Raw genomic sequence first — 43549 nt, forward strand, 5'->3', positions numbered from 1 at the left:
CCAGCTTAGGTCGTTGTGCAGCTTTAAGTAAAGCTACTTTTGTCGTTTACTATAAAAAAGCAGGAATCATTCGGTTCCTGCTTTTTTAATTTCACAACATATGATTCTGTCACATCAGGATTTCTTAGAGAAGAGTAATTTTTCCTTCTTTCATGGAAATCTTTTTCAACTTGAGAAGATGGCCCACTGCCCTTTTGAAGGCGGATTTGCTGATGCCAAGGGATGCTTTGATAAGAGCAGGATCAGACTGGTCTGTGAAGGGAAGGGTTCCCTGGTGGCGGGTCATATACTCAATGAGCATCTGCATGTCCCCTTCCATGGACTTCTCTTTCTGTGGGCGGAGAGAAATGTTCAAATGCCCGTCTTTTCTTATATAGGCCACCCGTCCTTCCACTTCATCACCCATATGAATCGGTCTGTTCACTTCATCCCTGTGGAGAAATGCAATCCAGCGCTGGCGGGTAATAAGGAAAATCCCTTCTCTTGTTTTGTTGTAAACGGTACCGGATACCATATCCCCCACTTTGATTCCTGCAGCCGGGAGGGCAATTTTACGGATATCTTCCTCCACTTTCATAGTTACTGCCAGCCGCCCGGTCTTATCAACATACATTTTGACCCATATAGTCTGCCCTTCTTCCACTCTTTCTTCCATTTGGGAGAAGGGCAGAAAGATGCCTCTTTCTGTGCCCACATCGATAAACGCACCGAAACGGGTAGTCAGCATGACGGGAGCATAGCCAATGCCGCCAACCGGTATCTGTGGCAACCGCATGCTGGCAGTCAGACGATGGTGCGGGTCGTGATAAAGAAATACCTGGACTCTTTCTCCTTCTTTGACCGGTCTTGTCTGCTGACCCCGGTGAAGAAGGATATCATCAGATGTGTTCCCTGTACCGGCGTCAAGAAAAGCGCCCAGTTCGGTCACTCTGTTTACGGAAAGCTCTGCCAGAGAATTTTCCCGAAGGTGCATGGGACCCAGACCGGATTCATCTTCTTTATTCATCTTCATCCCCAGTTTCATGATATTCCTCTACCGCTGCTTCTTTCCACAGGGTGTCAAAGTCATAGCGCCGTCTTTCTTCATCGGTAAAAATGTGAACGATAATATCTCCGAAATCAAGGAGAATCCAGTCACCTTCCTGGTATCCTTCCCGGCGAAGGGGGTGCAGACCAATTGCTGCAGCCTTTTCTTCCACCTCATCGGCTGCTGCCTGGGCCTGCTTTTTATTTCTGGTAGTGGCCAAAATAAAATCATCGGCAATACTGGTTAACCCGCGAACATTTAAGACGCGGATGAGTACACTCTTTTTAGACGATAATGCTTTACAGATAATTTCTATATTTTTTTCCATAAATTAACTCCTTTGTAATATTGGTAATCACTGATTATCAGATCCAATGGTTTGGGCAAGGGTTTTCTGCACTTCCACCGGATTGATAACCCAGGTATCTACTTTATTAATCTTCTGCGTTTCTCCGGGAAGAATGGAGAAATGGAAATTTTCTTCCGGATAGGAAGTCAATGTATAAGCCAGGGAAGCGGCCTCTCCATTGGTAATATTTGTTTCCTCCGCGGTCCAGTGATGGTGGAAAAAGAACCAGTTGTAAAAAGCCATATGATCCTTCATTGTATGAATCATGGTCTTCATAAGCCGTTCCTGACGCTGGATGCGGTCAATTTCCCCATTTTTTGAATCCAGATACCGTACATAACCAAGAGCATTTTCTCCATCCAGATTCTGATATCCCTGACGAATGCGAATATCCGTCTCCCCTTCCCTGTCCTGATGGTCCATACTCTTTTCCACATAAAGATCTGCGCCGCCTATCTGATTCAGATACTCTTTGAAATTGGAATAATCAAACACCGCATACTTGTCGATTCGAAGATGAAGAAGATTTTCCACGGCGCTCTTTGTTTCCTCTGAACCCCCTTCGGTAAAGGTCGTACGGATTAACTGATTTTTCTTTTCCTGACGGGCCAATTTTGTATTGGGAGGGATGGAAATCAATGTCACTTCTTTATCCTGCCTGTTCCAGGCAGCCAGCAGGATGGCATCGGCTTCGCTTCCTGATTCTCTGTCGGTACCGAGGAGAAGGTAATAAGAAATGGGAGTATTTCCGTTATCCACCTTTCCAAGGGCATAAGAAACGCCTTTGCAGATGCCAATAATCAGAATGACCGCAGCTGCCAGAGACAGAATAAGAAAGAGGATTAATTTCCTTACTTTTAATTTACCACGTTTATTTGTTTTCATTCGTTTTCTCTTTCAGCTTCAGAATTAAATCATTCCGTCCTGTAAATGTTAGATCATAGATATAGGCTTTCTGGTCCAGCAAATGGGAAATAGTGGAATCATAGGCAGCAAGCAGTGCTTCATCCAAATCAATTTCCGCCAGTTTCCGCAGCTTATCTACGCCGGGAAAGTCCCGGGACGGCTCAATATAATCGGCCAGAAAAATGATTTTTTCAAGAAGGGTCATATCAGGATGACCGGTGGTATGGAAATAGACAGCGCTTTGAATATCCCTGTCAGAAATACCATATTTAGTCTCTGTCAGGACACTCCCAGCCGGTCCGTGAAGAAGAGCACGGCTGGATAAAAGATACTTGTCAGCTTTGATACCGGCTTCCTGTACAATATGCTGCATTTCTGTAAGAGAAAGCTCCTTCGCACAGTCATGAACCCATCCGGCTGCATAAGCCTTGTGTGCATCAGCACCATATTTTTCTGCCAGATGTCTGGCTGTCTCTGCCACTCCCCGGCTGTGGCGAAAGCGTTTTGGTGAAAGAACAATTTGCAAATCGTTTTGTATATCTTTAAGCTCCATAATTTGACCCTTCATAGAGATGATGTGACTCAATAAAAGAAATAACACTGTCCGGTATAAAATAACGGACAGATTTATGATGTTCCAAAAGATTTCTCAGTATGGTAGAGGAAATATCCAATTCCGGCGTAAGGAGGAAATGGATTTTCTCTTCTCCCAGTTTCCCGAAGTAGTCAACAGACTGACGAAGCTTTTCTTCATTCCCCGGCCGGCTGGCACAGATGAAATGACAGCAGGAAAGCAGCTCCCGGTTGTATTTCCATGTAGGAAGATCAGCCAGGGCATCGGTACCGCAGATAAAATAAAATTCATAGGACGGTCCAAGCTCGTCTTTCAGGATGTGCACGGTGTCCACCGTATAGGATGGGCCGCTGCGGTCACGTTCTACCGGAGACAGTTCAAAGCGGGGATTGTTCTTTATCGCTTCCTTTACCATGTTGTATCGGTCAAATTTATCAATATGATGCATATCCTTATTAGGCGTGTCACCCGAAGGGATAAAAATGACTTTTTCCAGTCCAAACTCCTGCCAGGCAGCTTCCGCAATCACCAGATGACCAATATGAATGGGGTTGAAAGAACCGCCAAACAGGCCTATCCGTTTAACCATACATATAACACCGCTTCCGAAATCATGATGCATACCAGCAGGAACCCCAGGAGCTCAAGTATATGGGACAGCTCAAAACGTCCTTTGGGATGCTTCGTATAATAATAAACAAGCCATCCGGCTTTTTCAGAAAATTTCATAGTTATTTCATCACCAGAAGATTGTCCCTGTGAATCACCGTATCATAGGGCGGTTCCATTCCCAGTCCTTCCTTCAGCTGTTCTGTGTGAAGTCCCTTTATCAGTCCAATGTCTTCGCTGCTGTAATGGGTGATTCCCCGGGCAACTTCGTCGTTTTGACAGAAGACAGCCACCGTATCTCCTTCAGAAAAATGGCCTTCCGTGCCGATAATTCCGACAGGAAGCAGGCTGGAGCCTTTCGTTAGAAGAGCCTGGCGGCATCCTTCATCCACAAAAATCTTTCCTTTGACTGCAGTCCCGATGATAATATCCCTTTTCTTTAGCTGGGGATGTACATTTTCCCCTTTGAAAAAGGTTCCGATATTCTCACCGTCCATAATCCGCTCAAGCACTTCCGGTATGGTGCTTTTGGCAATGACCATATCTATACCGGAATGAACACAGATTTCCGCAGCCTGTATTTTCGTATACATGCCGCCAGTTCCCTGGGATGTACCGGCACCGCCGGCCATGCGGAAAATATCACGGGTGAAAACAGGCACTTCGTGGATAAGGCGGGCATTTTTATTCTTTCGGGGATCCGAATCATAAAGTCCATCAATATCCGACAGGATAATGAGCAGATCCGCTTCTGCTATACTGGCAACAATAGCAGAAAGGGTATCATTGTCCCCAATTTTGATTTCATCGGCGGTCACAGCATCATTTTCGTTAATGATAGGAACGGCACCGAGTTCCAAAAGGGATAGAAGGGTTCCATGCATATGAAGATAACGTTTGGAATTCACCGCATCCCCTTTGGTAAAGAGGAGCTGCCCCACTACATGACCGTATTCGCGGAATAAATGCTCATAGATATTCATTAATATACCCTGACCTACAGCAGCGGACGCCTGCTTATAGGGAAGATAGGCCGGTTTTTCCTTAAAGCCCAGTTCAGGGAAACCTATGCCGATGGCACCGGATGTGACAAGAATAACCTGCAGTCCCCTGTTTTTTAAATCAGAAATCTGCCTTGCCAGATGGTCAAGAAACCGAAGATTGATTTTGCCGTTGTCATAGGTCAGGGAACTGGTCCCCACCTTGACCACAATGCGCTTCATCCGGGGAATCGCCTTACGGAACAGGGTATCAGGGGAGCTCATAGTGGGACTTCTTTTCCTTCTGTTTGAAAAGGATGCAGTTCCGTCCGATAATCTGCACGATTTCACAATCCAGCTTCTCTGCAAGAATTCCTGCGGTATCACGGATATCTTCATCAGAATTCTGGTTAATCTTCACTTTAACAAGTTCACGGGCCAGAAGTACATCCTCCACGCTTTGAATCACAGCAGAGGTCATTCCTTCCTTTCCAATCTGTACATAGGCGGGAAGATTCACCGCTTCACTTTTTAAATACTGCTTCTGCTTACCTGTCAGCATACATATCTCCCTTACTTGTCTTCATCTTCCGAAACATCCCTGCTGTCGGCATAGGTAAATTCCACACCATAAAGATTTACGGTGTCACCTTCCTGTATCCCTTCCTTTTTGAGAAGCTTGTCAAGGCCCATAAAACGCCAGGCCCTCTCAAAACGGCGCATAGACACATAGTCTTCGAAATTGGTCATACCCACCAGTTTCTCCACCCGTTTTCCCTTTACATAGAAAACGTCATCCTTCTTTTCAATCAGGAATTCGTCCTTAGGCACTTCATAGACAATGGCCTTTTCCGGATTTTCAAAAGTTACATCCGGTACTTCCTGCAGAATCTTCCATGCTGCTTCCAGAAGAGGCTTCAGCCCTTCTCCTGTAAGAGTACAGATGGGGAAAAAGAGATAGCCTTCCCCTTCGATTTCCCTTCGAAGACTTTCCAGCTTGGAAGGATCATCAATCAGGTCGGTCTTATTGGCTGCAACAATCTGTTTCTTTTTAACAAGTTCCGGACTGTAAAGTTCCAGTTCATTATTAATAATGTGGAAATCATTGATAGGATCCCGGCCTTCACTGCCTGCTGCATCCAGCACGTGAATCAGAACTTTGGTCCGTTCTACATGGCGCAGGAATTCGTCTCCCAGGCCTGTGCCCTGGCTGGCACCTTCGATAAGTCCAGGGATATCGGCCATAACAAAGCTGCGTTCTGCATCCAGGCTGACCACACCAAGTATAGGAGTTAATGTGGTGAAATGGTAAGCCGCCACTTCCGGTCTGGCACCGGACACTTTGCGAAGGAGGCTGGACTTGCCTACAGAGGGAAAACCAAGAAGCCCCACATCGGCCAAAATCTTCAGTTCAAGACGAAGAATCTTTTCTTCCCCCGGTTCCCCTTTTTCCGCATAAGTAGGCGCGCGAACAGCGGATGTGGCAAAATGGGAATTACCTCTGCCCCCATGGCCGCCTTTCACCACCGTAACCTGCTGTCCGTCCTGGGTCATGTCTGCCAAAAGCTCTCCGGCGCGGTCATCATAAACCATGGTTCCCAGCGGCACATCCACATACACGTCTTCTCCGTTTTTACCAAACATTTCCTTGGCGCCGCCATTGGCACCGGCTTTGGCAGCAAATTTCCGGTGACGCCGGAAATTAATCAACGTATTCAGACTGCCATCAGCCCGGATAATCACGGAACCGCCTTTGCCGCCGTCTCCACCGCTGGGACCGCCCCGGGGCACATATTTCTCTCTGCGGAAGGAAACCATGCCATCTCCGCCGGCACCGGAAACAACAATGATTTTTGCTCTATCAATAAACATATATATACCTCACTCAAAAAATGACAAAATATTACATTGTTATTATAACATGCCAAGGCCTGAGAAAGGAAAAAAGTTTAGGAATAAAGGGATGTTGAGATAATAATGGCCATCTTAAATGAGCAGACATCCCACAGTCCAAAAACCGCAGTCCAAGGAGCTGCGGTTTTTATCATAACATAATGATTTTATTTTTCCTGTGCCGCTTCCATTCCCATGAGTACATCAATAGCTTTTTGAAGTACATTGTCGGAAGTCAGACTGAAAGGCCGGCCTGTCTGTTTCACGGGAATATCAGGAACAATCCCTTTTTTGTCAATAATCCGCCCGGCAGCAGTCCTGTATTCAGCAATAGATATTTTAAGTGCTTCATGGCTGCCGTCAGGATACACAGCCTGAACCGTACCCTTGCCAAAGCTGGTTTCTCCCATAATGGTACCTTCTTTTTTATCCTGCACGGCACCGGCTAAGATTTCAGAAGCGCTGGCGCTGTTCTTATCTATGAGGATAACCATGGGCATAGGTTCTTCGATTCCCTTAATGGTAAATTTCTCACTGCCATGATGCCTGGTATGATAACTTACTACGGTACCGCCGGTCAGAATCTGGTCTGCCACTGCCACTACAGAGTCAATCATGCCGCCGGGATTCATGCGGAGATCAATAATCAGTTTTTCACAGCCCTGGTCTTTCAAGCCTGTAAGCTGCTTTCTAAACTCATCAGGCGTGTGTCTGCTGAAACTAAAAATATGGATATAGCCAATATTTTCTTTGACCATCCTCCCTAAAACCGTAGGAAGGCTTACGTTGGAACGGGTAACCTGAATCGTAAGAGGTTCCCCGTTTCGGGAAAGGGCAAGAGTCACCTCTGTGCCATTTTCGCCGCGCACAGCCTGGGCGGCGCCGGTAAGCCCCAGCGCATCCACCCCTTTGCCGTCTACGGAAAGAATGAGATCTCCGCTCTGAATGCCTGCCTTTTCTGCAGCACTGTCCGGAAAAACATTGAAAATCCGGATATCTCCGTCAGCGTCAGCCCCCATGACCACACCGATTCCGCCGTATTCTCCATTGGTGGTTTCCATAAAGGAATTATAGGAATCTCCGGAAAGGAGGGTGGAATAGGGATCATCAAGACCGGAGAGCATTCCCCGGGAAGCGCCCTGCCATAAGGCATCTTCATCGATGGGCCGGAAGTAATTTTCTTTCACCATACGGTAAGTATAAAGAAAATGAAAAAAGCTGTCCGGATGACCTCCCGTCAGCCAGTATGCGCCGCCGTAAATGACTGCTCCCGTGCAGATAATTATGCCGCCAATAAAGGAAAAGCCCCATTTCCAATGGGACTTTTCCAAAAATTTCCACGTTTTATGCATCAGAGATACCCCATGGGATTCACAGGAGAACCATTCACATCCACTTCAAAGTGGCAGTGAGGACCTGTGGAATTGCCGGTAGAGCCGGCATAGGCAATAACAGAACCTTTGGATACGGACTGGCCTTCCGATACAGCCAAAGACTGGTTGTGTCCATACAATGTGGAGACACCGCCGCCATGATCAATAATGACAGCATTACCGTAACCGGAAATCCATCCGGAATATACCACCACGCCACTGTCAGCTGCATGAATAGGCGTACCATAGTCCACACCGATATCAATACCTGCATGGAAAATGGTGGTTCCGAAAATAGGATGAGTTCGATAACCGAAAGGTGATGTGATGGGGCCGCTGCAGGGCCAGCCCATGGCGCCGGTTCCCTGTACGTAGTTATCATCACTGCCACCACCGCCTCCATCATCGCTGGCAGCTGCCTGCTGAGCCGCCTGTCTGGCAGCTTCCGCCGCAGCCAGACGCTGCTGAATCAGGTTTCTCACAGAAGCCAGCTGGGCATTCAAATCCTGTTCCATCTGGGCTGCAGCTGCCTTATTGCTCTTGGCTGCATCAAGCACCTTCTGCTGTTCGGCTTTCTTAGATGCAATTTCTTTCTGCGTCTTTTCAGCTTCCGCCGCCAGAGCGTCCAGCTGACGTTTGTCTTCTTCCAGCTGAGCCTTCTTGGCTTCAATAGCTGCTTTCTGCTTCTGTATTTCAAGAATCAGATTGTAATCGGAGCGGATAATTCGCTTTAGAAGTTCCACCCGGTTAGCAAAATCGCTGAAGCTGTTGGCACCGAGAATGACTTCCAGATAGTTCAGCTGTCCATGCATATAGATAGCGCGGACTCGGCGGTTTAATACATTTTGCCTGGTTTTCAGGTAGGCTTCCATCTTAACGATTTCATTCTGGGTCGCTACGATCTGTGCATTGATTTCTGCCTGTTTATTTCGTATTCCCTGAAGGCGTGCATTTGCTGCATCCAGGTCGGCCTGGATCTGCTTCAACTTTGCGCTTACATCTTCAATAACCTGCTGCCAGTTTTCCTGTTCCAAACGGGATGAATCGATCTGCCCCTGCAGGTCCTGCACCTGGTCGTCCAGGTCGTCGGCATAGGAGGGCATGGAAAGAGCCTGTCCGCCCAGCAGAAGAGAAATGGTCAGCAGGGAGGCCATATATGTTGTTCTTTTCATAGGCCTTTACACCTTCATATATTTGCGAAGAGAAATGGTACTGCCAAGGATACCGATAATAACACCGGCTGCCAGCAGCATAACCGTAATATAACCAATAAAGGGCCAGAGAGAAATCATGGGAATAAATACAAGACCTGCTTTTGTCATTTCCATAAGCACCATTTTGTACCCTTCCCAAAGGATAAAGGAAGCAAGGCCGGATCCAAGGAAACCGATAATCATACCCTCGAAAATGAAGGGCCAGCGAATGAAACCGTTAGTTGCACCTACGTACTTCATAATCTGAATTTCACGGCGTCTGGCAAATACGGTAAGACGAATGGTATTGGAAATAATAAAGAGTTCGGCACCTGCCAGGAATACGATGAGGATAATGCCGCCGATTCGGATGACCTGGGCCACCTTGTAGAGCTGCTCAATAATATCCTGACCATACTGCACGGAATCCACTTCCTGATACTTTGTCACGATATTCACTGCATTTTTCAATGAAGCCGGCGTAGCAAAGGAGGTGGAATAGGAAGAAGGCAGCGGATTACCGTTGATGGCATCCAGAATTCCCTGCTGGTCTCCCAGCCGTTTTTTAAATTCAGCCATGGCCTGGTCTTTGTTGGTAAATTTGATTTCCTTCAAATCCGGCAGAGCTTTCAGCTTCTTCCCTACTGTCATAACCTGATCCGTCGTAAGGCCGTCTTTCAGATACACTGTCATTTCGACCTGGTTTTCCAGGTATGTGGCCATGTGATTGATATTCAGCACGGCACAGAGGAAAACGCCTAGAATGAACATGGACAGAGTAACCGTAAGAACGGAAGCCACTGCCATAAATTTATTTCTGAAGAGGGAATAAAAAGTCTCTTTCCAGAAGTAGCCAAGAGAACTAAACATGTAAATGATATCCCCCTTTTTCCTGGTCTGCAATAATGCGTCCGTCTTCAATGTTGATGACCCGCTTATGCATGGCATTGACCAGGTCCTTGTTATGGGTCACCATGATGATGGTGGTACCCATATGATTGATTTCATTAAAAAGCTTCATGATCTCTTCGGAAGTGACGGGATCAAGATTTCCTGTAGGTTCGTCGGCAATAAGGAGAATGGGCTGATTCACCAGAGCCCTGGCAATGGCCACTCGCTGCTGTTCCCCACCGGAAAGTTTGGATGGCAGCTCCTTTGCCTTATTTCTAAGGCCTACCAGATCCAGCACCCGGTTGACCCGTTCCTTGATTTCACGGCTTTTAGCTCCGGTTACTCGAAGGACAAAGGCAATATTGTCAAACACCGTTTTTTCAGAAAGGAGACGAAAATCCTGGAAAACAATTCCAAGAGTTCTCCTGTAGTAAGGGACTTTGCTCCTTTTCAGTTTCGTAATATTGATTCCATTTACAACTACTGTGCCCGACTCAGGAATCAGTTCATGAGTCAGCACTTTGACAAAGGTAGACTTTCCGGCACCGCTGGGGCCTACCACAAATACAAACTCCCCCTTGTCGATATGAATGCTCATATCTTTCAGCGCAGTATGTTTGGCATCATATTGTAATGATACATGATCAAATGTAATCATCCAATCCTCACTTTCTGCTGATCAGATGCAGAGCAGAGGAAACAAGGTGCTCTGCAGTGAGTCCATACACTTCAAGTAATTCATCGGCCTTGCCGGATTGACCAAAGGTATCTTCCGTACCTACCATGTCCATAAGACAAGGCTTCTTCAGGGCGAGAACTTCTGCCACGGCGCCGCCGAGGCCGCCTTTTACCGTATGCTCTTCTGCAGTGACAATGGCACCGGTTTCTTCTGCCGCCTTTACAATGGCTTCTTCATCTATGGGCTTAATGGAGCTCATGTTGATGACTCTGGCAGAAATTCCCTGTTTTTCAAGGGTTTCAGCAGCTTTCAGGGCTTTGGCAGTCATGATGCCGCAGGTAATGAAAGTTACATCGCTGCCCTCTTTCAGGGTAGTACTTTTACCGGGAACAAAGGGTTCGTCTTCCGGCATGATGTCATCACACTTAGCACGGCCCATACGGATATAAACCGGTCCCTTATAGGAAGCTGCCCATTTTACTGCTGCCTTTGTTTCAGCTGCATCTGCCGGTACAATAACCGTCATGTTGGGGAGAGCGCGCATGAGGGTAATGTCTTCCAGCATCTGGTGGGTAGCGCCGTCTTCGCCTACCGTAAGTCCGGCATGGGTAACTGCCACTTTCACATTCAGCTTCGGATAGCAGATGGAATTGCGAATCTGTTCATAGGCTCTGCCGGCGCCGAATACAGCAAAGGTGGAGGCAAAAGGAATTTTGCCGGCAGCTGCCAAACCGGCAGCAACCCCCATCATATTGGCTTCGGCAATACCGGTATCGAAGAAACGGTCCGGATAGGCTTTCGCAAAGACCTGGGTTTTGGTAGAAGCAGACAGATCTGCATCCAACACCACAATATCAGGATTTACAGCTCCCAGTTCCTTCAGAGCTTCGCCGTATGCATCACGAGTTGCCTTACCCATTATTCTGCCTCCACCTGTTTAATAAATCTTTCACATTCTTCTTCCGTCGGTGCCTTGCCATGCCAGCCTACCTGGTTTTCAATTTCAGGAACCCCTTTTCCCTTGACTGTCTTCATCACAATCATGGTAGGCTGCCCTTTCACAGTCTTTGCTTCTTCAATGGCATTATGCAGTTTTTCCATGTCATGGCCGTCCGTTTCGATTACATGCCAGCCAAAAGCCCTGAATTTGTCGCCAATGGGAAGAGAGGACATAACTTCTGTAATGGGACCGTCAATCTGAAGGCCGTTGTTATCCACAAAGGCAGTGAGATGGTCCAGCTTGTAATGGGCTGCATACATGGCTGCTTCCCATACCTGCCCTTCTTCCAGTTCACCGTCACCGAGGACTGCATAAACACGCCAGGAAGCATTGTCCATTTTGCTGGCAAGAGCCATGCCGCAGGCTGCACTGATACCCTGGCCCAGGGAACCGGTGGTCATATCCACGCCGGGAGTATGCTTCATGTCAGGATGCCCCTGCAGCATATGACCGGCCTGGCGGAGATGAGAAAGTTCTTCCATTGGGAAATATCCCTTTTCTGCCAGACATGCATACATGGCAGGAGCTGCATGCCCCTTGGAAAGGACAAGACGGTCACGGTCAGCCTTATGGGGAGAATTCGGGTCCACATTCATTTCTTTGAAATAAAGAAGGGTGAGAAGGTCCGCAATGGATAAGGAACCTCCCGTATGGCCGGAATTGGCCTTTGTAATCATTTTCAAAATGTCGATACGGATCTGTTTCGCCTTAGCCTTAAGAAAAACAGATTCTTCTGCAGAAAGGTGACTCATGGGTTTTCCTCCTTATGAGTAACAAGACTTTTTAAAATCTGGACATTGAGAGAAGCTCTCTCACAGAGAGCTTCCACCTTCTTCCAGTCTTCCGGTGCAAGTCCGGAAAAAAGGATTCTACAAGTATCATTATACAACTTCTCACCATCCATGTGCTGAACAGATGTGGACGGCTTCTGTCCGATAAGGGCCAGAAAATTATCTATCTTGGGATCGTAGGAAATGCCAAGGAAAGGCACATGCATGAGCGCCGAGAAAATCAGCGCATGAAGACGCATTCCCAAAAGAACATCCATATTACCAATAATAGACATGAGTTCTTCTATAGAATAATCCTCATTGAGGAAAAATACATGATCATCATTTACCCCAATGGATTCCGCCGCTTTTTCATCTTCCGGAAACTGCATGGGAATGCATACGATCACTGCATCTTCCTCAGCTGCCAGTCGGCAAACGGCATTCCTCAGCTGGTTCATCCATTCTTTGGAATGATGCCAGTACCTGATGGCAAGGCCGATTTTCTTTTTCCCCTCGGGAATTCCTTTCTCCCTTAAAATCCTTCTTCCTATGGAAAGATCAGCGGGAGCCAGGGACAACACTGCATCGGCAGTGGTATAGATTTTGCGGCGGACCCCCAGACGCTGAAGGAAGCCCTTTGATTCCTTATCCCTTACTGTTATGGCATCCACATGGTTAAGCACATGCTTCAGGATAATGCGGATTACCCGATACCGGACAGGACCGATACCCTGGGAATAAAGAAAAACCTGCTTACGAAATAAAACTCCCAGAGTGATGATAGAAAGGTAGTAAATCATACTTTTCCAGCTGGTCACATCCTGCAGGAGGCTGCCGCCGCCGCTTATAATGAGATCAGAAGAAAAGACAGCACGAAGAATTCCTCCGATGCTGAAACGGGGCACCGTATGAACGCCATAGGTTTCAGCCGTACTTTGAGGGCTCCCGGAAATAACGGTAATGTCAGGAGAATGAAAGGTCCGGTTTAAAGCCTGCAGAATAGCAGAAAGCATAGCTTCATCGCCGGCATTGTTAAATCCATAGTAGCCGGAAATGACGATTTTATAATTTGCCATATCTTTCTCCAAAAAACTTGGTCAGCCGTACGAGAATCATAACCCCAATCAATGCGGCAATCATGGAAAGGCTTCCTGCTGCAAGACCATCCAGCCCGCGGATAAAGCTCAGAATATAGGGACTTCTCATATGGGCGAAGGTTTCTACCATGGAGCCCTGTCCGATGGTCACTGCCACAATAAGGAAATAGTGAAGAATCTGCGGCCATTTCCGATACATAGCAGCCATGGCAAGAAGAACTGCCGGATGACCGAAGAGGAATTCCTTTTCCCGAGGACGGGCATACATGACATTTTCAAGGAAACGACGAAGTGCGATTTCAAATCCGGGAACCGGGGCTCCATTATTCCCGCTCCTGCCGATAAACACATAGCCCACCACTGCCAGAAGACCAAGGCCCACAAGAAGGCCGAGCCGTATCTGCACACTGCAGAATTTCTTTACAAAGCGGATAAAATCTTTATCAGAGGATACCACCCGACCGAAGAAAGGGAAATTCCTGATGTACACAATAGAAATGAGAACCAGCGGAAGGACGAAGGTGAGTTTGACCCCGCGGAAAATCTGTATTTCCAGAAGGAAACGGATATCCCCCAGAAGGCCGCTTACAAAGGCAGCGCCGGCCAGGGAAAGAAGGCCGCATACCCAGAGAATGACAAGGGATTCCAGGAGCAGTTTTCCCCAGCCCACGTTCTCGAAAGCCGTGTCCTTTTTCCTTAAGCAGTAAGCAAGGAAGAGACTGACCACCACCACCGGCGTACATACAGCCGCTCCCAGTGCCAGAAGCTGCAGCACCATCACCGAATGAAGCCCCAAGAAAAGGCCTTCTGTCACAGCAAGGCCAAGAATTTCAAGGGCCCATACATACTTTGTAAGAACAGGAAAAAGAAGAATGGCAGCCAGTACCACAAGGGAAAGAGCGCCGACAATAGCAATACCCCGAAGTGCATTAGGCGGGAAATAGGGTTCCATCACCGATGCCTTTCCTACAGTAAAGCCATGATTTTCCAGACGGGAAGATACCTCGGCAATGTAGGAGGCGTTGGTTTCGGAAAGGGACATGCCGTTCAGCGGGAACTTGAATGATGGGAAAAGGTTCATACGGATATTCCGTTCAATATCGGAAATATAGAAACGGGATGCTGCTTCCTTCGGTTCAAGCTTAATGAGCTCATCCTTGGACATGGCATAAAGGCGAACCACATTGTAATCCGAAAATACTGCCATTTCCAGGTTTCCCGCCTGTCTTTCAAAGCCCAGTTGATTCTGCGCTTCAATGAGGGCAATGGGAATATGGCGCTTATTCAGTTCATCGGAAAGATATTTTACATATTCCTTATAGCCAAGCACTTCCTTGCCCTGGAATATAATGGCGCTCACCCTGTCGGAAGCATCCAGCTTCTTCAGGAAAAGATCCACATAGGTCTTAGAAACATGAGCTTCATTTCCCGGACGAAGAACCACGTAGAAGCCGCGGGATGCCGCATCTTTTAAGGTTTCGGCATAAATGCCCAGTTCCATCTGCATGAACTTGTTGTAGACTGCATCAACTTCCAGCGTGTCCACACCGTTCACTTCAAAGGAACGAACATCATCCTTTTTCATAAGAAGGGACAGATACTCTTCTGTTTCTTTAAAATAGGCTTCCCCCTTCTTCGTCAGAACAGGCTGGATGTAAATTTTGGAATCAGAAATACCGGAAACGCCGGGATTCCTGAAGGCAAATTCACTGCCCCTGTAAACGCGAAGAAAATCATGATTCACCAGTTTTTCCGGTGTTTCGTCATACACAGCCAGCGATGTGACGCCGCTTTTTCTGTACAGCGAAAACAGCTCATCCGCTGATTTTTTTTCAACTGATGCGCTGTCAATAATGTTGTAATAATCATATACATTTTCAACAGATGTAGCAGCCGATTCTATATGGGTCCGCTGCAGGGAAATCATCCCTGCAGCGATCACTCCGATGAAAATCAGGACTGCCAGCACCTTGCAGGCGCTGCTTTGTATGCCCCTCATTCTATCCATCCTTTATTTTGCTTTGGCTTTAAATTTGTTCATTTTAAGGAAGCCTTCGATAAAGGGATCCAGATCCCCATCCATGACGCCCTGGATATTCCCGGTTTCTATACCGGTGCGGTTGTCCTTCACCAATGTATAGGGCTGGAATACATAGGAACGAATCTGGCTTCCCCATTCAATGGCCTGCTGGTCGCCTTCCAGAGCACTCAATTCCTGTTCATGCTTTTTCATTTCAAATTCATAGAGTTTGGCGCGAAGAAGACGGAGACACTGTTCCTTATTCTGGAACTGGGACCGTTCATTCTGGCAGGCAGCCACAATACCTGTAGGAATATGGGTCATACGGACGGCAGAACTTGTCTTGTTGATATGCTGACCGCCGGCACCGCTGGAGCGGTAATAATCCACTCTCACGTCATCCATGTTCAGGTCTACTTCCACATCATCGTCAATCTCAGGCATCACATCCACAGCGGAGAAGGAAGTATGACGCCTTTTGGCAGCGTCAAAGGGGGAAATACGGACAAGCCGGTGCACCCCTTTTTCAGATTTCAGGAAACCGTAGGCATACTTTCCCTTCACCATGTATTCGGCGCTCTTAATACCTGCTTCATCACCGGGGAGCATATTCAGCTCTTCCAATTCAAAACCTTCAGCTTCCGCCCATTTCATGTACATGCGGATCAGCATTTCCGTCCAGTCCTGGGCTTCTGTACCGCCGGCACCGGCGTGGAAAGTAAGGATGGCATTATTCTCATCATATTTGCCGGAAAGAAGGAGCTCGATTTCCTTCTTGTCCATGATTTCTTTAACCTCATTCAGTTCTTTGGAAATTTCCGGTTCCATGGACTGATCATCTTCTTCAATGGCCAGATCCAGAATATCCTTCAGTCCTTCTGCCCTTTCAAAGAGCTTCGTATAGGTTTCATAGGCATCTTTAGCCTCTGTCGCTTCCTGGGAAATTTTGCGGGCTTTATCTGCATCATCCCAGAAAGTGGGATCACTCATCTGAACGTCGTAACTTCTGATACGTTCCTTCAGCTGAGGTAAGTCAAAGTGAATCCCTTATTTCTTTTTCGTGATTCAGCAGTTCTGTTAAAGTTTTTTTCAAATCTTCCAGCATCTGGATAATCATCTCGCTTTCTTTGTGAATAAATTTTTACAGGGACTGATTCTACTTTCAGTCATTGGAAGGATTTTCATCTACATAGTGGGCAGTTGCCCCTTTCAGGTGGTCTTCTGCCTTCGGCGCTTCAGGCACCTGCTGCGGTTCTTCCGGATCCGTAGCAAAGCGGATCTGGATATGGTAGAGATAGAGAACAATGGTCTCTATCATGGCCTGCTGCATTTCTTCAAAAATGTCATAGGCTTCCACTTTGTATTCCACAATGGGGTTTCTCTGGCCATAGGAACGAAGACCGATGCCTTCCTTCAGCATGTCCATGTCATCCAGATGCTCCATCCACTTGGAGTCCACTACCTTCAGCATGACTGCCTTTTCCAGTTCACGCATCATGGATGAACCGATGGATTTTTCTCTGGATTCATAGGTTTCATGGGCGCAGGTTTTCAGTTTGTCCTCCACTTCTTCCCTGCTCATGTCTTCAATTTCTTCCAGTTTGATTTCGCCGGGAGCGAGGAAATATTTCTCGCTGTATTTCAGAAGGCCTGCAAAATCCCATTCTTCCGGATAGAGCTTGGGATCCGCATAGGTTTCCATGCCCTTTTCGATAATGGTATCCACCATGCGGAGAACCTGGTCTTTCATATCCTCCCCTTCCAGAATCCGGCGGCGCTGTTCATAAACCACCTTTCTCTGCTGGTTCATTACGTCATCGTATTCAAGCACGTACTTACGGATGTCAAAGTTTCTGGCTTCCACCCGTTTCTGCGCTTTCTGGATAGCATTGGATACCATGCGGCTGTTGATAGGTTCATCTTCATCAAGGCCCATTTTTTCCATGAACTTCTTGATGTTGTCGCCGCCGAAAATGCGGAGCAGGTCGTCTTCCAGGGAAAGGAAGAACTGGCTGGATCCCGGGTCCCCCTGACGGCCGGCACGGCCGCGAAGCTGGTTGTCGATACGACGGCTTTCATGACGTTCCGTACCAATGATAGCCAGGCCTCCCAGTTCCGCAACCCCTTCGCCAAGCTGGATGTCGGTACCGCGGCCTGCCATGTTGGTGGCAATGGTTACAGCCCCCTTCTGGCCTGCCAGGGCTACGATGGCAGCTTCCTTTTCATGGTACTTGGCGTTCAGCACGGAATGAGGAATCTTAGCAGCATCAAGCATATGAGAGAGCTCTTCGGACTGTTCGATGGAAGTGGTGCCGATCAGTATAGGCTGGCCGGTGGCATGACGCCGTTCCACTTCTTTCACAACGGCTTTGTACTTGCCTCTCTTTGTCTTGAATACCACATCCGGCAGATCCTTGCGCTGGATGGGCTTATTGGTAGGAATCTGAATAACAGGAAGGCCGTAAATCTTAATGAATTCCTGTTCTTCCGTCTTGGCGGTACCGGTCATGCCGGCCAGCTTGTCATACATTCTGAAATAGTTCTGGAAGGTAATGGTAGCCAGGGTCTGGCTTTCACGCTGCACTTCCAGACCTTCCTTGGCTTCGATGGCCTGGTGAAGACCGTCGGAGTAGCGTCGGCCGTACATGAGACGGCCTGTAAATTCATCGACAATAACCACTTCGCCGTCTTTCACTACATAGTCCTTATCCCGCTGCATCATGGTCTGGGCACGGAGGGCCTGTACGAAAAGATGGTTCAGTTCCAGGTTTTCCGCATCATAGAGATTTTCCACGTGAAGCAGTTTTTCCATTTTGGCAACGCCTGCTTCCGTAGGAGCCACGGTTTTCTGCTTTTCATCAATGGTGTAATCTTCATCCTTTTTCAGTTTCGGCACCAGTTTGGCCATGACATAGTAATTATCCGTAGACTTCTGTCCCGGGCCGGAAATAATAAGCGGTGTACGGGCTTCATCGATAAGAATGGAGTCTACTTCATCGATAAGGCAGTAGTGCAGAGGCCTCTGTACCATCTGGTCCAGGGACGTAACCATGTTGTCACGGAGGTAGTCAAAACCGAATTCATTATTCGTTCCGTAGGTAATATCGGAATTATAGGCAATCTTTCTCTGGTTGAAATCAAGGTCATGGACAATGAGACCTACAGAGAGACCCAGAAATTTATAAACCTGGCCCATCCATTCACTGTCTCGTTTAGCCAGATAATCATTAACCGTAATGACATGAACCCCTTTTCCTTCCAGCGCATTCAGATAAACAGGCGCCGTTGCCACCAGGGTTTTACCTTCGCCGGTGCACATTTCCGCAATATTGCCGCGATGGAGGACGATGCCGCCGATAAGCTGTACATCAAAATGGCGCATACCCAGTACGCGGCGGGATGCTTCGCGGACTACCGCAAAAGCTTCCGGAAGGATATCATCCAGCGTTTCCCCTTTAGCCAGCCGGGCCTTGAATTCATTGGTCTTATTGGCCAGAGAAGAATCGCTCAGCTTCTTCAGTCCCTCTTCCAGGGGATTGATCTGCTGTTCTACGATTTTACGGATCTTCTTTACTTCTTTTTCGTTGGATCCGTTAAACAGCCTGTCAAAAAACTTATCAAACATGGAAACAACTCCTTATACAATCAGTCTTCCGTTTCAACTAATTCCAATGCTATACACATCTAGTTTATTTTATCAAACTGAGGCGGTATAGTCAAAAAAAGAGCGGAAAATTCCGCTCTTTTTCGTGAAATTTCACGGCTGACATTTATTTATTGGCATCAATGAGGCCGTATTTGCCGTCGTCTCTACGATAAACTACAGCCATGGCTTCCGTTTCAGAATTGAAGAACATGAAGAAACTGTGGCCGAGAAGGTTCATCTGGAGAACTGCTTCCTCCGGAGACATGGGGCTGATGTTGAAATGTTTGGTCTTTACAATTTCAAATTCCGTATCCGGAGCAGGAGCTGTCTCTTTTTCTGCAACAAACTGGCGGCTCAGGGTGTTTCTTTCTTTAAACCGTTTTGCCAGACGGGTCTTATATTTGTGAATCTGACGTTCGACCTTATCAAAAACCAGATCAATGGACTTGTACATATCATCGGATTTTTCCACGCCCCTGAGGATGATGCCGTCTACAAAAACAGTCACTTCACAGGTTTTTGTCATGTTCGAAATGCGAAGCAGCACATTGATCTTGATCGGCTTATCAAAGTATCTCTGAATCTTACCTGTGTGTTTTTCTACATAAGAATGCAGTGCGTCAGTGATTTCCAGATTTTTTCCTCTAACAGTTAATTCCATATTGAAATCCCCCTTTCTTGAATAAGCCAGATGCTTATCCTTCTATATTTATTATACTAAATTTTACATAATAATCAATCCTTTGAATCTATATAAATTAGATATCATTAAAAACATTTATCAGTTTATAAGAATGATAGAAATGATTGAATATGAAATATGAAGGAAAGGTGTTTCAGGAAATGAAAAAAAGAGTAAAGCCTTTGCTTTACCCTTATTTCAGATTCAGAAACTTTCGCTATATAGCTTCAGTAAGTGATCAGCCTTCAACTTTAACGTTAGCAGCCTGAGGTCCTCTTGCACCATCAATGATTTCAAAATCAACCTTCTGGCCTTCATTCAGTGTTTTGAAGCCATCAGCCTGAATAGCGGAGAAATGAACGAATACGTCGCCGCCTTCTTCTCTTTCAATAAAGCCGTAGCCTTTTTCTGCACTGAACCACTTAACTGTACCTTTCATGGAAATTCCTCCTAAAAAAATTACTACATTGCCCCGATTGGGCATAGATTTACAATACCATAAAACATTAATTCCGTCAACCAAAATATATAAAAGCACAGGTAAAGGTGGAATTTTTTTGGCTTTCCGCCTTCCCTGTGCCTGTGGGAGATGCATAATGCATAAATATACAGGTTATACTGCCTGATAGAAATGATTAAAGAACCTGGGACAAGAACAGCTTTGTTCTATCTTCCTTCGTATGGTTGAATACTTCATCCGGCGTACCCTGCTCTACAATAACGCCGCCGTCGATGAAGAGAACCCTGTCCCCCACTTCACGGGCAAATCCCATTTCATGGGTAACTACCACCATGGTCATCCCTTCTTCCGCCACTTCCTTCATGACATCCAGAACTTCGTGGACCATTTCAGGGTCCAGGGCAGAGGTTGGTTCATCGAAAAGCAGGGCCTTCGGCTTCATTGCCAGTGCCCTGGCAATGGCCACCCGCTGCTGCTGGCCGCCTGAGAGCTGGGCAGGCTTATAGTCAGCTTTGTCTTCCAGCCCTACCTTCTGCAGAAGGTGCATACCACGGTCATAGGCATCTTTTTTGCTTATTTTACGGACCTTCATGGGAGCCAGCATGAGATTCTGGATGACCGTCATATGAGGAAACAGGTTGAACCGCTGAAATACCATACCCACTTCGGTGCGTACTTCGTTAATATTTTTTTCACCGTTCACCGGCATACCGTCAAAGAAGACTTCGCCGCTTGTAGGCTTTTCAAGGCCGTTAATGCAGCGCAGGAGCGTACTTTTACCGGAACCGGAAGGTCCGATAATAACGACTACTTCTTTTTCCTTTACCTTGACGCTGATGTCTTTCAGTACTGTCAGGTCGCCGAATTTCTTGCCCACATGATTGATTTCGATTAAATATTTTTTATCCGCCATAGTTATCTCTTTTCCAGCCATGCTACTACACGAGAAATTGCCAGTGTCATGATGAGGTAAAGAACAGCTACGGTAGTCCAGATTTCAAAGGAACCGTAGGTCTGGGCAATAATCAGCTGCCCTCTTCTTGTCAGTTCTTCAAAGCCGATGACCGATACCAGGGAAGAATCCTTCAGCATGGCAATAAATTCATTTCCAAGAGGGGGAAGGATATTCCGTACGGCCTGAGGAAGGATAACATAGTACATGGTCTGCCACCAGGTCAGCCCCAGGGAACGGCCTGCTTCCATCTGTCCCACATCGATAGCCTGTATGCCGGCTCTGAAAATTTCGGAAACATAAGCACCGCTGTTAATGCCGCAGGCTGCTACCGCAGCGGCAAAGGGTTCCACTCTGTGTCCCGTAACAATAGGAAGAGCGAAATAAATAAGGAAAATCTGCACCAGAAGCGGTGTGCCGCGTATGCAGTCCGCATAGACGGCTGCGATAATCCTTAAAATCTTTACCTGACAGATGCGGGCAATACCTACAAAGAGGCCAATCAAAAAACCTATGGCTACGCTGACTGCGGTGATTTCAATGGTAACACCAGCCCCAACCAGCAGCATAGGCAGTGCATGTTCAATGAGTTCAAAATTCATCTACGGGACTCCTTATCCAATCCATGTAAATCAGTATATTTTAGGATAATACCTGTATAAGTATACTCATTTAAATCTCGTCCGTCAATAGAAAATAAAAATGGACCATGCTCTCTGTCAGCCTAAGACTATTTTACGAAATCTTTAACCAGGCCCGAATGCAGTAAAAAACGGCCCGCAGGCCGTCTTCTGCCATGACAGTCAGTACAAATCAGACTGCCATAATGCCGTTATGGTCAAAGTCAAGAACCAGGTATCGGGAAGTCATATGGGCGGACGCAAAACCGTTCACCATGGCAATGCCCACCTTGTCTGCCAGATCGGCAGGGGCAAAGGCGATAATGGTAGGGCCTGAGCCGGAAATGGTGGCTCCATAGGCTCCTGCCCGTTCCGCATTTCTAATAACGTCGGATGCACCGGGAATGAGCCCCAGTCGGTAGGGCACATGGATCACATCATCCAGTCCCAGCTTTAAATATTCCGGTTTCTGGTACATGAAGGCGGCCATCAGGAAGGAAACGGCGCCGATATTATGGACCGCATCACTTCTGGAATAGCTTTCCGGAAGGACGGCCCTTGCTTTTTCCGTATGAAGTTCAAAATCAGGAATAGTGACCACTGCCTTCCAGTGGGAAGGAATATCTATGCGCTCTGCTGTCACATAGCCGTCTTTTAAGAGAGCCATGCAGAATCCGCCTAAAATAGCAGGGGCCGCATTATCCGGATGTCCTTCCATTTCTGCCGTAATATCCAGAATTTCCTTCCGGTTAAACGGTTCTCCCATAAGCATATTGGCAAGGAATACACCGGATGCAATGGCGGCAGAGGATGACCCAAGTCCCCGGGCAAAGGGAATGCGGTTGATGAGGTACATTTTTCCTCCGGGCACTTTTTTCCCTGCCCTGCGGGCAGTTTCATCCATGGCCTTGATAATCATGTTGTCAAGGCCCGATGGAATCTGGGATGCTCCCTCCCCTTCCGCGGAAATATCCGTATCGGCCAGTGCTTTCCCCTCTTCCGGCACAAACTGCACCACATTGTAAAGTCCAAGGGACATGCCCAGTGTGTCGAAGCCGCTTCCGATATTGGCGGTGGTGGCAGGCACTCTTACGATATAGGTTTTATTTTCTGTCATCTTCCATAACCCTCACGATATTAGCTACCTGGCGCATGCAGGGCAGTACCTGCAGCGCCTTTTCCACATGGATAATATTTTCCCTCGGCGTCTTTTCCGTAATAATCATCAGTTCCGCTGCATCTTCAATGCGGCTCTTCTGGACGACTTCCTTAATACTGATATCGTTATCTGCGTAGGCGGAGGCAATCTGTGAAAGAACGCCGGTCACATCATCAACGATGAGACGGAAGTAATAGGAGTTTTCCAGTTTCAGGGAAGAATAGAAAGGAATGCGCTTGGTTTCCGTCAGCATCATGCCGGTGCCGGTGGAATGGTTCATAATATGTTTCGCAGTGCTGATTACATCCCCCATAACTGCGCTGGCGGTAGGAAGGGAACCGGCGCCCCTGCCGTAGAACATCACATCCTCCACCATATTGCCGGTTACATAAATCGCATTGTAGGAGCCTTTGACCGAAGCCAGCGGATGGCTTCTGGGAACGAAGGCGGGATACACGTTGAGGGCAATGCCGTTGTCCTGGCGGATAGCTACAGCCAGAAGCTTGATGGTGTATCCCATTTCACTGGCATACTGCACATCGTTCTGGGAAATTTTTTCAATGCCTTCCACCAGTACATCATCAAAGGTCACGTTGGCATGGAAACCGATGGAGGCAAGGATAGCCAGCTTTCTGGCTGCATCATAACCAGCCACGTCGTTAGTAGGATCCGCTTCCGCATAGCCCTTTTTCTGTGCTACCCGGAGAGCATCGCCATAGCTGACGCCCGCATCATCCATATTGGAGAGAATAAAGTTGGTGGTGCCGTTCACAATGCCCACAATGCTTTCGATTTCATTGGCCGCAAGGGAATCATGAAGGGGTCTTAAAATAGGAATGCCGCCGCCTACGCTGGCCTCGCAGCTGAAATTCACATGGTTTTCCATGGCGGTATGCATGATTTCCGGTCCGAAAAGGGCTACCAGGTCCTTGTTGGCACTTACCACATTGATATGATGATTGAGGGCTTCGAAAATGTATTCCTTTGCCGGATGGATGCCGCCCATGACTTCGATCACAATATCAATGGATTCATCGGAAATGATATCCTCAAAGGAGGAAGTAAGATGAATCCCCTGCAGAAGTTCCATATCCCTGTATTTTTCAGGATGGCGGACCAGCACATGGCTGATGTTGAAATGGCAGCCTATGGAATCTTCCATCATGCGGCCGTTCTTTCGAATCGTTTCGGCCACACCACTGCCTACAGTGCCAAATCCAAGGAGTGCGACATTAATATTTTTCATCTAAATTCTCCCCCTATTTTCATGGTCAACGACTGGATTCCTTTTGTTTCTTTCAAGGCTTCATACAGCGATTCCATATCTCCCGCCGATTCCTTCGTTTTCAGGGTAATGACGGAGGAATACAGCTTTTCAGAAATCTTTGTCCGGTTAACAGAAAGAACTTCCTGCTTCTCTTTGGCGATGCGCCGGAGAATTCTTCCAAACACGGCCATATCATCCTGCATGATTATAAATAATACTACAATCCGGTCCTCTTTGTCATCATCTGCAGAGGCCACATGGTCTTTATATTTATAATAGGCGCTGCGGCTCATATTCACTTTATGGACCGCTTCATTAATCGTTCCGGAAGAGCCGCTTTTCAGCATTTCCTTCACCCGGATGGTTTTCTTGATCGCTTCCGGCAGGATTGAAAAATCCACCAGATAAAACTGCCGTTCTTTTGTCATATAAGCCACTCCTCAGCCGGTATAGGCATAGTAAATAAAGAAAGAGAAGTGCCCGGATATCATCAGCTTTTCTTGAGTTCCTGATAGGAAACGAGCTGTATCTTCCTTTCATTCAAAACATTCCGCACAGACGCGGATGTGAGACTTTTCAATTCCTCTTCTCCTTCATAGCCCCAGTGGAAGGTTTTTTCCATGGCAGCTGTGTCAGCGGAAGGATGGCACATGATTTCACTAATTCCCTCGCCTATGCGGTTAAGGATGAAAATCATGCGGTGTTCATAGAAATGACCGCCGTACATCATACCCCAGAAATGGTCATTGGTATGAATGCCCGCCTCTTTCAGCGCAGGGCGGTGGCTCCGTGCCATGAGGGAAAGACCGTTTTTTGCTGCAAAGCGGAAAATCCCTTTAGGCGTTGGGGTAAGTCCGAAGAAAACCTTTTCATCAGGCACCCTCATGCAGGAAATATGATATTTCTTTGCCAGCGTAAGGGCAATAGGGAAAAAATGGTTCCACATATGCATGTGCTGGTGCCCGTCGATATGGGTTACAGGGAGACCTGTGTCCAGAATTTTCTGTATCTGGGCATCCCATTCCCGATATACATCATCCATACGGATAAGGCCTTTCAGATCCCGCCTGATTAGTTCCCCATAGTCTGTGCACAGACAGCGGTTTTCCCAGGTAAGGCTGGGCACTTCTTCCGGAGGAAGTACGGTGGGAAGGCCCCCCACCAGGGTGAGATGGATACCGATACCGATTCCGTCCAAATCACGGGCCAGATGAACTGCCTCATCAAAAGCAGTCCCTCCCGCCATAAGGGATGTGCTTGTGAGTATACCGGACTCAAAGCCCCGGCACACCGCTTTATTTACTGCACTGTGAATGCCAAAATCATCGGCATTTACAATCAATTTCTTAACCATAGCTGCCTCATTATCCATAACCCCTGCTTTCTGCAGGGAAAAGGGCTTTCATTACGGAAGCACTGATTCATTCACAGAGTCTGCTTTTATAAGAATTTTTATACACTACTTTGTCATGGGACTCCTTAAATAGCTCTCTATTCTCATCGTTCCATTCCCTGCATTACATAAAAATTCAAGAACAAAAGCAGACAGTGATTGAATCGCGCCTCCTTATTGATAGAAAATTCTCAGGAATTGATAAAATGAAATAAAATAACCGCAGCCGCAATGGACACATTAAGGGACTCCACATGACCGGGAAGAGGGATATACAGATTTTCATCGGTCATGGAAAGGATGTCTTCCCTTATGCCGTTTCCTTCGTTTCCAAAAATAAATACGCCCTTTTCCACCAAACCGATTTCCTTATAGGGCCTTCCATTCTGCAGGGCCGTACCGTAAAAGGGAAGTCCGGAGCGCGCTTTCATATCCTGTAAAAAGGAAATATCCACCCCTTCGTATATAGGCAGGCGGAGGATAGATCCCATGGAACTTCGCACCACTTTTTCCGCATATATATCGGTACATCCTTCTGTAAGAATCAGCCCTTTAACGCCTGCTGCCGCCGAGGTTCTGACAATGGTTCCCATATTTCCCGGATCCTGCACGGAGTCAAGGACTACATAGTACCCGTCCAGAGGACGGAGAAGCTCCTTCTTGTCATGGTTCTGTTTGTGACAGATGAGAAGAATGCCCTGACCATGTTCTGTGCCGGACAGAAGTTTCATCATGTCTACATCTACGGAAAGAAAGAGCCAGTGCAGTTTTTCCCCTTCCTGCACTAGACCCTCCATCGTTTCATGGGGGAAGCGCCCTTCTTCCACAAAACAGAGAGCATCACGAACATGCTGCGAAAGCACGTCGGTCACACCGCGGAGTCCTTCCAGCAGGAAGAGCCCTTCCCTGTCCCGCCACTTCTTCTGCTTGAGCCGGAGGGCCAGTTTAATCCACCGGTTGCTTCGGCTGGTAATATGTTCCATTTTGTTCCTCTATATCCGATTCCAATATATCAAGAGCCTTTTGAAGCACTTTTTCCACAGGGATAGTATCCATACGGCATTCCTTCGTTCCCGGATGATCCGCCATGAGCACATGGCTGTCCGGATTGCCGTAGGGGCCGCTTCTATCCGGAAGAGTTGGCCCGAAGAGAGCCAAAATGGGTGTATGAACCGCATTGGCTATATGAAGAGGGCCTGTATCGCTGGAAATATGGAGGGATGCCAGTCTTTCCAGAGCGGCCAGCTGGAGAAGGTTTGTCCTTCCCATCAAATTCACCGTAAAGGCGGAGGGCGAAAATTCCTTAATGGCCTCTCCCATGTCCATTTCCCCTGCCGTTCCGGAAATCACATTGTAAATTCCCCGCTTTGAAAGCTCATCTGCCAGTTTTCCCCAGAAGGGAACGGGCCACTTCTTAGCCTCTCCCCTGGTACCGGGGACAAGCACCACATAAGGTCCTTCTATGCCTTCTGCCGAAAGCATTTTTTTCACCTGGTCCAGCTCATGGCTGTAGTCATGGAGAGGGAATTCAATATCCGGCACATCGCATCCCAGATAGCGCATAACATCCAGAAGCTGCTCGATAATATGTCCCTTCCTGTGAGGACCGCTGATAGGGCGGCTGGCCAGGAAACTCCCTTCCCTGCCGTCCTGGTATCCGATACGATGGCTGCAGCCGGAAAGGAAGGAAATGATGGCGCTTTTGGCAATCATCTGCAGGTCGATGACCAGATCAAAATGTCTTGCCTTGAGGTCCCGGTGCACTTCCCGAAGATAAGAAAGCTGCCGGATTCTCTTCCTGTCCACCAGGTAGATTTCATCAATCCAGGGTTTGCCCGGAAGAATACCGGCAAAGGCGGGGTGCACTGCCCAGGTGATCCGGGCCTTGGGGTATGTCTTACGGAGCACGTAGAGGGAAGGCAGAGCATGGATAATATCCCCCAGAGAGCTCATTTTTATAATCAGAATATTTTGATAGTCTTTTTTCATTTTAATCCTTTACAGGGGGCAGTACTTTCCTGATGAAATCATCCAGATTGCCTCCGGGAAACAGAAATCCACGGATTCCGGCCCTTTTGGCTGCTTCTATATCCCTTTCACCGTCTCCGAAGAGGAAGCAGCGTTCCCTGTCCAGACCGTACCTGGACAGGGCAGTAAGAATCATGCCGGGCGCCGGTTTCCTGCAGCTGCAAACCCTGTCGTAGCGGGCAACGGGAGCTCCAGGCAGATGGGGACAGTAGAAGAATTCCGTAATCTTTCCACCGAATTTTCCTATTTCCTCATTCATTTCCTCATGGAGCCGGATAACGTCCTCTTCTGTATAATAACCCCGAGCCACGCCGCTCTGGTTAGTCACCACAAAAAGGAGCCAGCCTTCCTTTGTAAGGCGGGCCGCTGCTTCTCTGGCCCCTTTGACCCAAATGAGGTCCTTCATGGAATGGAGGTATCCGGTGTCTTCATTCAGTACGCCATCCCGGTCAAAAAATATGGCTTTCTTTTTCATTGCTTCCAGTCCATATCATCAATGAGCTGGCAGATAATGTGGGCGGAAAGCATATGGATTTCCTGGATTCTTGCGGTCACATCAGAAGGCACCACCAGCGTTTCCCGGCAGAGGGAAACCATTTCGCCTCCGGTCCTGCCGGTGGAACCAATGGTAACCAGGCCTTTATCTGCTGCCGTTTTCAGGGCTTCATTCACATTTCTGCTATTCCCGCTGGTGGAAATCCCCCAGAGCACATCCCCTTCATTTCCAAGGCCTTCCACCTGACGAGCAAACACGTAGTCATAGCTGTAGTCATTGGCCACGGCGGTAAGGATGGATGTATCGGTGGTAAGGGCAATGGAAGGAAGGGAAATTCGTTCATTGTGGAAACGGCCTACAAATTCAGCGGCTATATGCTGGGCATCAGCAGCGCTTCCTCCATTGCCGCAGATAAGGATTTTATGACCGCTTTCAAGGGCCTTCCGGCAGATATCTGCCATGGAAAGGATGACGGGAAATAAAGCTCTGCTTTTTTCCAGCACTCTTGCATGGTCGTCAAAAACAGTTTCTATAGTTTTAATGTTCATTCGAATCCTCTTTCTCCGGAGAAATGAAATACTTTTGTTTTCAGGATGCAGATTGAGGGATGAATCAATGTTCCTTGTGATTTTTCATAAGAGCTTCCAGTTCGCTCATAAAGCTCCCGATGTCCTTGAATTCCCTGTACACGGAGGCAAAGCGCACATAGGCCACCTGATCCAGACCTTTCAGCTCATTCATCACCAGGTTGCCGATTTCCACAGAGGAAACTTCCTGCTTTAATTCATTCCGGATTTTCTTTTCCACCCGATTCACTATGTCTTCAATCTGGGCTGAGGTAATATTCCTTTTTTCACAGGCCCTGACAAGGCCGCTTCTCAGCTTATTGCGGTCGAACAGTTCACGGCTTCCGTTTTTCTTAATGACCCGGATGGGAAGCTGTTCTATGGTTTCATAGGTGGTAAAGCGCCGCCCGCAGGCCAGACACTGGCGGCGCCGGCGGATAGACGCGCCGTCGTCGGTATCACGGGAATCGGTCACTTTGGTATCAGGGCTGCTGCAGTAGGGACATTTCATAATCATTCTCCTTGCCGTGAAAAGCGGAAACCGGTACAGGCCCCGTTTTTAGAATGGGAAGAAAAAGCCACACTGCATCTGCGGTGTGGCTTTCTGTAAATCTGATGGCCCGTCGGCGGTTTTCTCTAAAATCAGACATGGGGGAACCCTTTGCATCATACAATCACTGTTTCCCCATCCGGCCCGGGACCCTGAGTCAGTCTTATTTTCTCAGAAATTCAGGAACCGCGATGCCTGTTGCCGGACGTACCGCATTGCTGAAACGGTTGCCGCCGGCAGGAGCCGGAGATTTCTTCTTGTCGCCGAAACCGGTGGCAATAACAGTAATCTTCACGGTATCATTGTCCAAATCCGGGTCTACGGAAGTACCCCAGATGATGTTGGCATCGGGATCTGCCGCTTCCGTAATAATCTGGGAAGCTTCGTTGATTTCAAAGAGGCCCAGGTCTTCGTTGCCGGTAATGTTGATAATGATGCCCTTGGCGCCTTCGATGCTTCTTTCAAGCAGGGGGCTGTTGATGGCCATGGTAGCTGCATCGCTGGCACGGTTGTCGCCGGTGCCGATGCCGATACCCATGAGGGCGTCGCCCTGATCGCTCATAATAGTTCTCACGTCTGCAAAGTCCAGGTTGATAATGCCGGGTACGGTAATAAGGTCGGAAATACCCTGGATGCCCTGACGAAGTACGTCATCAGCCGTCTTGAAAGCATCTTTAATGGATGTCTTCTTGTCGATAATGCTCATCAGTTTGTCATTCGGAACCACCAGGATAGCATCAACGTTCTGCTTCAGTCTTTCAATGCCTTCGGCAGCATTCTTTGCTCTTACTTTACCTTCGAAGCTGAATGGCTTGGTGACTACGGCGATGGTCAGAGCGCCCAGTTCTCTGGCGCACTGTGCAGCTACAGGAGCCGCGCCGGTGCCGGTGCCGCCGCCCATGCCGGCAGTGACAAATACCATGTCTGCGCCGGTTAAAGCTTTGGTCAGATCTTCGCGGGATTCTTCCGCAGCCTGTTCCCCTACTTCCGGTTTTGCGCCGGCGCCAAGACCTTTGGTCAGCTTTTCGCCGATCTGGATCTTGGTTTCCGCTTCAGACTTGTTCAGTACCTGCAGTTCTGTATTGACAGCGATGAATTCAACGCCCTTTACTTCTTCATCAATCATACGGTTGACAGCGTTATTTCCGCCGCCGCCTACACCGATTACTTTAATTTTAGCAATTTCAGACTGTTCCATGTTCGCTCCTCCTTTAGGATCCTCTGCGTCATGAGATTGACTTTTTGTTTCATTATTCATTCTGATAGTCATCTTCTTATCAAGATAATCATATCTTACATTGTACAATACTTTGCACAAGTTCGCTACAGTTATAACGGGGAAAGAGGCAGATTTTTATTTATTTTTTCAGCTTGATGAAAGGGGATGCCGGATTGGCGTCCAGGTATTCCACAGAAAGACCCCGGGCCTTCACGTCGCCAACCATATTTTCCGCCAGTTTTGCCTGTCCCGCCATATCGGGTCCGCTGCCCAGACGCACCGTAATGCCGTCTCGGGTATAGGCTTTGATGTCATCCCCGTTGCCTATGTTGATTTCCGAAAAGACACGAAGCCCTTCGGGAGAAAGGTGGTTAAGGAAATCAAGGGCCGCATCCAGTTCACCGCCGGCTACCGAATCTCCCAGAAGGAGATTTCCCATCCTCTTTCCTGTAATGAGCGGCACGTTCACCTTCTTAATGGACTGGGTCGTATCCATCACCATGCCGTCCTTATCCAGAAAGGCATAGCCAAACTGGTCCTGCACAATGGCAAGAGGTATCCTGTCCGTCACATCCACTTCCAGTACAAAGGGAAATCTCCGGCTTACGGACACGGTGGACAGACGGATATCTTTGGAAAGCCGCTCCTCCAGCCTGGAAGAGCTCACCTGCAGAACATTCACCGGCTCACGGATGCGCCCTTCAAAAATAACGTCATCCACCGTAAGCACATCGGTGCCTCTGAGGTCTATATACCCCAGGGGAATGGGAAGGAAAAAGAGGGAGAGCACTGCAGCTGCCGCTACTGCCAGACCGCCGGCAGCATAAGCCTTTCCCCTGCCGTGATGGACAGCATGATGCCGGCCTTTTTTCCTCACCGAAGGCCTATCTTCCGGTGGGACTATCTCTTCCGGCGGCTCCTCCACCTTCGGCTTTTCGGGAAATCCCTCGGGGTTTCCATGCTGTTCCTTCAGGAAATCGTTGAAGCTTTTAAAATTATCCATAATGATGTCCCGTCAGACTTTATCAAGGCCAGCTTCCATCAGTATCATTTCGCAGAGCCTGGGGAAGGAAATACCATCCGCTGCGGCGGCCTTGGGCACAAGACTGGTGGAAGTCATGCCGGGAATGGAATTGGCTTCCAGTACAAAAGGATGTCCCTCTTTGTCTGTTTTGAAATCAAAGCGCACGGCGCCGCTGCATTCGCAGATCCGGTAGCCTTCTTCCGCAATACGGCTCATTTCCTCTGAAAGCTCCTTTGAAATGGGAGCAGGCACAATATAGTCCGTAGCGCCTTTGGTGTACTTGGAGTGGTAGTCATACTGTCCGGAATGGGGACAGATTTCAATCACCGGAAGAGCCCTGCCGTCAAGCACGGATACGGTGAATTCGCCGCCTGCCAGATAGTCTTCCGCCAGGATACGTCCTTCCACCTTGAAAACTCTGTCCACTGCAGCGGGAAGATCTTCTTTATTCTTCACGATTTCGATACCGATGGTGGAACCTTCGCAGGCCGGTTTCAGCACCACCGGAAAGGAAAATTCGGAAAGAATGGAAGAAATGACCGCATCCCTGCCGTCCTTCAGGAAGTAAGGACGGGAATGGGCCATGGGAAGGCCTGCCTGCTTGAACAGGTGGCTGCTCATAATTTTATCCATGGTAATAGCGGAGGAAGTGACACCAGAACCGGTATAGGGGATCCGAGCCAGCTCCAATACGCTCTGGATAGTGCCATCTTCTCCATACTTGCCATGGAGGGCGATAAACACCACTTCCGCTTCCGCCTTTTTCAGATTTTCCACCACATGGTGAGGATCATATTCCATAGGAATCACCGTATAACCGATGGATTCCAGGGCCTCTGCAATGGCAGTGCCCGTATTTCTGGAAACTTCCGCTTCCGTAGAAGGACCGCCCATGAGGACCACTATTTTCGTTTCTTTATTAATCACTTGGCATTCCCTTTTCTTTTAATAACTGAACGAGTTTTCCGCCTGCCCCGGTAATGCTGCCGGCACCCATGGTAATCACCAGGTCCCCCCTGCGAAGGGTCTTATAGATGGCCTCTGCCACATCATCCACCGAAGGAACATAGCGGATATCCTTTTCAGGGTGGCGGGCTTTAACCGCATCCGGGATGGTATGACCGTCCACGCCGGGAATCTTCTCCTCACTGGCCGCATAAATATCGGTAAAGAAAAGGATATCCCCCTCGTCAAAGGCTTCTGCGAATTCATCCCTGAGCAGTTTGGTACGGGAATAGCGGTGAGGCTGGAAAGCGCAGAGAATACGGTGGTTTCCCGTTTCCCTGGCTGCTTTGAGGGTCGCTTTGATTTCCGTAGGATGGTGGGCGTAGTCGTCCACGACCCAGAGGTCGTCGTTTCTGTACTTCGTTTCAAACCGTCTCTTCACGCCGCAGAAGCGGGACAGGGACTCAGCCGCCTTTTCAAAAGGGATGCCGCAGTAGAGGGCCGCCGCCAGGGCGCCAAGGGAGTCCCGCACGTTGTGAAGACCAGGCACCTGGAGACGTACCGTGCCAAGCACCTTGCCGAAAACCTTCGCATCGTAGCAGAGGAACCGGTTTTCGTAGCGGGGATGAAGGGCCTCCACATCCGCCTTCTCATCCAGGCCGAAGGTAATCACCTTCTTATGAATCTTCGGAAGAATCGCCCTTACCCCTTCGCTGTCAAGGCAGAGGAAAGCGGCGCCGTCATCATAGGAAATATGATTTACAAAATCCGCAAAGGCGCTGCGGATGTTTTCCACACTGCCGTAATGGTCCAGATGGTCATCTTCCACATTGGTTACTACGGTGATGTAATTTTTAAATTTCAGGAAGGAGCCATCGCTTTCATCGGCTTCGGCAATGACATAGTCCCCTTTGCCGCAGATGGAGTTTCCATGAATGTAGTCAGCTGCAGCGCCCAGAACAATGGTAGGATCCGTGCCTGCTTCGTAGAAAATCTGTCCCAGCATACCGGAGGTGGTGGATTTTCCATGAGCTCCGGCTACGGAAATACCCTTTCCGGCAAGAATGAGGGCCGCCAGTACATCGGACCGGTGGAATACAGGAAGCCCCTTCTTTTCGGCTTCCACAAGCTCCGGATTATCTTTGGAAATGGCGGATGAAATGACCACGCAGCCCTCCCCTTTCACATGGGAAGCATCATGGCCGATATAAATGGAAGCCCCTCTTTTCCGGAAATTTTCAAGCACCGGAGAGCTGGCCATATCGGAACCGGAAACGGAATATCCCTTTTCCAGCAGGATTTCAGCCAGGGCCCGCATGCCCATGCCGCCGATACCGATAAAATGAAAATTTGTATATTCGTTAAGATTCATCACTTGTGCTCCCTTTTTTCAGCAAGCTGAAGTGCCAGACAGGCAATATCCCTGCCGGCATGGATTTTTCCAAGTCCTGCGGAAGCATCGGACATACTGCGCAGGGTGGACGGTGTTTCCTTCAGGTAGGAAATATCCTGGATCAGTTCTTTGTCAGTGAGATACTTGTCCACAATCATTTTGGCCGCTCCTGCCGCCACAAAAACCCTGGCATTGAAGGTCTGGTGATCTTCTGCTGCATAGGGATAGGGAATGAGGATGGCCGGCAGTCCGCGGGCTGCCAGTTCAGCCAAGCTCACCGCACCGGCACGGCAGATAATAAGATCCGCCGCTGCCAGAGCCCGGGGCATATGGTACTCGTACTTCACGATCCGTCCTGCCTTCCCTACCCTGCCGTCTTTGTCGGCGTGCACCGCCTCTATTATTTTATCATATTCCAGGGTGCCCGTAACATGGTAAAGGCAGAGGTGACTGTCGTCTTTGAAATGACGGTGCACCCCTTCCATGGCCGTGTTGATGGAACGGGCGCCCCGGCTGCCGCCTGTGATGAGCACCATGAAGGTGTCAGGCGATATGCCCAGCTCACGGCGGGCTTCCTCCCGCTTTGCCTCGATAATATCGGGGCGGATAGGATTCCCTGTATAAACGCATTTCTCCGGACGGGGAAAACGCATTTTGGCCTCCTCGTAACCAAGGGCAATGGTATCTACCACGTGGGAGAGGATTTTATTGGTAATTCCGGGAATCACATTCTGCTCCTGGATAAGGGTGGGAATGTGGGAGAGGGCCGCCGCCATGAGGATGGGGCCGCACACGTATCCGCCGGTTCCTATGACCACATCGGGATTGAAATGTTTCAGAATGGACCTTGCCTTGAAAAGGCTGCCTGCGGTTTTCATGAGGATAGCAAGATTCTTCGGTGTGAAGGACCGCTTCAAACCGTAGGCGGGAATAGAGGCGAATTTGAACCCTTCCTTCGGAACGATTCTGGACTCCATGCCATTGGGGGTGCCCACAAAGAGGAACTCCACATCCTCCAGTTTGGAAATTTCACGGGCAATGGTGATGGCGGGATAGATATGCCCGCCGGTACCACCGCCGGATAGAATAATTCGTTTCATAACTCCCCCGTCAGGTCAGACTTTTAACAATACGTTTGAAATCCATGCCCCGTTCTTCCATATTGTGGTACATATCAAAGGAAGAGCAGGCCGGAGAAAGGATAACAATATCCCCTGCTTCAGCCAGTTTCTGCCCGGTAATAACCGCTTCCTTCATGGAAGACACCCGGTGAATAGAAGAAACTCCTGCTTTTTTCGCCGCCTTTTCAAAACGGTCGGCTGCCGCGCCCAAAAGGATCAGATGCTTTGTGTGCTTCTTAACTTCCGCCATAAATTCTTCAAGGGGCGTGCCCTTGTCATAGCCGCCGGCAATAAGGATCACCGGTTTACCGAAGGCGCTCATGCCCTTTTCCGCAGCGTCCGTATTGGTAGCCTTGGAATCGTTATAATACTCCACATCATGAAGAGTGCGGACATATTCAATCCGGTTGGGAAGGGAAGTGAAATCCTTCAGCACGGAAATGATGACATCCACCGGCACTCCCCCCTCATAGGCAAGGAAGGAAGCGGCCAGGGCATCTTCATAATTCTGCATGCCTTTGAGTTTCATTTCTCCTGTATGCAGGAGCGGGATTTCCTTTCCCTGTCTGCGGATGACAAGCACATCCCCGTCAAGGAAGGCGCCCTCTTCCACTTCGTGGCGGGTGGAAAGGAGGCATACATGGGTATGGGTTTCCGCCTGCTTTTTAAGCTCCGGCGTATAGGAATCCTCCGCATTCAGAAGGAGGCAGTCCGATTTGTCCATATTTTCAAAAATCCTGGCCTTGGCAGCCACATAGGCTTCCATGGTATGGTGCCTTTCCAGATGGTCCGGCGTAATGTTTAAAATCACGGCGGCCCTGGGTTTGAAGGTCTTAATAAATTCCAGCTGGAAACTGGAAACTTCAGCGGCAATCACACCGTCAGCCGGTACAAGCTCCGCTTCCCGACTGAGGGAAATGCCCAGATTGCCTGCCAGGGCAAAGGGGCGTCCGCTTTTGCTGACCATGCTCCCAAGGAGAGTGGTAGTGGTGGTTTTACCATTGGTGCCTGTAATGGCCAGAATGGGCGCCTTTGTCACCCGATACGCCAGTTCCACTTCGCTGATCACATCAATATGCCTTTTGAAGGCTTCCGCTACCACCGGATTCTCCCTTGGGATAACCGGGGACACAACCACCGTATCCACGCCGTCAAGAAGATCCAGAGACTGGGGACCGAATCTGAAGGATGCCCCCAGTTCCGTTAATGCATCCTTTTCCTTTCTATCATGGATAGAATCTTTTAAATCGGAAATCAGCACGTTCACATTATGGCGGAGAAGCACATGGGCAGCTCCCAAACCGCTGATGCCGGCGCCGAGAATCAATACACTTTTCATAATTTACCTCCCCATGGAATCAGGCAGCAGCCTGACAATTCAAAAGCACAGAGATGAATAGTCTTATAAGGCCCGAATAGCCAAAAGCAGGCTCACACAGGCAGCAATCCCCTCAAAAATCCAGAAAGCCCATACCACATGGACCTCGCTCCATCCGCAGAGCTCAAAATGATGGTGAAGAGGGCTCATCTTGAATACCCTTTTTCCGGTGAGCTGGAAAGAAGCCACCTGGATAATGACGGAAAGCGCTTCCAGTACGAAAATCATGCCCAGGAAAATAAGAAGAAGCTCCGTCCTGGTCATGACGGAAATACCTGCAATGGCGCCGCCCAGAGCCAGGGAACCGGTGTCCCCCATGAAGATCTTGGCGGGATGGTAATTGAAGAAAAGGAAGCCGATGCAGGCGCCTGCCAAAATGATGATGAAATATCCCAGATCGTTGAAGCCTGTCATATAGCAGTACAGCGCATAGGCGGAAAAAGCAATGACGCAGCAGCCGGAAGCCAGCCCGTCAAGGCCGTCTGTCAGGTTTACCGCATTGGATGCACCTACAATGACAAGAACCACGAAGGGATAATACAGAAGTCCGATGGAAACATCCATATTCGTAAAGGGAATGGCAATGGAATAGGGCAGATGAAGAGTATCTACCACGCCCCAGCAGAAAAGAACGGCCAGAATGATCTGCCCCAGCATTTTCTGTTTTGCCGTAAGTCCCAGATTTCTTTTTTTCTCTGCCTTGATGAAATCATCAAGAAAGCCCAGCACCCCATGACCCAGAGTGAGAAACAGGAGCCAGAGCACGGAAGGATCAATCATTTTATTGAAAATCACCACAAGCACCGCTGCCAGCAGCATGAAAAGACCGCCCATGGTGGGGGTCCCGTTCTTCACGCGGTGGGACTTGGGCCCCTCCTCCCGGATGGACTGGCGGGCTTTTAATTTTTTAAGAAGCGGAATGGCAAAAAATCCAAGAATCACAGTCAGCACTGCCGATTCCGCCAGATATATCAAATAATTACTTTCCATTCTTTCCCTTAGCTCCCCTCAGAATCGCAGGAATCGTTTCCATATGCATATAATGGGAACCTTTCACAAGCACCACATCGCCGGGGCCTGCCATTTTCTTCAGCCTTTCCGCCGCTTCCTCGCAGGTATCGCAGGTATGGACTGCCTTGATGCCCCCCTCTTCCGCTCCTTTGGCAAGGAAACGGGAAAGAGGACCTACGGTGATAAGGCCGTCAAAACCGATTTTCGCTGCCGTAAGGCCTGTTTCATAATGGAGCTTTTCCTCAAAACGGCCCAGTTCGCCCATATCCCCCAGCACAAGGAAATAGTGCCTGCCTGCCATCTGTTTCGCAGAACGGAAAGCCATCTCCATGGAAAGGGGGTTGGCATTGTAGGAATCATCCAGAACGGTGATGCCGTCAATGATTTCCACAGTCTGCCGCTGTCCGGCGGGTCGGAAATCGCTGAGAGCCCGCTGGATTTTCCCTGTATCCACGCCCAGCACCCGGCAGGCCGCCGTGGCAGCCAGTGCATCATACACATTATGCACCCCCAGAAGATGAAGTTTCACCTTGAATGCTTCATCAAAGCAGGTGCAGGTATATCTTGTATCTTCCTCTTCATAGTGCACATCGCTGCCCCTGACCGTATACCGGCCATGGAGACCGTAGCGGATGACCCGGCCTGCAAAGCCTTTCCCCATGGCGCTGACCCTTTCATCATCACCGTTCAAGATGGCTGTGCCGTCGGCAGGAAGGGCATCGATCAGTTCTTTCTTTGCTTTGGCAATATTGTCCTGGCTTCCCAGAATGCCGATATGGGAAGTGCCTACGTTAGTCACTACCCCCATGGTGGGAGAAGCAATATCGCAGAGCTCCTTAATCTGTCCGAAGCCCCGCATGCCCATTTCCACCACGCAGACCTCCGTGTCTCCGGTCATGGAAAGGAGGGTCATGGAAAGGCCGATTTCATTGTTGAAATTCTTCTGTGTGGCAGTCACATGAAAGCGGGTGGACAGGATGGCAGTAATCATATCCTTGGTGGTAGTCTTCCCGTTAGAGCCGGTGACGCCGATTACGGGCACGTGAAAGCGCATGCGGTGGAAATGGGCTGTATCCTCCAGCCCCTTTTTCGTATCCTTCACAAGGAACACGGAAACCTTCGGATCCAGGCCTTCCCCGTAGGACGCATCGGAAATCATGACAGCCGCTGCGCCTTGCTCCACTGCCAGTTTCACGAAAGCATGGCCATTGAAATTTTCACCGGTAAGGGCGATAAAAAGCTCCCCCTCCCTGATGGTGCGGGTATCGGTGCTCACACCGTCCACAAAGGGAATATTTCCCCGGTGGATCAGCCTGGCAGATGCCGCCTTTTCGATTTCCTCCAGTGTAAATGATGCCATTTTATTTCTCCTTCAGTGCCTTTCGGGCTTCTTCCCTGTCATCAAAATGAATGGTCTTATCTTTCAGGATCTGGTAATTTTCATGGCCCTTGCCGGCGATAAGCACAATGTCTCCCGGCTTGGCCAGTTCGATGGCCCGGCGGATAGCGCTTCTCCGGTCTACAATCACTTCATAGGAAAGGGAAGGCTTTTCCTTCTTCACTTCCTCTACACCGGCAGCCACTTCCTTTACGATGGAAGCAGGGTCTTCCGTGCGGGGATTATCGCTGGTCACCAGGGCAATATCTGCATTTCTCGCAGCAATGCGGCCCATAATGGGGCGCTTCATCCGGTCCCGGTCACCGCCGCAGCCGAATACTACGATAATGCGGCCTTTGGTAATTTCCTCGGCAGTGGTCAGAATCTTTTCCAGTCCGTCCGGGGTATGGGCATAATCCACCACCACCGTGAAAGGCTGTCCTTCATCAATCAGCTCAAAACGGCCGGGCACGCTTCTGAAATCCTTCATAGCTTCCACAATGGTATCCATGGGGACCCCTTCCGACAGGGAAGCGCCTACGGCGCCCAGGGTGTTGTACACATTGAAGCGGCCTGCCAGCTTCGTTTCAAAGTCATAATCCTTTCCTTCATAGGTTACCTTGAAAGCGGAAGATTTGCCGGTGAAGTGAATATCATGGGCATAGAGGTCTGCCGACGGATGAATCATGCTGTAGGTATGAAGAGCGCAGATATTTCTGTCATCCACTGCCTCCTCCATCACATGGGCATAGGGGTCGTCCATATTCACCCAGGCGGACTTGCCCTTCTTCGTCTGTCCTTTGGAAGAAACCATATGGAAAAGAATGGCCTTGGCCTTTGCATAATTATCCATGGTCTTGTGGAAATCCAGATGGTCTTCAGTGAGGTTTGTGAAAACCGCATCATCGAATTCACAGCCTGCCACCCTTCCCAGCACCAGGGAATGGGAGGAAACTTCCATGCACACATATTCCACGCCTTCCTTTGCCATCTGCGAAAGAATGCGGTCCAAATCAATAACGTCGGGAGTCGTATTGTGGGTGGGGATTTCCTTATCGCCGATTAAGGCATGAATGGTGCCGATGACGCCGGTCTTGTGTCCTGCGTGATGCAGGATATGAGCCGCCACATGGGTGGTGGTAGTCTTGCCGTTAGTACCGGTAAGGGCAATCATGCGCATTTTACGGGTAGGATAATCAAAGAAAAAGGGTACCATATCCTCCATGGCCTTCCGGGTGTCCTTTACATACACCACAGCCACAGAAGACGGTACATCCACTTCCCTGGAAGCTACAATGGCAGAAGCACCCTTTTCCACAGCAGCCTTCACAAAATCATGGCCGTCCACATGGGCGCCGGAGAGGCAGATGAATAATCCGCCTTCCACCACCATGCGGGAATCAGCCGTTACATCTTTAATTTCAATGTCTGCATTGCCTGTCACTCTTTCCACAGGAGTCATGCGGATCAATTCTTTTAATGTTTTCAAAATGATCACCTCTGAATCAATTTCAATTAAGCGTCATTATTTATGATAGCTTAAAACCCCGGTAAGTACAATAGCGGCCCTTAAAAAAGGCCGCTGTTTTTTATAATTTTAATTCAATTTTTAAGCAGTTATCTGATACAGATCCAACAGCAGCCTTCGTCTCCCGGAAACCAGGATCATCTCACTGTTTTCGGAGAAGAAGCTGATGAAGCCTTAGGGGACTTGGTCCCTTGCCGGGTCCCTTCCATGCCGCCATATACATTCCTTGAAGGAAGGCGCATGCCCAGCTTCGTTTCTGCAATCTTTTGGATCCGAACCGGCGCATCCAGCCTGGAAACCTCCAGCTTCAGCACGGAATTTTCCTTTTCAAGGCTCATAACTTCCGCCCGCACCTGCTGCATATTGTACTCCGCCTGCACATTAAAACCATGGAGAATAGTAGCCGCCATAAAGGGCAGCAGAATCATAACAATCCCCAGAACGACATGATGAATCAGGCTTCCGGAAGACGCCTCTTCTTTTGCTCTTTCCCGGGGGATGGCAATCCCCTGCGGCATGGATGACACATAATCCATCATCTGTACATTCTGCGAAAACATACAACATCTCTCCCCATTCTATTCACACTATGGCATGGGAAATTTCCGTTTCCTATACTCTCTCCACCACCCGGAGCACCGCGCTCCGGGCCCTTGGATTTTCCTCCACTTCTTTTTCCGAAGGCTTTCTGGCCTTCCCCAGACTCTTCACCGTCCTGTGATGATGGCACATGCAAACCGGAAGATCCGGCGGACAGATGCAGTCCCTTTCCATTTCACGGAAAGCATTCTTGATAATCCGGTCCTCCAGAGACTGGAATGTAATAACCCCCAGCCTGCCGCCCGGTTTCAAATGGTTCACACAGGCCTCCATCGTATCCTTCAGGATGCCCAGCTCATTGTTTACCTCTATCCGGATTGCCTGAAAAGTACGCTTTGCCGGATGGGGCCCGTTCCTTCTGGCATTGGCGGGAATAGCCGCCTTGATTACATGCACCAGTTCATCGGTGGTCTCAATGGGCTTATCCTTCCGGAAATCCACAATAAAGCGGGCAATCCGCTTCGCCCACCGCTCCTCGCCGTACTCTCTGATGATGCGGGTCAAATCATCCTCATCATAGGTATTCACGATTTCATAGGCAGTGAGAGGATTCCGCTGATCCATACGCATATCCAGCTTCCCGTTATTCATATAGGAAAATCCCCTCTCCCCGTCATCCAGCTGATGGGAAGAAACGCCCAGATCAAAAATAAACCCGTCCACCTTCTCAATAGATAGAGAAGAAAGAATATCCGATATATGGGAAAAATTATCACGGACAAAAAGATGACGGCACGCCGTCCCCTTCAGCCTTTCAGAAGCCGCATCAATGGCCTCCTGGTCCTGATCCACGCCGATTACGAGACCGTCATCTGCCAGCTTTTCCGAAAGAGCCAGAGAATGACCGCCGCCGCCAAGGGTGCAGTCCACATAAATGCCATGGGGATCAGTAAGCACAGAATCAATCATTTCATGAAGAAGAACGGTAGTATGATGAAATTCCATGAAACCCTCCCCTTACAAATCAAAATTCAGCGGCAGATCCAGAGAATCCGCAATATCCGCCATAGATTCATCGCCGTTTTCATCAGCATCCAGAAGGACCGGATCCCAGATCTCTATAATAGGCCCCGTACCTACAATGCAGGCCTCCTTCTTCAGCTGTGCAAAGGCGCGCAGATGCTGGGGAATCAGAATCCTCCCCTGCTTGTCACATTCCATCTCAGTCCCCCTGCCGATAAGATGACGCATAATCTTTCTCACCTTATGGTTCGTGAAAGGCAGCTTCTGGAGCCTCGCAATGAGGGCATCCCACCTTTCCCTGGGGTAAATGCAGAGACAGGTATCCAGTCCCGGAGCCAGCACGAAACTGCTGCCCAGCTCCTCCCGGAACTTGGCCGGAAGGATCATGCGTCCCTTGCTGTCAATGGTATGAGAATACTCATTCATGAACATAATCCTTCCACCTCCTCCACATTTACCCACATTCTACCACATATCCCCACTTGCTTACAACGAAAAAAGTTTGTTTGGTGCGAAGGAAACGGGAATGCAGCAGCTCCGGAAAGTGCGATAAATACAGGGAAATTTGAGGATTATAAAGGAAATGGAAATCTTCGGACGGTGGAAAAGAGAGATTTTGGGATTTCCCACCACGAAAAAATCCCCCACCTGGGGTGGAGGATGGTGGAGGCCATGGAGGGGGTTCAGAGGGTTCCCTCCCCCCATTTATTGTGCCCCCGCTTCAGCGGGGTGGCAAAGGAACTGGATTCGTAGGGAGCCGTAGGCGACTGAGAATCCAGTGACATGCTTCCCTTTGGGGAAAGGTGGTGCGTCAGCACCAAAGGGGGCGAACCCTCGGGGCCGAAGGTTGTGAGTGAAAAAGTTCTTAAGATTGACCGGCCTTTGGCCGGAGGGTCCTCAGGTTTGACGGCGGCTTCGCCGCCGAGGATTGTGGATAGCCGCCTGCGGCGGCTATGAATTATAAAGTCAGCGTTACGTTCTTCCATCTTGTGTCACAGGTGCTGCATGACGGAAAGCCAAAGCCTTCTTCCTTTGGAAGACAGAAGCCCTGCAGAGGGCTTCTGAGTCGGGCTAATATGTGAGCATAGCCTGCCCACAAAGCGAACACCTTAATGCCCGACCGAAGGTGTCGCCGCAGGCGACGGAAAATAGCGGATTTTCGTAGAAACGCCGAGGCCCCGCAGGGGCCTAATATGACTCTTCCATGAATAGCCGCCTTTGCTGGAAAAAGATCTATCATCAGGGCTCCGCCCAGCTCCTTTCTGAGAAAGGAGCCTGCGTTACGGGATTTCCTTTATGCTGCATAAATCATGCTAACATGGTGGTGAGTTAGCCGCTGCGAAGACCCTATGCAGGGTCTTCGCAGCGGCTTTTCCCCCTTTGGTGCCTTACGGCACCACCTTTCCCCCGCTGTATCGGTCGGGCGACAAAAGGAAAGCGCTTTTATGGGCAGGCTAGGCGCCTTACTTTGCCCGACTTGCACATCCTATGCAGGATGTGCACAGGGGACAATAAAGCTCCGTATAACATTTCGCTCATAAGTGGCTCTACATTAAGCACGGGTTGTTGTCCCACCGCTTGCAGGGTGGCAAGGGAACACGAGTCACACCAGCGAACCGGATTCGTAGGGGAGCGGGAGCGACCTGAGAATCCGGTGAGTCGGTGATAGCCGTGCTGTAGGGGAGCGTTAGCGACCTGAGAATCGTGTGACACACTTCACACCGTGGCGAAGGTGGTGACGTCAGCCACCAAGGGTCTGTCAAGTCCTTTGTGTAAATTTTTTCTGTCAAGTTAAGATTATTCTAA

At 48.9% G+C, this 43549-nt stretch carries 44 protein-coding genes; all 44 read right to left on the bottom strand.

The features are described from left to right. Nucleotides 1-124 precede the first annotated feature (124 nt). The 44 genes from Q0482_RS04795 to mraZ all read right to left on the bottom strand — a co-directional run bounded on the left by Q0482_RS04795 (nucleotide 125) and on the right by mraZ (nucleotide 42175). Nucleotides 125-1024, bottom strand: coding sequence for a S1-like domain-containing RNA-binding protein (locus Q0482_RS04795; RefSeq protein ID WP_299144071.1), 900 nt, complete (start codon nucleotides 1022-1024; stop codon nucleotides 125-127). Then, nucleotides 999-1355, bottom strand: coding sequence for a ribosome silencing factor (gene rsfS / locus Q0482_RS04800; protein WP_299144073.1), 357 nt, complete (start codon nucleotides 1353-1355; stop codon nucleotides 999-1001). Before rsfS ends, Q0482_RS04795 begins: the two co-directional genes overlap by 26 nt. A gap of 27 nt (nucleotides 1356-1382) precedes the next feature. Beyond that, nucleotides 1383-2261 carry an LCP family protein gene (locus tag Q0482_RS04805; protein ID WP_299144075.1) on the bottom strand — a complete coding sequence of 293 codons (879 nt, stop codon included), beginning with the start codon at nucleotides 2259-2261 and terminating at the stop codon, nucleotides 1383-1385. Then, entirely contained in the window at nucleotides 2248-2835 is a 588-nt protein-coding gene (gene yqeK, locus Q0482_RS04810; protein WP_299144077.1) for a bis(5'-nucleosyl)-tetraphosphatase (symmetrical) YqeK, read from the bottom strand. The genes Q0482_RS04805 and yqeK overlap by 14 nt, the downstream gene beginning before the upstream one ends. Then, on the bottom strand, nucleotides 2825-3445 hold the full coding sequence (gene nadD / locus Q0482_RS04815; protein ID WP_299144079.1) for a nicotinate-nucleotide adenylyltransferase: 621 nt from the start codon (nucleotides 3443-3445) through the stop codon (nucleotides 2825-2827). The genes yqeK and nadD overlap by 11 nt, the downstream gene beginning before the upstream one ends. Beyond that, nucleotides 3430-3585, bottom strand: a complete 156-nt coding sequence (locus Q0482_RS04820) for a hypothetical protein (protein WP_299144082.1) — start codon at nucleotides 3583-3585, stop codon at nucleotides 3430-3432. Before Q0482_RS04820 ends, nadD begins: the two co-directional genes overlap by 16 nt. A gap of 2 nt (nucleotides 3586-3587) precedes the next feature. Next, the gene (gene proB / locus Q0482_RS04825) at nucleotides 3588-4688 is read right to left on the bottom strand and encodes a glutamate 5-kinase (protein WP_299144085.1); all 1101 of its coding nucleotides are present in this window, start codon (nucleotides 4686-4688) and stop codon (nucleotides 3588-3590) included. Nucleotides 4689-4716: 28 nt separating this feature from the next. After that, a complete protein-coding gene (gene yhbY / locus Q0482_RS04830) occupies nucleotides 4717-5007 on the bottom strand; it encodes a ribosome assembly RNA-binding protein YhbY (RefSeq protein ID WP_291054641.1) in 291 nt (96 codons plus the stop codon). Nucleotides 5008-5018: 11 nt separating this feature from the next. Continuing rightward, a complete protein-coding gene (obgE, locus tag Q0482_RS04835; protein ID WP_299144088.1) occupies nucleotides 5019-6317 on the bottom strand; it encodes a GTPase ObgE in 1299 nt (432 codons plus the stop codon). A gap of 188 nt (nucleotides 6318-6505) precedes the next feature. Further along, nucleotides 6506-7669, bottom strand: coding sequence for a S41 family peptidase (locus Q0482_RS04840; RefSeq protein ID WP_299144091.1), 1164 nt, complete (start codon nucleotides 7667-7669; stop codon nucleotides 6506-6508). A 20-nt stretch (nucleotides 7670-7689) separates the two neighbouring features. Further along, nucleotides 7690-8883 carry a M23 family metallopeptidase gene (locus tag Q0482_RS04845; RefSeq protein WP_299144094.1) on the bottom strand — a complete coding sequence of 398 codons (1194 nt, stop codon included), beginning with the start codon at nucleotides 8881-8883 and terminating at the stop codon, nucleotides 7690-7692. 6 nt (nucleotides 8884-8889) lie between these two features. Beyond that, entirely contained in the window at nucleotides 8890-9774 is an 885-nt protein-coding gene (gene ftsX, locus Q0482_RS04850) for a permease-like cell division protein FtsX (RefSeq protein WP_299144174.1), read from the bottom strand. Next, nucleotides 9767-10453: a cell division ATP-binding protein FtsE gene (gene ftsE, locus Q0482_RS04855; protein WP_299144096.1), complete on the bottom strand. Its 687-nt coding sequence runs from the start codon at nucleotides 10451-10453 to the stop codon at nucleotides 9767-9769. Before ftsE ends, ftsX begins: the two co-directional genes overlap by 8 nt. Before the next feature lie 7 nt (nucleotides 10454-10460). Continuing rightward, nucleotides 10461-11393, bottom strand: a complete 933-nt coding sequence (locus tag Q0482_RS04860) for a transketolase family protein (protein ID WP_299144098.1) — start codon at nucleotides 11391-11393, stop codon at nucleotides 10461-10463. Next, on the bottom strand, nucleotides 11393-12226 hold the full coding sequence (locus Q0482_RS04865; protein WP_299144100.1) for a transketolase: 834 nt from the start codon (nucleotides 12224-12226) through the stop codon (nucleotides 11393-11395). The genes Q0482_RS04860 and Q0482_RS04865 overlap by 1 nt, the downstream gene beginning before the upstream one ends. Continuing rightward, on the bottom strand, nucleotides 12223-13323 hold the full coding sequence (gene csaB / locus Q0482_RS04870) for a polysaccharide pyruvyl transferase CsaB (protein WP_299144102.1): 1101 nt from the start codon (nucleotides 13321-13323) through the stop codon (nucleotides 12223-12225). The genes Q0482_RS04865 and csaB overlap by 4 nt, the downstream gene beginning before the upstream one ends. Then, nucleotides 13310-15352, bottom strand: a complete 2043-nt coding sequence (locus Q0482_RS04875; RefSeq protein WP_299144104.1) for a DUF5693 family protein — start codon at nucleotides 15350-15352, stop codon at nucleotides 13310-13312. The genes csaB and Q0482_RS04875 overlap by 14 nt, the downstream gene beginning before the upstream one ends. A gap of 3 nt (nucleotides 15353-15355) precedes the next feature. Then, nucleotides 15356-16469, bottom strand: a protein-coding gene (gene prfB / locus Q0482_RS04880) for a peptide chain release factor 2 (RefSeq protein WP_366517987.1) whose coding sequence is annotated in 2 segments (ribosomal slippage) — nucleotides 15356-16399 and nucleotides 16401-16469 — 1113 coding nt in all. Because the reading frame shifts where the segments join, the coding sequence is not laid out codon by codon here. A gap of 57 nt (nucleotides 16470-16526) precedes the next feature. Then, nucleotides 16527-18989 (bottom strand): preprotein translocase subunit SecA, encoded by a 2463-nt coding sequence (gene secA / locus Q0482_RS04885; protein WP_299144106.1) that lies wholly within the window; start codon nucleotides 18987-18989, stop codon nucleotides 16527-16529. A 145-nt stretch (nucleotides 18990-19134) separates the two neighbouring features. Continuing rightward, complete coding sequence (gene raiA, locus Q0482_RS04890; RefSeq protein WP_299144108.1) at nucleotides 19135-19671, bottom strand: ribosome-associated translation inhibitor RaiA; 537 nt, start codon at nucleotides 19669-19671, stop codon at nucleotides 19135-19137. A gap of 259 nt (nucleotides 19672-19930) precedes the next feature. After that, complete coding sequence (locus Q0482_RS04895; RefSeq protein ID WP_269479184.1) at nucleotides 19931-20137, bottom strand: cold-shock protein; 207 nt, start codon at nucleotides 20135-20137, stop codon at nucleotides 19931-19933. A gap of 190 nt (nucleotides 20138-20327) precedes the next feature. Further along, on the bottom strand, nucleotides 20328-21065 hold the full coding sequence (locus Q0482_RS04900) for an amino acid ABC transporter ATP-binding protein (protein ID WP_299144110.1): 738 nt from the start codon (nucleotides 21063-21065) through the stop codon (nucleotides 20328-20330). Between the two features lie 2 nt (nucleotides 21066-21067). After that, a complete protein-coding gene (locus Q0482_RS04905) occupies nucleotides 21068-21706 on the bottom strand; it encodes an amino acid ABC transporter permease (RefSeq protein WP_299144115.1) in 639 nt (212 codons plus the stop codon). 211 nt (nucleotides 21707-21917) lie between these two features. Then, nucleotides 21918-22841 (bottom strand): homoserine kinase, encoded by a 924-nt coding sequence (gene thrB / locus Q0482_RS04910; RefSeq protein WP_299144118.1) that lies wholly within the window; start codon nucleotides 22839-22841, stop codon nucleotides 21918-21920. Then, entirely contained in the window at nucleotides 22828-24129 is a 1302-nt protein-coding gene (locus Q0482_RS04915) for a homoserine dehydrogenase (protein WP_299144121.1), read from the bottom strand. Before Q0482_RS04915 ends, thrB begins: the two co-directional genes overlap by 14 nt. Further along, on the bottom strand, nucleotides 24126-24578 hold the full coding sequence (locus tag Q0482_RS04920) for an amino acid-binding protein (RefSeq protein WP_299144123.1): 453 nt from the start codon (nucleotides 24576-24578) through the stop codon (nucleotides 24126-24128). Before Q0482_RS04920 ends, Q0482_RS04915 begins: the two co-directional genes overlap by 4 nt. Before the next feature lie 62 nt (nucleotides 24579-24640). Beyond that, a complete protein-coding gene (locus Q0482_RS04925) occupies nucleotides 24641-25522 on the bottom strand; it encodes a ChbG/HpnK family deacetylase (RefSeq protein ID WP_299144126.1) in 882 nt (293 codons plus the stop codon). A 212-nt stretch (nucleotides 25523-25734) separates the two neighbouring features. Next, on the bottom strand, nucleotides 25735-26526 hold the full coding sequence (locus Q0482_RS04930) for an RNA methyltransferase (protein ID WP_299144129.1): 792 nt from the start codon (nucleotides 26524-26526) through the stop codon (nucleotides 25735-25737). Next, complete coding sequence (locus tag Q0482_RS04935) at nucleotides 26489-27532, bottom strand: glycosyltransferase family 9 protein (protein WP_299144132.1); 1044 nt, start codon at nucleotides 27530-27532, stop codon at nucleotides 26489-26491. Before Q0482_RS04935 ends, Q0482_RS04930 begins: the two co-directional genes overlap by 38 nt. 1 nt (nucleotide 27533) lies before the next feature. Further along, nucleotides 27534-28046: an HAD family hydrolase gene (locus Q0482_RS04940; protein WP_299144135.1), complete on the bottom strand. Its 513-nt coding sequence runs from the start codon at nucleotides 28044-28046 to the stop codon at nucleotides 27534-27536. After that, entirely contained in the window at nucleotides 28043-28615 is a 573-nt protein-coding gene (gene gmhA / locus Q0482_RS04945; protein ID WP_299144138.1) for a D-sedoheptulose 7-phosphate isomerase, read from the bottom strand. The genes Q0482_RS04940 and gmhA overlap by 4 nt, the downstream gene beginning before the upstream one ends. A gap of 64 nt (nucleotides 28616-28679) precedes the next feature. After that, nucleotides 28680-29144: a transcriptional regulator NrdR gene (nrdR, locus tag Q0482_RS04950; protein WP_299144180.1), complete on the bottom strand. Its 465-nt coding sequence runs from the start codon at nucleotides 29142-29144 to the stop codon at nucleotides 28680-28682. 202 nt (nucleotides 29145-29346) lie between these two features. Beyond that, the gene (gene ftsZ, locus Q0482_RS04955) at nucleotides 29347-30381 is read right to left on the bottom strand and encodes a cell division protein FtsZ (protein ID WP_291054572.1); all 1035 of its coding nucleotides are present in this window, start codon (nucleotides 30379-30381) and stop codon (nucleotides 29347-29349) included. A 160-nt stretch (nucleotides 30382-30541) separates the two neighbouring features. Beyond that, nucleotides 30542-31405, bottom strand: coding sequence for a cell division protein FtsQ/DivIB (locus Q0482_RS04960; protein ID WP_299144142.1), 864 nt, complete (start codon nucleotides 31403-31405; stop codon nucleotides 30542-30544). 12 nt (nucleotides 31406-31417) lie between these two features. Beyond that, entirely contained in the window at nucleotides 31418-32353 is a 936-nt protein-coding gene (locus Q0482_RS04965; RefSeq protein WP_299144145.1) for a D-alanine--D-alanine ligase, read from the bottom strand. Then, nucleotides 32346-33743 (bottom strand): UDP-N-acetylmuramate--L-alanine ligase, encoded by a 1398-nt coding sequence (murC, locus tag Q0482_RS04970; RefSeq protein WP_299144148.1) that lies wholly within the window; start codon nucleotides 33741-33743, stop codon nucleotides 32346-32348. The genes Q0482_RS04965 and murC overlap by 8 nt, the downstream gene beginning before the upstream one ends. Further along, a complete protein-coding gene (murG, locus tag Q0482_RS04975) occupies nucleotides 33743-34864 on the bottom strand; it encodes an undecaprenyldiphospho-muramoylpentapeptide beta-N-acetylglucosaminyltransferase (RefSeq protein WP_299144151.1) in 1122 nt (373 codons plus the stop codon). The genes murC and murG overlap by 1 nt, the downstream gene beginning before the upstream one ends. 10 nt (nucleotides 34865-34874) lie before the next feature. Next, a complete protein-coding gene (gene murD / locus Q0482_RS04980) occupies nucleotides 34875-36224 on the bottom strand; it encodes a UDP-N-acetylmuramoyl-L-alanine--D-glutamate ligase (protein ID WP_299144153.1) in 1350 nt (449 codons plus the stop codon). Nucleotides 36225-36287: 63 nt separating this feature from the next. Further along, nucleotides 36288-37253, bottom strand: coding sequence for a phospho-N-acetylmuramoyl-pentapeptide-transferase (mraY, locus tag Q0482_RS04985; protein ID WP_299144155.1), 966 nt, complete (start codon nucleotides 37251-37253; stop codon nucleotides 36288-36290). After that, the gene (gene murF, locus Q0482_RS04990) at nucleotides 37243-38634 is read right to left on the bottom strand and encodes a UDP-N-acetylmuramoyl-tripeptide--D-alanyl-D-alanine ligase (RefSeq protein WP_299144158.1); all 1392 of its coding nucleotides are present in this window, start codon (nucleotides 38632-38634) and stop codon (nucleotides 37243-37245) included. Before murF ends, mraY begins: the two co-directional genes overlap by 11 nt. A 1-nt stretch (nucleotide 38635) precedes the next feature. Next, nucleotides 38636-40141: a UDP-N-acetylmuramoyl-L-alanyl-D-glutamate--2,6-diaminopimelate ligase gene (locus tag Q0482_RS04995; protein WP_299144161.1), complete on the bottom strand. Its 1506-nt coding sequence runs from the start codon at nucleotides 40139-40141 to the stop codon at nucleotides 38636-38638. Nucleotides 40142-40317: 176 nt separating this feature from the next. After that, nucleotides 40318-40740 carry a cell division protein FtsL gene (ftsL, locus tag Q0482_RS05000; protein ID WP_299144164.1) on the bottom strand — a complete coding sequence of 141 codons (423 nt, stop codon included), beginning with the start codon at nucleotides 40738-40740 and terminating at the stop codon, nucleotides 40318-40320. 52 nt (nucleotides 40741-40792) lie between these two features. Beyond that, a complete protein-coding gene (rsmH, locus tag Q0482_RS05005; protein WP_299144167.1) occupies nucleotides 40793-41725 on the bottom strand; it encodes a 16S rRNA (cytosine(1402)-N(4))-methyltransferase RsmH in 933 nt (310 codons plus the stop codon). A gap of 12 nt (nucleotides 41726-41737) precedes the next feature. Beyond that, on the bottom strand, nucleotides 41738-42175 hold the full coding sequence (mraZ, locus tag Q0482_RS05010; protein ID WP_299144170.1) for a division/cell wall cluster transcriptional repressor MraZ: 438 nt from the start codon (nucleotides 42173-42175) through the stop codon (nucleotides 41738-41740). Nucleotides 42176-43549: the final 1374 nt, after the last annotated feature.

It is taken from the genome of uncultured Dialister sp. (assembly GCF_937959425.1).
Classification (GTDB): Bacteria; Bacillota; Negativicutes; order Veillonellales; family Dialisteraceae; genus Dialister.

Bases quoted from the DNA above. Each gene is read 5' to 3' on its own strand.
- Q0482_RS04795 (WP_299144071.1), bottom strand. From the start codon at position 1,024: ATGAAACTGGGGATGAAGATGAATAAAGAAGATGAATCCGGTCTGGGT.
- rsfS (WP_299144073.1), bottom strand. From the start codon at position 1,355: ATGGAAAAAAATATAGAAATTATCTGTAAAGCATTATCGTCTAAAAAG.
- Q0482_RS04805 (WP_299144075.1), bottom strand. From the start codon at position 2,261: ATGAAAACAAATAAACGTGGTAAATTAAAAGTAAGGAAATTAATCCTC.
- yqeK (WP_299144077.1), bottom strand. From the start codon at position 2,835: ATGGAGCTTAAAGATATACAAAACGATTTGCAAATTGTTCTTTCACCA.
- nadD (WP_299144079.1), bottom strand. From the start codon at position 3,445: ATGGTTAAACGGATAGGCCTGTTTGGCGGTTCTTTCAACCCCATTCAT.
- Q0482_RS04820 (WP_299144082.1), bottom strand. From the start codon at position 3,585: ATGAAATTTTCTGAAAAAGCCGGATGGCTTGTTTATTATTATACGAAG.
- proB (WP_299144085.1), bottom strand. From the start codon at position 4,688: ATGAAGCGCATTGTGGTCAAGGTGGGGACCAGTTCCCTGACCTATGAC.
- yhbY (WP_291054641.1), bottom strand. From the start codon at position 5,007: ATGCTGACAGGTAAGCAGAAGCAGTATTTAAAAAGTGAAGCGGTGAAT.
- obgE (WP_299144088.1), bottom strand. From the start codon at position 6,317: ATGTTTATTGATAGAGCAAAAATCATTGTTGTTTCCGGTGCCGGCGGA.
- Q0482_RS04845 (WP_299144094.1), bottom strand. From the start codon at position 8,883: ATGAAAAGAACAACATATATGGCCTCCCTGCTGACCATTTCTCTTCTG.
- ftsX (WP_299144174.1), bottom strand. From the start codon at position 9,774: ATGTTTAGTTCTCTTGGCTACTTCTGGAAAGAGACTTTTTATTCCCTC.
- ftsE (WP_299144096.1), bottom strand. From the start codon at position 10,453: ATGATTACATTTGATCATGTATCATTACAATATGATGCCAAACATACT.
- Q0482_RS04860 (WP_299144098.1), bottom strand. From the start codon at position 11,393: ATGGGTAAGGCAACTCGTGATGCATACGGCGAAGCTCTGAAGGAACTG.
- Q0482_RS04865 (WP_299144100.1), bottom strand. From the start codon at position 12,226: ATGAGTCACCTTTCTGCAGAAGAATCTGTTTTTCTTAAGGCTAAGGCG.
- csaB (WP_299144102.1), bottom strand. From the start codon at position 13,323: ATGGCAAATTATAAAATCGTCATTTCCGGCTACTATGGATTTAACAAT.
- Q0482_RS04875 (WP_299144104.1), bottom strand. From the start codon at position 15,352: ATGGATAGAATGAGGGGCATACAAAGCAGCGCCTGCAAGGTGCTGGCA.
- secA (WP_299144106.1), bottom strand. From the start codon at position 18,989: ATGTTTGATAAGTTTTTTGACAGGCTGTTTAACGGATCCAACGAAAAA.
- raiA (WP_299144108.1), bottom strand. From the start codon at position 19,671: ATGGAATTAACTGTTAGAGGAAAAAATCTGGAAATCACTGACGCACTG.
- Q0482_RS04900 (WP_299144110.1), bottom strand. From the start codon at position 21,065: ATGGCGGATAAAAAATATTTAATCGAAATCAATCATGTGGGCAAGAAA.
- Q0482_RS04905 (WP_299144115.1), bottom strand. From the start codon at position 21,706: ATGAATTTTGAACTCATTGAACATGCACTGCCTATGCTGCTGGTTGGG.
- thrB (WP_299144118.1), bottom strand. From the start codon at position 22,841: ATGACAGAAAATAAAACCTATATCGTAAGAGTGCCTGCCACCACCGCC.
- Q0482_RS04915 (WP_299144121.1), bottom strand. From the start codon at position 24,129: ATGAAAAATATTAATGTCGCACTCCTTGGATTTGGCACTGTAGGCAGT.
- Q0482_RS04920 (WP_299144123.1), bottom strand. From the start codon at position 24,578: ATGACAAAAGAACGGCAGTTTTATCTGGTGGATTTTTCAATCCTGCCG.
- Q0482_RS04925 (WP_299144126.1), bottom strand. From the start codon at position 25,522: ATGGATAATGAGGCAGCTATGGTTAAGAAATTGATTGTAAATGCCGAT.
- Q0482_RS04930 (WP_299144129.1), bottom strand. From the start codon at position 26,526: ATGGAACATATTACCAGCCGAAGCAACCGGTGGATTAAACTGGCCCTC.
- Q0482_RS04935 (WP_299144132.1), bottom strand. From the start codon at position 27,532: ATGAAAAAAGACTATCAAAATATTCTGATTATAAAAATGAGCTCTCTG.
- Q0482_RS04940 (WP_299144135.1), bottom strand. From the start codon at position 28,046: ATGAAAAAGAAAGCCATATTTTTTGACCGGGATGGCGTACTGAATGAA.
- gmhA (WP_299144138.1), bottom strand. From the start codon at position 28,615: ATGAACATTAAAACTATAGAAACTGTTTTTGACGACCATGCAAGAGTG.
- nrdR (WP_299144180.1), bottom strand. From the start codon at position 29,144: ATGAAATGTCCCTACTGCAGCAGCCCTGATACCAAAGTGACCGATTCC.
- ftsZ (WP_291054572.1), bottom strand. From the start codon at position 30,381: ATGGAACAGTCTGAAATTGCTAAAATTAAAGTAATCGGTGTAGGCGGC.
- Q0482_RS04960 (WP_299144142.1), bottom strand. From the start codon at position 31,405: ATGGATAATTTTAAAAGCTTCAACGATTTCCTGAAGGAACAGCATGGA.
- murC (WP_299144148.1), bottom strand. From the start codon at position 33,743: ATGAATCTTAACGAATATACAAATTTTCATTTTATCGGTATCGGCGGC.
- murG (WP_299144151.1), bottom strand. From the start codon at position 34,864: ATGAAACGAATTATTCTATCCGGCGGTGGTACCGGCGGGCATATCTAT.
- murD (WP_299144153.1), bottom strand. From the start codon at position 36,224: ATGAAAAGTGTATTGATTCTCGGCGCCGGCATCAGCGGTTTGGGAGCT.
- mraY (WP_299144155.1), bottom strand. From the start codon at position 37,253: ATGGAAAGTAATTATTTGATATATCTGGCGGAATCGGCAGTGCTGACT.
- murF (WP_299144158.1), bottom strand. From the start codon at position 38,634: ATGGCATCATTTACACTGGAGGAAATCGAAAAGGCGGCATCTGCCAGG.
- ftsL (WP_299144164.1), bottom strand. From the start codon at position 40,740: ATGTTTTCGCAGAATGTACAGATGATGGATTATGTGTCATCCATGCCG.
- rsmH (WP_299144167.1), bottom strand. From the start codon at position 41,725: ATGGAATTTCATCATACTACCGTTCTTCTTCATGAAATGATTGATTCT.
- mraZ (WP_299144170.1), bottom strand. From the start codon at position 42,175: ATGTTCATGAATGAGTATTCTCATACCATTGACAGCAAGGGACGCATG.